The following is a 56,593-nucleotide window of genomic DNA, read 5'->3' as shown; positions in this document are numbered from 1 at the left end:
CATGAGACGTCCTTCGACGTTGACCGCGACGCGCTGAAACGAGCGCTGGGCAGCGATCGCGTGCGTCTGCTGGGTCTGTGCCGGCTGGAAGGAATACATGTTAGTATGTCTGGCTCTGAGCTGATGCTGAACCAGATAGATAACATTAGGCAGTTAACAGATGGTTGTCCCGGCGCCCGGACTTATCGTCCGGGTTGGGCGGCTTTCTGCCCGACCAGTCGGCGAAAAAAGGTGATCGGCATTGCTGTCGAAACATTGCTGTCGGCGCTGATGGTTGGTCGCGTCCCGTCCGGTTTGACAAAGCCCCAGCTTTCAAAAGCCAGGCCCCGTACCGGCACGGCGGTGAAAGGGAGCGGGGTTTCATGCGGCACGAGCGCCCCGAGCGCACGATCGCTTCGATATCCCTGTGAACGGATAGGCATCAGAAGCAGGTCATGGGCGTAATCTTGCCCGTCATGCGACAATCTGATGTCGAGCAAAGCGGGGCGTTCGTAGAACAGGACATGTTTGAGGATTGTCGTCGGCTCATCGTCTTGCGCACCGAGCCACATGAACGTGTAGTCGAGGCCACGCAGTTCTCGATCGAAAAGTTCGCAGATGCGTGTCCCGGCAAGCGCGAAAGTCGGCCTGTCGGAGACGGTCGAATTGACGATGAACAGATGTGGCAGAAAACGGCGCAAAGCCGACGGATCGATCTGGGAACGCAAGGGGGCCGGCCGGCTGCCTCTTAAGCCGTTCCAGTAGTTAAAGATTTCTTGTGTTGCCGTATGTAGCATGCGTCAGTCCTGTTCGATTATGATCCAGAATGCCCCTCGGAACCGTGTGGATAGGCTTTACCCAGCGAAAATCGTGCCAGTTGGCATGGGTGGTGTAACGGCGAACCCATGCGGCGTGTCGCATGCCCGTATGCGCGGCTTTTCAAGCCCCGAACGCTGCTGTATTCCTGATTCACTGCTGATGACGGAAGGATTGGCCATGGACGATAGGCCCGACATGGCCCCCGAAGAGGATGCATTCGCGCAGAATGGTAGGCGTGAGAGGCAGCCTGTCTTCAATATGCCGGGCATTCTTCTCGCCAGCATGGTTCTGCTGGCCACGCTTTATATCGTCCAGGAATATCTGCTGAGCGCAGACGCGCAGGCCGAGTTTATCGTCACGCTGGCGTTTACCCCTATCCGCTACATCTTTCCGTTGTCGGAGCAGGGATATGAATGGCTCTGGACGCCGGTCACCTATTCGCTTCTTCACGGTAGTGTGGAGCATATTGCCTTCAATGCATTATGGCTCGCGGCGTTCGGCACGCCTGTCGTTCGGCGCATAGGTGCCGTTCGTTACGTGATCTTCTGGGTTTTATCCGCAGCCGCAGCTGCTTTCTTTCATGCCGGCCTTCACTGGGGTGAGGAAACCCTGTTGATCGGTGCGTCCGGTGTGGTCTCGGCGCTGATGGGGGCCTCCTGCCGTTTCGCCTTTCCCGATGGCGGCGGCTACGATCGCACCCATGGGCATCTTTATCCTCGCCAATCTATCCTCGGTGCGTTTTCGAATCGCACGGTGGTTATTTTCACGGCCATGTGGTTCTTGGGAAATATTCTCGTAGCCGTCGGTCTGCCGCTGATTGGCAGCAATGCGGGTGATATCGCCTGGGACGCCCATATAGGCGGTTTTCTTTTCGGCTTTCTGCTGTTCTCGCTTTTTGATCCAATTCGCTACCGTGAGCTGTAACTGCCACGGCTTGAACTCGCCTCGGGGCCGATCTACAATTCCAGATGTATGGAGAAAGTGCCGGAAGTCTCGGAGGAGGAGATGTTCGGCACGGTGATTGGCCATGTGGATTGGTAAGGAGAAGGCATGTCGACTACCGTGAAGATGATGCTTGATGCCAAAGGGCGCGCAGTTCAGACGGTCGAACCAGACCGGAAGCTGCTGGAGGTTGCGTCGGTTCTGAACGAAAAGAAGATCGGTGCCGTCGTGGTGGCCGGTCTGGAGGGACGTATCGCCGGTATCTTCACAGAACGTGATCTGGTCAGGACGATTGCGACCCACGGTGTTGCCGCGCTCGAAAAGCCGGTTCAGACAATGATGACAACAGGCGTGACGCGCTGTCGTGAAGAGCAGACGGTGGAAGAGGTCATGGAAATGATGACTGCCGGCCGCTTCCGTCACGTACCGGTCGAAACCGATGGAAAGCTTGCCGGAATTATCTCCATCGGCGACGTGGTGAAGGCGCGCATGCGCGAAGTCGAGCTCGAGGCCGAGCAGATGAAGGCCTATATCGCCAGCTGAGGCGCGGCTTTGTTCATTGAAAACTGCTTCGCCCGTTTCTAGCGGGCGAAGACCTCCTGCATGCGCTTCAAGGCGCCGATCTGCGCCATGGTTTCTTCATAACCGCGCTCGATCGCTTCACCCGCGCGGTGGAATTCCGACAGGCCGATATCATTCAGGCGCGGATGAAGTGCTAGATCCGGCGGGTCTCCGGCCAGGCGGGCGCGCGAAATGCGTTCCTGGATTATGTTGAAAGCCTGTACCATCGTGCCGGTGACGCCGACCTTCGCCTCGTCGGATCGTTCGCGGATCACTTCGTCGAAGGTCTGGACGCTCGCGTTGTGCTTGACCACGGCCGAGCGGCCGAAGACGTCGTAGTTCAGGTTCACGGCGACGACGAGCGGCTGCTCATAGGCCCGGCAGACGGAGGTCGGCACCGGATTGACCAATGCGCCATCGACCAGTGTCCGATTGTTGCATTTGACCGGTTCGAAGATGCCGGGAAGCGCATAGGATGCGCGCAGGCCGGTGATCAGCGAGCCGCTGGAGATCCAGATCTCGTGTCCGGTCAGAAGTTCGGTCGCAACCGCCACAAATGGGCGATCGAGATCTTCGATTGCCAAGCCTTCGAGATGTTCCTGCATTCGCTTTGTGAGCCGCATGCCACCGAACAACCCGCCGCCGCCGATGGTAAGATCGAGAAGCGCTGCGATGCGGCGCATGGTGAGCGAACGGGCGAATGCTTCCAGTTCGTCGAGCTTGCCGGAGAGATAACAGCCGCCGACCAGTGCGCCGATCGAGGTGCCGGCGATCATGCCGACCTCGATGCCTGCTTCGTCCAGCGCCCGCAGGACGCCGATATGCGCCCAGCCGCGGGCTGCACCGCCGCCAAGCGCAAGCGAAAGTTTTGCTTTACGGGGAGGGGCAATCACAACCGGGGGCGAAGGGTTTTCGACGCCAGCCGTAACAGTGTCCTGCGACGCGGCCTGACGGTCCGAACGGTTCCAAGTCCAGTTCAGCATTGATCCATACCCTCCTGAGCCGATCACTGCGTAATCGCTAATTAACGCATCGGATGGTTTCGAAAGCGTTTACTCTGGCGGCAGCTGGATCAGAACGGGACGGGTTACCTATTCGGTCGGCTTGCTGGAATACACGGCTTCAGGATCAAAATGACGCGCATCGTCCCTGATTTCAAGGATGGTACGGTCGTCATCTTTTGTTACCGCCCGATAGAAACAAGAGCGGCGACCGGTGTGGCAGGTCGCGTCATGGCCTGCAACGGAGACTTTCAGCCAGATTGCATCCTGATCACAATCGGTACGGATCTCGTGGACGGTCTGCAGGTTTCCGGAGGTTTCGCCCTTCTTCCAAAGCGATTTGCGCGAGCGGCTGAAATAATGGGCGATGCCGGTATCAACCGTCAGCTTCAATGCCTCGGCATTCATGTGTGCGACCATCAGAAGTTCGCCGTCGCGCGCATCGGTGACGACGGCGGTGATCAAGCCGTTATCGTCGAAACGCGGCGTGAAGAGGCCCGCCCCCTCAAGCTCGGCCTTGTCGGCGGAGGGGGCAGGGAATTCTGAAATGTTCATGGCAGATACCTGTGCGGATCACCGGTTGCGGGCAAGCGTGAAGAAACGTGCCTGCTCGGTCGGATTGGTCTTGAACTCGCCGGTGAACGTGGTGGTCAGCGTACGTGAGCCCTGCTTCTGCACTCCGCGCATTTCCATGCACATGTGCTCGGCTTCGATGAGCACGGCAACGCCGCGCGGCTTCAGGGTGTCCTGGATCGCATTGGCGATCTGCGCCGTCATGTTTTCCTGGGTCTGCAGCCGGCGACCGAAAATTTCGATCACGCGAGCGATCTTCGACAGGCCGAGGACCGGGCCGTTCGGCAGATAGGCGACCGTCGCCATGCCCTTGATAGGCAGCATGTGGTGTTCGCAATGGGAAAAGAAGGGAATGTCGCGCACCAGAACGATATCGTCGAAGCCCGACATTTCCTCGAATGTGCGGCCGAGCACTTCCTGGTAGGACTGCTCGTAGCCGGCAAACAGTTCGCGATAGGCTTTTGCAACGCGCGTCGGCGTGTCCAGCAGGCCTTCGCGGGCGGGATCGTCACCTGCCCAGCGCAACAGCGTGCGGACTGCCTCTTCGGCTTCCTGCTGGGTTGGACGAATCGGCTGCTGTGCCTTGTCCTTCACCTGTTCCTGGCCGCCGGCCGGAAAATTCTTCACAATCGCATCCATCTATTGTCTCCCGATGCGGTTCAAGGCCGCATCCGACATACATTCGGGTGTGTCATCATCAGCATTCCGACGGCTCGCCTACGCGAGTTTGCGCCGTTCAAGCCGGTCTCAAAGCCCGTATCTGATCGCTGGCGGGGCTTTTGACAAGGTATTCTCTTCCGCTGACGCGCAAAATTGGCAAAATCCTGTTTTATTGATCATCGCTTCGAGGCATCACATATAGTCAGATACAGGCCCATTCCCAAGAGCCTTTACGTGACGATCCGTTCACCGGATCACCACAGCGAACTGAGACGAAACGGACGCATCGCATGGACGACATCTACAATCAGAAGATCCTCGAGTTCGCCGGAAATATCACGCGCGCCGGTGTGATTGCTGACGCTGATGCGACATCCGAGAAGCATTCCAAGCTCTGTGGCTCGAAAGTGCGGGTCCATCTCAAGCTCGATGGCGGTGTGGTGACGGATTTTTCCCACGAGGTGCGGGCCTGCGCGCTCGGGCAGGCTTCTTCGGCAATCATGGCGCTGCATGTTGTCGGCGCGACAGCCGGTGAATTGCGTCAGGCGCGCCTCGACATGCTGGCGATGCTGAAGGATGGAGGCGAGGGGCCTTCCGGCCGTTTCGAGGATATGCGGTATCTGAAGCCGGTGAAAGACTACAAGGCCCGCCACGCTTCGACCATGCTGACTTTCGATGCTGTCGTGGATGCAATCGATCAGATCGAGGCGAGGCAGGCGGACAGGCTGGAGGCTTGAGGTTGGTTGCCGTGGCCGCCCCCCTCTGGCCTGCCGGCCATCTCCCCCACAAGGGGGGAGATCGACTCGCTGCAGGCGTCTTGCCAAACAAAGCGCTCCTACTCGCAGTCAAGCAAGGTTTGCGGAAGGTCGAGCGCACGCGCCCAGCTGATCTCCCCACCTGTGGGGGAGATGGCCGGCAGGCCAGAGGGGGGCATACGCGCGCAAACGAAGGACGCAAGGCAAACGCCTCCGGCGACGACGCCTGATGTGCAACTCCCCCGACTGCAACCACGAAAAGCCCGCACCACGCTTCTCTCGCAACTGGCAAGGCCCGTTCCGCAAGACGCCCGGGCGGCTGTTCGGAATGGGTTTCATCCGTCTCTACCAGCTGACGCTCTCCGGCTTCATCGGCAATTCCTGCCGGCATATCCCGACCTGTTCCGAATACGGCTACGAAGCCTTCGCCAGACATGGTTTCTGGTCCGGTTTCTGGTTGACGCTGTTTCGCGTCGCGCGTTGCGGGCCAGGCGGCACGAGCGGGCTCGATCCGGTGCCGGAAGCGCTTGAAGCCGGTTATCGGCAATGGATGCCGTGGCGGCTTTGGCGCTGGGGCCGAAAGGCCTCGTAATCTTTACTCCGCCGCGATTTTTGACTATCACGCACGCGTTCGATGCCGCTTCGGCCAAAGCCGCCGCGGTCCTTTTTTGACCACCCGCATTCGTTGGCGGGACTGGACAGGAGAATTCAGATGTCCGTTTCCCTTACATTTCCCGATGGCTCCGTTCGCGCGTTCGACGCGGGCACGACCGGTTTTGCCGTTGCCGAATCCATTTCCAAGTCGCTGGCCAAGAAGGCCGTCGCAATCGCGCTCGATGGCGAGTTGCGCGATCTCTCCGATCCCGTCACCGATGGCAAGATCGAGATCGTCACGCGCACCGATCCGCGCGCGCTGGAACTCATCCGCCACGATGCCGCTCACGTCATGGCCGAGGCCGTGCAGGACCTGTGGCCTGGCACCCAGGTGACGATCGGCCCGGTTATCGAGAACGGTTTCTACTACGACTTCAAGCGCGTCCACCCGGACAGCCGCGAAGACTGGCCCTTCACGCCCGAAGATCTGCCGAAGATCGAAAAGAAGATGAAGGAGATCATTCAGAAGAATGCCGCCTTCACCAAGGAGATCTGGTCGCGCGAAAAGGCGAAGGACGTGTTTGCCGACAAGGGCGAGGCCTACAAGGTCGAGCTGGTCGACATGATCCCGGAAGGCCAGGAGCTGAAGATCTACAATCAGGGCGGCTGGTTCGACCTCTGCCGTGGTCCGCACATGGCCTCGACTGGCCAGATCGGCACTGCCTTCAAGCTGATGAAGGTTGCCGGCGCATACTGGCGCGGCGATTCCACCAAGCCCATGCTGACGCGCATCTACGGTACGGCCTGGGCGACCCAGGAAGAACTGGACCAGTATCTCCACGTTCTCGCCGAAGCCGAAAAGCGCGATCACCGCAAGCTCGGCCGCGAAATGGATCTCTTCCATTTCCAGGAAGAAGGTCCGGGCGTGGTGTTCTGGCACGGCAAGGGCTGGCGCATGTTCCAGACGCTGACGGCCTATATGCGCCGCCGTCTGGCCGGCACCTATGAAGAGGTCAATGCACCGCAGGTGCTTGACGCCTCGCTTTGGGAAACCTCGGGTCACTGGGGCTGGTACCAGGAAAACATGTTCGCGGTAAAATCCGCCTACGCCTTCACTCACCCGAAGGACGAGGAGGCGGATAACCGCGTCTTCGCGCTGAAGCCGATGAACTGCCCGGGTCACGTGCAGATCTTCAAGCATGGTCTGAAGTCTTACCGCGAACTGCCGATCCGTCTTGCGGAATTCGGTCTCGTGCATCGCTACGAAGCTTCGGGCGCGCTTCACGGCCTGATGCGCGTGCGCGGCTTCACGCAGGACGATGCGCACGTCTTCTGCACCGACGAACAGCTGGCGGCGGAATGCCTGCGCATCAACGCGCTGATCCTGTCGGTCTATGAAGATTTCGGCTTCGAGGAAGTCGTCGTCAAACTGTCCATGCGTCCTGAAAAGCGCGTCGGCACCGACGCTCTGTGGGATCGCGCCGAAAGCGTGATGACGGATGTGTTGAAGACGATCGAGGAACAGTCGGGCGGCCGCATCAAAACCGGCATCCTGCCGGGCGAGGGCGCGTTCTACGGTCCGAAGTTCGAATATACGCTGAAGGACGCGATTGGCCGTGAATGGCAGTGCGGCACGACGCAGGTCGACTTCAACCTGCCGGAACGTTTCGGCGCCTTCTATATCGACCAGAACTCGGAAAAGACGCAGCCGGTGATGATCCACCGCGCCATCTGCGGCTCGATGGAACGTTTCCTCGGCATCCTGATCGAAAACTTCGCGGGCCATATGCCGCTGTGGTTCGCGCCGACGCAGGTCGTCGTTGCAACCATCACGTCTGATGCCGACGACTACGGTCGCGAGGTTGCGGAAGCGCTGCGCGAGGCCGGCCTGCAGGTCGAAACCGACTTCCGCAACGAAAAGATCAACTACAAGGTCCGAGAGCATTCAGTTGCCAAGGTTCCGGTGATCATCGTCTGCGGCCGTCAGGAAGCAGAGCAGCGTTCGGTCAACATCCGTCGCCTCGGCTCGCAAGCGCAGACGGCCATGTCGCTCGACGAGGCACTTGCCTCGCTGGTCGATGAAGCTACGCCGCCGGACGTCAAGCGCCGCAAGGCTGCCAAGGTCAAGGCTGCCTGATCTTTGAAACATCGACAGCGCCCGTCATGCACGGGCGCTGTCAGAATATTGTCATCGGACTGAAATATTATAAGCTCGTGATGAATGGGCGGAGCTTCCGCGGAGACAGAATGCGCTTCAAGGAACTCTCTTACGCCAACGAGCGCGATCCGCGCCTCAAGCGTTGGTTTATCCGCTCCATCGAGGGACTATCCGGCCGCGACCGTTATGCCCGCCTCTATGACATCTGGCGCAAGGACATCGTCGGCAAGACCGATCGCGTGTTCGGCAAGATGCTCGATCTCATCGATGTCGAACTCGACGTGCAGGGGGAGTGGCTGCCTGTTGTCGAGCACGGGCGTCCGCTCGTCATCGTCGCCAACCATCCGTTCGGCATCGGCGACGGAATTGCTGTTCTGGCCATGGCCGAACAGCTTGGCCGACCGTTCCGTGTCCTGATCAATGACGAACTGCTGAAGGTGCCGGAAATGGCGCCCTATTCGCTGCCTGTCTCCTTCGAGGAAACGAAGGAAGCGCTGGCGATCAACATGCAGACCCGCCACGAAGCGCTGAAGCTTCTGAAGGAAGGCGTGACGATCATCATCTTTCCAGCCGGCGGCGTCGCCACCGCGAAGAAGGGTTTCGGCATGGCGCAGGATCTTCCCTGGAAGATTTTTGCGGCAAAGCTGGTGCAGACCGCCAAGGCCAATGTCGTGCCGATCTATTTCGAAGGCCAGAACGGCCCGCTCTTCCACATTGCGAGCAAGCTGTCGCTGACGCTCAGGCTGTCATTGCTGATCCGCGAGTTCAAGCGGCTTTCCGGCAGCTCGATCCGGGCGCGTGTCGGGGCGATGATGACCTGGGAAGAACTTTCCAGCATCAAGGAACGCAAGGACCTGCTGACGGTGCTCCATGACGCGGTGTTTTCGATGCGTCCGGTCAAGCGCTCGCGTCTGGCTAGGTTTCAGGAGAAAAGGCAGGCTGCGCAAGAAGCGATTCGCAAGGAAGCGGCCTGATTTCTCAATCCAGGTCCGTCTGGATCCATCTGGGCGAATGATGAATGTCGATCGTCTGCAGGCGTCCGGGGCCGAGATTTTCGAACCTGTGCGGAATGCCCGCCGGGCCGAGAACTGCTTCTCCCGCGCCAGCCTCGATCACGTCGTCACCGACAAAGAACCTCGCTCTCCCGGCGATGACGATGAAGGTTTCGTCATAGGGGTGGACATGCAGCTTCGGCCCCTGTCCGGGCGTATCATTGCCATAGGCGAGAACGGTAACCGGACCGTTGATCACTTCGCCGTGCAACGAACCGCGCCACGCGCCCTCTGCCTTGGGATCGAAAACCATGCCTTTGGCGGGCGGTCTGCCATCGGGCATGACGGTGTCAGGATCGAAGTCTCTGCGGATCATCACGTCTCTCCCTGGCGTCAGACTAGGTGCATGAACTAGGTGTCGTCAAACGTGACAAGCGCGTCAGTAGAAATGTACCTTCTTAAGGTCGACTTCGTATGGATCCATTATGAACGGGCTCCCGTCCTCTTTGTAGATTTCGAGTTCGGATATTCTACCATTCGTCACATGCAGTGCCAGTCTGACTAATCTTGCCATGCGAATGGGGCTCCAACCATCTGAAGTGCCATCATCATAGAAGCCTTCAACGGGTATGAAGTCGTTTGCGCGCGGCGACGGGGCATCATTGTCCTTCACGTCAGCCAGAGGCCCGTCAGTGCTAAGCTTCAGGCTTCCTTTCTGGTCGATGGACATCACTTGCAGCGACGCCATCTGCTGGAGAATTTCTGCCTTTCCTTGAAAATCGCCCCGCAGCAGATGCATCAAAAGTGCGCGTTCGTTCGGTTTTGTTGCTCTCCAGCCGTCAGGTTGATCGAACATGTCGCCGTCTCCTACATCACGGAGGTTTTAAGCCACTGGGAAAAACTAGGCTCCAGAGAGAGTCTTCAAGAATAAAATCGATCAGCGGCGATGCATTGCGCTGTAGTGTAAATGTTCAAGATTGGACCGGTCAGAGGGAGGCGACGATCAGTCGCCTAAACTCAATCCTGCGGTTCGACCGCTGCCGTTTCGCCGCTGTTGCGCGGATTGCGCATCAGGACCTCGACATCCGTGTTGCGGCCGGCCTTGACGCTGAACTCGCGCTGATAGGTCTTGTCCTTGTTGCGGGCGACGGCCAGATAATCGCCTTCCGACAAGACCATGGTTGAAAACGCGCTGACGCTTTCGTTGACGACGTCACCGGCGGCGGTCAGCACAGACCATGCGGTATCGGCAATAGCCTCGCCACCGGGCTGGGAAACCAGTTTGAGGGTTATCTGGGCAGCCTTGTGCTGCAGCACCGCCTGGGTGAGCTTGCCTGCCTCGACCTGAATATCGGCGCGCACGACCGCGTTGATGTCGCCATATTCGGAGACGACATGGTAGGTCCCGGCATTCAACCGAACGATGGTATTCGGTTTGACATCAGACATGACCAGAGCGCGGTCGCCGTTTTCGCGAACCTCGGAAGAATAGATGGAAAAGCTGAGCTGGCCTGGGGGGATGCGCTGGTCGGTTCCTGCAACGGCATTCAGCACAAAGCCGCCTGCATCCAGCACGAGCGTTTGTTCGGCGACATTGCCCTCCGCCGGAACCGTCAGCTTTTTGGTGATACCGGCGCGCCCGAAGGCGCAGTTGACGAAGTAATCGCCGGGCGCCAGCTGAAAATCGGCGGAGCCGCCATTCGAGCTTGCCACCAGCGGCAGCTTGCCGTCTTCGCCGGCAATCGGGCTGAACACCCGCCAGGCGAGACCATCCTTCATCACGTCGCCGTTACTGGTCAGTTTGGCGTTGAAGCGCACATCCTTGGCAACGGCGCTTTGAGGCAGGATGGATGATGGGGAAAACGCGTTCAGCTTCGGCATCTTGGCTGAGCTGTCGAGCTGCTTGAAGCTCTTGAATGCGTCACCTTCCTGCGCTTGAACGCCTGTCACGAGGAGAAGCAGCAATGCTTCTGCAAGGAAGATATGGCGAACAATGGAGATGCCTGACATTCGATGACCGGTTGACTCTTGTTTTCTGACTGGCCACTTGAAGACCATGGGAAAGGCAAATTCAAGGCCTCATTCTACCACATCCCACCAAATGGACTACCGCACCTCGGGCACACCCCACCAAATGGAAGTTTCGGACATGACCAATGACGTAAAGCTGATCGACTATCTGCGTGAACGCCACTCGACACCGGTTGCGCAGATCAAGGGGCCGGCTCCGGATGCGGCGGAACTGGATGAGATTCTCACGTCAGCCGTGCGCGTGCCTGACCATGGAAAGATCGCTCCCTGGCGGATTGTCGTCTATCGCGGCGATGTCTGCGTCTCGCTCGGCGAAACTTTCCTTGAAATCGCTTGCGCGCAGAACGGCGAGATGACCGATGCGGCGAAGGAAGCCGAGCGGGTGCGCTTCACCCGCGCGCCGCTGGTCGTCGGCGTGATCAGCACGGCGGCGCCGCATGCGAAGATCCCCGAATGGGAGCAGGTCCTGTCTGCCGGTGCCGTGTGCCTCAACATGTTGATGGCTTGCGAGGCACGCGGTTATGTCGCCAACTGGCGCACCGAATGGGTTGCTTATGATGCAAAAGCCCTGACCGCGCTTGGCGTGAAGGAAGGCGAAAAGGTTGCCGGTTTCATCCATGTCGGTTCCAGCGATTTCCCGATGCCGGATCGTCCGCGGCCGCAGCTTGCAGATGTCGTCACCTACGCCTGAGGCGAGACCAACATGTTTTACCGTACGGACACGAATGATCACGGCATGGCGCACGATCCCTTCAAGGCGATCGTGGCGCCGCGACCGATCGGCTGGATCGGCACCAAGGGCAGGGACGGGTCGTTCAACCTCTCGCCCTACTCCTTCTTCAACATCGTCTCCGATGCACCGAAACTGGTGATGTTCTCGTCATCGGGGCGCAAGCACAGCCTCAAGAATGCGGAGGAGACCGGCGTGTTTACCGCGAGCCTGGCGAGCCGGCATCTTGCGGATCACGTCAACGCATCCTCGGCACCCGTCGATTACGGTGTCGACGAGTTCGAGCTGGCGGGGCTTACTGCGGCGATGGGGCAGGTTGTCGATGCGCCTTATGTGGCCGAGGCCTACACGGTGCTGGAATGCCGGCTGACCGAGATCATCCAGCCGAAGGGGCTCAACGGCGAGACTTCGCAATCCTTCATGGTCTTCGGTCAGGTCGTCGGCATCCATATCAGCGAGGAAATCATTCGCGACGGGCGAATCGCCATGGATCTCGCCCGGCCGATCGCGCGCATGGGATATATGGATTATGCGGATGGCGGTACGGATGTGTTCCAGATCGCCCGACCGACCCGATAACTGCCTGATAAGGCTTGCCTGGATGTCGAGGTTAATAAACGTGGTGAACCAATATTAACCTTTTCAAACTAGCGTTCGGCAAGTCGGGCCGTTGAAGCCGCGGCAAGATTTCCGAGGCGCATTGTGATCGTACAGGCATTTCTACGTTGGGCTGAAACGGCGAGGACCGGCGATCGGGCAAGGGCTGCAAGCGCGCTTGCCGATGCGTTCATCAAGTCGTCGCTAGGCCCGGACGAGCATCGCGCCGCGATAATGGCAATGACCTATCTTCTGGACGATCCTTCGCCGAAAGTGCGTCTGGCGCTGGCCGAGGCTCTCGCTTCTTCGGACGCAGCACCCCGCGCGATCATCATGTCGCTTGCCGAAGACCAGCCGGAGATTGCCTGCACGGTGATTGCCTGCTCTCCCGTCCTAAGCGACGCCGATCTCGTCGAACTGGCCGGACGTGGCGATTCGTTCACGCGGTCTCTGGTCGCAACACGGCCTGGGCTCGGCTGCAGTGCTGCTGCCGCGGTTGCCGAGGTGGGTGACGGCGCCGAGATCGTCCTCCTTTTGGAAAACGATACCGCCTCTGTCAGTCGCATTACCCTGCGCCGCATGGCGCAGCGCTTCGGTCATCTGGCCGATGTGCGGCATCTGCTGCTCGAGCGCGGCAACCTTCCTGCCGATGTGCGACACATGCTGGTCGCCCATGTGGCGGCCGCGCTTGCCGGTTCGGACCTGGTCACCAGAACGATCGGTGCCAAGCGCATCGACGTCATGACACGCGAAGCCGGTGACGAGGCGATCGTCGCGATTGCCGGATCGATCTTGCAGGATGAAATCCCCTTGCTGGTCGAGCATCTGAAGACGAGCGGGCGGCTCACCCCGGCACTTCTCATTCACGCACTTTGCAGCGGCAAGGTGGATTTCTTTGCATCGGCCATCGTCTCGCTCGTTCATCTGGAAGAGCGCCGCGTCCGTGCGATCCTCGCGACCGGCAGGGTTCATGCGGTGCGAGCCTTGTTCGAAGCGGCTGGGATAGGGCGTGATATCGTCACCGTCTTTGTCGAGGCGGTATTCTTGTGGCGTCGCGCAGCCGCTGGCGGAGGTCTTGATACCTGTTATCTCGCGCTGCTCGAGCGGTTCGAGGGCTTACGTGGAGATGGTGGTGCGGTCGGACAATTGCTGGATATGGTAGACCTGCTCCAACGCGGCGAGCTGCGTCGCAGCGCACGCTCTTACGCTGCAGATGTTTCACTCGTCGCGTGATCGACTGTAAGGTCGCAGATTATGGCGTCAGTGATCGAACTTGCGTGCGACCCAGGAATAGCCGCCTTCCACAAGACGCACCGGCTTCGTCATCAGCGTTTTGACGCCTTCTGTTGTCGGTAGTACGGTCTTCACACGCTGTATGGCCCGTCCGGCCAGTGTTTCCGCTTCTTCCGGCGTTACTTCGGCGACTTCGACCTTCTGCGCATTTGTGTCCACCGACGTGTCAGACGTGTTCGTCTCGGCCGGTTGTGTTTCCTGTGAGGCAGAAGGGCGCGTTACCGGGATAGGCCCGACATTTGGTATGCCGGCGATTTCCGGGTCCTGGCAAACGGCGATCAGGACCGGATAGGGCTGGTTCGCATAGGTCGGAAGGTGATCTTCCGAGACGGAATCGCACATCGCCACAGACGGCCAGCGTTCCTGGGCTGTCGCTATGTACTTGCAGTCTGTCCCGCTGTCGTTACAGCCGAGAATGGTCATGACAACAAGGGCAGCGTTCATTCATATCTCCAACACGTTCAACCGAGCTTTATGATGAAGATCATGGCCCGATGAAGGCTGGGCTGTCCGATATTGGCTTAAGGGCCGGAAACCTTGCGTACCGGCGGCAAGTCTTCCTCTGAAAGCACGACCTCGGGATCAGAGGGCTGTTCCGCCTCTATTACATCGGCGATCTTGACCTCGCGAATCCACTCCCGCCAGATCGATACGACGAGGGCCATGAGAACCGGTCCGATGAACAGGCCGAGAAAACCCATCGTCTTGACGCCGCCGACAAGGCCGAAAAATGTCGGCAGGAAGGGCAGTTTGATCGGGCCTCCGACAAGGCGGGGGCGCAATGTCTTGTCGACGATGAAAAGTTCGACACTACCCCATATGAACAGGCCGGCGCCTGCAACATAGGAGCCATTGGCGACGAGATAAGCCGATACCAGCGTGAAGGAGAGCGGGGCGCCACCCGGAATGAGAGCCATGATGCCGGTAAGCACGCCGAATGTGACGGGTGAGGGAACGCCGGCGATCCAGTAGGCGATGCCGAGCACGATGCCTTCACCGATGGCGATCAGCGTCATGCCGGTGACGGTGGAGCTTATCGTGGCAGGTACGACGCGAGAGATCCGTTCCCAGCGTGTCGGAAAAATCCGCTCGCCCAGAAGGTCGATCTGGCCGCTGAACGAAGCGCCGTCGCGATAAACGAAAAACAGCGCGATCAGCATGAACAGCAATGTCAGCATGATGTGGAAGGCACTGTTTCCGGCCACAAGCACGCCATGATAGATTGCGCCGATATTGGCGCCGCTGATTAGCTGCGCAAGTTCCCCTACAGCACCAGGCGCGCCGATATGGCGGGTCCACTGAGTGCCGAGCCATTCTCCGGCAAAAGGCAGACCGATAATCCAGGCTGGTGGAGGCGCGCCGTTGCGGTTGACCTCGACGGCCCAGCGGAACCAATCAGCGATTTCCCCGGCGGCATAGGATGCGCCGATGCTGATCGGGATGACGATGAAGAGAACGATGAAGATAATCGCCAGCGTTGCGCCGATTGTGGTGTTGCCACCGACATGGGTCAGCAGGCGCCGGTAGAGTGGCCAGCTGGCAAAGCCGATCACCAAGGCAGCAAGTACTGGAACCATGAAGCCGTGAAAGAAATAAATGGCGGCGGCAGCTACAATGATCAACAGCCAGCGCGCAGCCGAAATCGGTGAGATCAGGGCAACCCTGTTGGGGCTAACGGGGCCAAGCCAACGCGGCTCGGCGCTGCCTTTTCGATTGCTGCTGCGGTTCACCATCAATTCCTGTCTAAATCTGGCTCCTATATGGCCAGAGAAGGTCGTGAAAACAAGCTTCGCACCGATTCATTAAAACGCTACTTCCTTACTTGCGGTAACGCTTAGATGCGATAGAAATATGAAATTGCCTATTGGCGATACCGCTCCATTTAACACGGGTATGTTTTAAACAGCTTGCGGGTCTTTGATGGGCGCGCCGGAAAACAGGAGCCATGTGTGCCATTGGCAGGACGGGAGCTTCAAGGGAAAATTGATGCGTCAGACTGAAGCGGTCAACCTCACCAATTGCGACCGTGAACCAATTCATATCCCCGGCTCCATTCAGCCGCATGGTTGCCTGATGGTCTGTGACGGCGTCGGTTCCGTCATCCTGCAGCATTCCGCGAATCTGGCAGAGATGTTGGGACTCACATCTTCCGTGATCGGCGAAAGGCTAGAAACCGTCTTGGGGGGCGATGTTGCCCATACGCTGCGCAACGCGCTGGCGACATCCGATGATCCTGCCCGGCCCGCCCTGCGGCATGCTTTGCGCCTTGCTTCGGGTCCTGTCATGGATATTGCGCTTCACCGCAATGGCGAAAAAGTGATCCTCGAATTCGAGCCGGCATCCAACGATACCGACCAGCCACTCGAAGTTGCCCGCATGCTGATCAGCCGGATCCGCAACGTCTCCAGCCTCGACCGGCTGGTGCAGAGCGCTACAAGGCTGATGTATGCGATGCTCGGTTATGATCGGGTCATGGTCTACCGTTTCGAGCAGGATGGCTCCGGGAAGGTCATCAGCGAATACAAGAGACGCGATCTGGAGAGTTTTCGCGGCCAGTATTTTCCGGCCGGCGATATCCCGGTCCAGGCGCGGGCGCTCTATATCAAGAACACGATCAGGGTGATCTGTGACGCCAATTATCAGCGTGTGCCGATCGTGCCTGAACTGGATGAGGACAACCAGCCTCTCGATCTGTCCTTCGCGCATTTGCGCAGCGTTTCGCCGATTCATTGCGAATATCTGCGCAACATGGGCGTCGGCGCTTCGATGTCAATCTCGATCGTCGTCGATGGCGAACTCTGGGGGCTGATCGCATGCCATCACTATTCGCCGAAAATCCTGTCCATGCCGCAGCGGGTGGCAGCGGAAACGTTCGGCGAGTTCTTCTCGCTGCATCTTTCTGCGCTCAAGCAGAAGGAGCTGCACGAGACCGCAAGCGTTGCACGTCGGTCGCTCGACCGGTTCCTGCAGGAAGCTTCGCATCATCGCGACATCAGCCTGCTGCTGCGAGGGTCGCTGGAGGCTTTCTCGACCATGCTGCCTTGCGACGGGGTCGGCCTGTGGCTGGATGGCGTCTGGTCAAGCCAGGGGAACACACCGCCACTCGAGATGATCGGAGAATTGGCGGACGAGATCGGCGGGCTGACTGGCGGCAAGGTCTGGTCGACCTTTCAGCTTTCGCAAGCCATTCCACAATCCGGCATTTCACCGGACGATGCCTGTGGCGTGCTCGCCATACCGCTTTCGCAGCGACCGAAGGACTATCTCTTCTTCTTCCGCAAGGAAGTGGTGCAGACGTTGGACTGGGCGGGCAATCCTGACAAGTCCTATATGACCGGCCCGATGGGAGATCGGCTGACACCGCGCAAGAGCTTCGCCATCTGGAAGGAAACCGTCAGGTTACAGGCACAGCCCTGGACCGACAGCGACCGGGAGATTGGCGAAGCTATTCGCGCGGTTCTCGTCGAGATCGTGTTGCATCACAACGAAATGCTGGCCGAGGAGCGCGGCAAGGCGGACGTGCGCCAGCGGATGCTCAACGAGGAGCTCAATCACCGGGTCAAGAACATCCTGTCGATCATCAAGGCTCTGGTGGGGCATCCGGTGGAAAGCGGCCGCAGCTTGACCGATTATGTCGGTTCGCTGAAGGGGCGCATCCAGGCGCTGGCTTTCGCGCATGACCAGGTGGTGCGCGGCGGCGACGGCGGTTCGTTGCTGGATCTCCTGGAGGCGGAACTGCGCCCCTATATGGAGGGCACCCGGTCCGTGGCGCTGGAGGGACCGCGCGTCTGGCTGGACAGCCGGGCCTTTTCGGTCATGGCTCTGGTCCTGCATGAAATGTCGACCAATGCCGCCAAATACGGATCGCTTTCGGTGCCGGGCGGCAGGCTCGATGTTCGGTGGAAGAGGCTCGAAACGGGTGCTTGTGAGATGAGCTGGATCGAAAGCGGCGGACCTGCGGTAAAGCCACCAAGCCGAAGCGGCTTCGGCAGCGTCCTCATCGGCCGCAGCATCCCTTACGAACTCGATGGCGAGGCGGAGGTCAACTATCCCGAGGCCGGCATCGAGGCACGCTTCGTTGTGCCGTCGAAGCATCTGCATGGTGACGATGACGTAACGACCGTTCGCATCGGCGATGTGGAGGCAGCTGAAACGGAAAGGCTCGAGACGCCTCATCTGGCGGAGAAGGAATTCCTGCTGGTCGAGGACCAGATGTTGATTGCGGCTGATGTCGAATCCATGCTGGCCGAGCACGGGATCAACAAGGTGACGACGGCGCCATCCGTATCGGAAGCGCTGCGCAGGTTGAGAGGCTTTACTCCCGACGTTGCGATCCTCGACGTCAATCTCGGATCGGGCACATCGCTTCCGATCGCCGAGGAACTGGTGCGGCGAGGGGTGCCCTTCGTGTTCGCCACCGGATATAGCGACCGTTCGATCATTCCGGCCAACCTGACCGCACCGATCGTTCGCAAGCCGTATGAGGCGGAGGCCTTGATCTCCGCCGTCACCAAGCTGCTTGAGACGCGTTAGAGCCTTTCCTGGTTAAATTGAAACGTTCTGTTGGCTCAAACGGAGTCGGATGGTCGGTCCGGCAGGCGCGCGTCGTAGCCAAAGCATACGGCCAAGCCGGCCGGACGATCAGACGGCCCGTTTCAGCCAACCCGAAGGGCCGGGCATCTTTCCGCCAGGATCAAAGGCGATCGGCTCGGACGTACCTTGGGGTATGCCCTTCGCCAATCGCCTTTGCCCTGACGAAAACCTGCTCCGGCAGAACGCCTCAATTTAACCAGGAAAGGCTCTAAAGCGTCATCACAGCCAAAGGCGCAGGACGGGCGAAATCATCCTGTGCGGCAATCATGTTGAGTTCGCGCCTTCCGGCGGCAAGCGTCTTTTCGAACAGCGCGAAAATGCTGGAGGCTGTTTTCGACAGCGCCTGATCGAGCGGTGCGCCGGACAGGATGTGGCCGAGGAAAAGCGCCGAGGTGCAGTCACCCGCACCGTTGGGTGCCGGGTCGAATTGCAGGCGCGGCGTGGTGACGAGGAATTGTTTGCCCGATTTCGACGAAGCCAGCATCTGGATTTCGTCGTCGCGCGTGCCGTCATGGATGAGCGAGGTGAGGAGCACCGTTTCAGGCCCCATCTCGTGGATCATCAGGCAGGCCTTGCGCGCATCTTCGAGTGTCAGGATCTGGCGGCCAGCGAGATATTCCAGTTCAAACTGGTTCGGGGTGATGATCGAGGCACGGGCGAGCGCCTTCTGGCGAAAATAGTCGGGAATGCCGGGGCGGACGAAAAAGCCGCGGCCGACATCGCCCATGACGGGATCACAGAGCCAGCGCGTTCCTTCAGGCAGTCGGTCGAGAACCGAGAGGATGATTTCGCCGATCGCCGGGTCACCGAGATAACCGGTCAGAAGCGCATCCATCTTCTCAAGTGCGCCAAGGCTTTCCAGCCCGTCGAGAATGCTCTCGATATGGTCGGCGGAAAACACTTCACCGGTCCATTTCAGGTAGCCGGTATGGTTGGAGAACTGCACCGTGTTGATGACGGTGACTTCATGGCCGAGGCGCTGCAGGGGAAGCGTGGCAGCGCGATTTCCCACGTAACCATAGGCGACATGGGACTGGATGGAGAGGATCTGCTTCATGGCGGGGTGCTTTGTTCAGGTGATCGAAAAACGATCTTTCCGGTGAAGCATGCCGCGCCCCGTCACGCAATCCTATCTTGCTGCCCAGCTGTCAGATATCGAGATTTTCGGCAAATGCGGCGCGTTCCTGGATGAAGCGGAAGCGTGCATCGGCCTTGGTGCCCATCAGGTTGTCGACCGCCTCGCGGGTGCCTTCGAAATCCACCTCGTCGATATCGACCCGCAGCAGCGTGCGCTTGGCCGGATCCATGGTGGTTTCCTTCAGTTGCGCGGCCATCATTTCGCCCAGACCTTTGAAGCGCCCGATCTCGACCTTCTTGCCCTTGAAGACCGTCTCCATCAGCTCGGCGCGGTGGGCGTCGTCGCGGGCATAGACCGTCTTGCCGCCCTGGCGGATGACGTAGAGCGGCGGCACCGCCAGATAGAGATGGTTGCCGCGGATCAGCTCGGGCATTTCCTGATAGAAGAAGGTGATCAGCAGTGAGGCGATGTGAGCGCCATCGACGTCGGCATCGGTCATGATGATGACGCGCTCGTAGCGAAGATCTTCCTCACGGTATTTCGACCGCGTGCCGCAGCCGAGCGCCTGAATGAGATCGGCAATCTGCTGGTTGGCGGAGAGCTTTTCGCGGCTTGCCGAACCGACGTTGAGGATTTTGCCGCGCAACGGAAGAATGGCCTGATTGGTTCGGTTGCGGCCCTGCTTTGCAGAGCCACCAGCCGAGTCGCCCTCGACAATGAACAGTTCGGCACCCTCGGCCGTATTCTGCGAGCAGTCGGCAAGCTTGCCGGGCAGGCGCAACTTGCGCACCGCCGTCTTGCGGTTGACTTCTTTTTCCTTGCGGCGGCGAAGGCGCTCTTCGGCGCGTTCGATCACCCAGTCGAGCAGCTTTGCCGCTTCGTTGGGATTGCCGGCGAGATAATGGTCGAACGGATCGCGCAGCACGTTTTCGACAAGCCGCTGAGCCTCGACGGTGGCGAGCTTGTCCTTGGTCTGGCCGACGAATTCAGGCTCGCGGATGAAGACCGAGAGCATGCCGACGGCCGAGATCATCACGTCGTCGGTGGTGATCTCCTTGGCGCGCTTGTTCTGTGTCAGTTCGGCGTAGTTCTTCAGGCCCTTGGTCAACGCGATGCGCAGACCCGCCTCGTGCGTGCCGCCTTCCTGGGTCGGAATGGTGTTGCAGTAGGAATGCAGCTGCGGATCGCCGCCGTACCAGGTAATCGCCCATTCCATAGCGCCATGACCGCCGGTCTTTTCCGTGCGGCCGGAAAAAATCTCGCGGGTAACGGTGAAATCCTTGCCGAGCGTTGCGGCCAGATAATCCTTCAGGCCACCCGGGAAGTGGAAGACGGCCTTGTCCGGGATCTCGCCGCCTTCCGGCACGACGCCCGGATCGCAGCTCCAGCGGATCTCGACACCACCGAAAAGATAGGCCTTGGAACGGGCCATACGGAAAATGCGGCCGGCTTCAAACTTGGCGCGCTCGCCAAAAATCTGTGGGTCGGGATGGAAACGCACGCGGGTGCCGCGGCGGTTATGCACGTCGCCGAGTTCCTGCAGGCCACCCTGCGGCACGCCGCGGGAAAATGTCTGGCGATAGAGCTTGCGATTGCGGGCGACCTCTACTTCGAGCACATCAGACAGCGCGTTGACGACGGAGACGCCGACGCCGTGAAGGCCGCCGGAAGTTTCATAGGCATCGCCGTCGAATTTGCCGCCGGCATGCAGCTTGGTCATGATGACTTCGAGCGTCGACTTACCGGGAACCTGCGGATGGTTCTCTACCGGAATGCCGCGGCCGTTGTCGGAAACGGTCAGGAAACCTTCGGCATCGAGATGGACTTCGATGAAATTGGCGTGACCGGCCACCGCTTCGTCCATCGAGTTGTCGATGACTTCCGCGAAGAGGTGGTGCAGCGCCTTTTCGTCGGTGCCGCCGATATACATGCCCGGACGCATGCGCACCGGTTCGAGACCTTCGAGAACACGGATCGACGAGGCGCCGTAGTCTTCGCCGCCGCTCTTGAGCGGGGCTGGGCGTGGCGTGGACGGTTCGGCGGCAATGGCGGGTGCCGGCGCAGCCGCGACCGGTTTTGCGGTCGCCGGCTGGGTCGTCACCGGTTGGGCATTCGTCGAGGGATCACCGAAAAGATCGTTGTTATTGTCGTCCATCTGGTCTTTCACTGCTGCCTGCCGAGGTGCCGAGGAGGAAGCCATACCCGTCTCATATTGTTTCGAATCACTTGCGATTCTGCCAGAAAGCCGGCTTTTTCGCGATGCCGCGCGCGCGACCTTTGCTGCCAGCAATGCTAGCTAGACCCTGCCATGGCAAGCTTTCAAGACCGAAGGACCTCAATGAAACCCCGCATGTCCACAGTTCATTTCATTTTCGCCACGCTTCTTGCGATCTTGATATCATCGACCGGTGACGTCGTTATGGCGCAGGAAGGGCCGATCCCGCCTTTCAAGGATAACCTGTTTTCCAGCCACAAGGTGCTGAAGAGCGACGATGGCGGCGCTTACGAGGTGATGGACTATAACGAGCTTCGCGACATCAACGAACGCGACCAGGAGGCCGAGCGCCGGGTGCGCGGCGCCTATGTCGATCTCTCCGTTCGCAGCCAACAGGAAAACGAGACGCTGACGCTTGGCGGTCGCAATGTGGACGTGACGCGGGTCGGACCGTCTTCCGGCGAACGCTTTGCCGTGATCTTTATCCATGGGCGTGGCGGAGATCGCCGTTTAGGCGTCAACGACTACTCGTTCGGGGGCAATTTCAACCGGCTGAAGAACCTTAGCGCCCGCAATGGCGGCACCTATTATTCGGTCAGCGTGAAATCCTTCGATGACAAGGGGGCTGCCGATGTCGGCGCATTGACGCGCTACGCTTTCGAACAATCGGGAGGGCGTCCGGTCATTCTCGCCTGCGCCTCGATGGGCGGGATCATCTGCCAGAACATCGTGCGAGACAGGGATACCGTCCGTTATCTCGGCGGCATGGTTCTGCTCGGCGGCCCGCCGGATGCGGGGCTAGCAGGAACGCCTTACGCAAAGCTCAAGCTGCCGATCTATTTCGGCCATGGCAGCGCCGACAGCGTCTACAAGGCGGAAGACCAGGAAAAGATTTTTCGCGGATTACGCGCATCAAACTATCCCGCGCGATTCAGTCTTTTTCAGACCGGAGGGCATGGAACACCGATCCGGATGGTCGACTGGCGCAAGGTGCTCAATTTCGTGCTGACTGCTCGAAATTAGGTGCGACGCCCAGTTAAATCGATCTGTAGCGGCGCTCAACCGATTGAATTTCATCAAGGGCTTCCCGCTTTTGTCACTTCGCGCGACTGGAAGGCGGCGGCTTTTGAAGCAAGCGCTTGAATCACGGTCATTTTTCAGCGTACGAAAGATGCCGGATTGTCCGGATGACCGGATTTTGAACACGATGACTGCGATCTCGTTTCGAGGTTTGCCGATAAATTGAGGAGGAAACTGCCCGATGACCCCAGACGTTCGCCCGCTTGTGGCCGGAAACTGGAAGATGAACGGCACACGTGATGCGCTCGGTGAAATCAAGGCGATGGCGGAGGGCGTAGTCGGCCCATTGGCTGATCGTGTCGACGCATTGATCTGCCCGCCCGCGACGCTTCTTTATGTCGCAACGGCGCTGTGCACCGACAGCCCGCTGATGATCGGCGCGCAGGATTGCCATCAGAAGGTTTCGGGCGCGCATACGGGCGATATTTCGGCCGAGATGATTGCCGACTGCTTCGGAACTCATGTCATTCTTGGCCATTCCGAGCGCCGCACGGATCACGCTGAAACGGACCATCTGGTTCGCGACAAGGCTGTGGCTGCCCATCAGGCCGATCTGACCGCGATCATCTGCATCGGCGAGACTGCCGGCGAACGCGACAGCTACCAGACGCTGGACGTGCTGAAGCGGCAGCTGGACGGCTCCATCCCGGATGGCGCCACGGCTGAAAATACCGTTATTGCCTATGAGCCTGTCTGGGCGATCGGATCAGGGCTGACCCCGACGAACGAGGACATTGCCGTTGCGCATGCCTTCATGCGGTCCGAACTCGCCAAGCGCTTCGGCGACGAAGGCGCGAAGATGCGGATCCTTTATGGTGGTTCGGTCAAACCGGGCAATGCCGAGGTGCTGATGGGCATTGCCAATGTCGACGGTGCATTGATCGGCGGGGCGAGCTTGAAAGCAGCCGACTTCCTCGCCATCTACTCCGTCTATGAAGGGCTGATCGCCGAAACCTTGTAATCAAGGCTTGGAAAGAGCGATAGGCTCATGTAAAGAGCCGCAAAACTCTTGATTGTTGCCCGCGTAGGGCAGGGACCCGATACATGCAGACCGTTTTGATCGTCATCCATCTCATGATCGTGCTTGCGCTTGTCGGCGTAGTGCTCATCCAGCGCTCGGAAGGCGGCGGACTTGGCATTGGCGGCGGCTCCGGCTTCATGTCGGCACGCGGCACGGCCAATGCGCTGACCCGCACGACGGCGATCCTGGCGGCGCTGTTCTTCGTCACTTCGCTGGCGCTCGGCATTCTTGCCCGTTACGACTCGAAGCCGACCGATATCCTGAACCGTATCCCGCAAAGCCAGCAGGGCACGGGCAACGGCATTCTCGACCAGCTCGGCCCGGCACCGGCTGCACCGCCAGCACAGGCTCCCGCAGGAAACGGCGTTCCGTCCGAAACCGGCGCTGCCGCTCCGGCCGCGGGTCAGGCACCTGCTGCCGCTCCGGCTGCGCCCGCTGCGCCGTCGAACAGCGTACCGACCGGCCAGTAAGGCCCCGGTTGAGACTTCAAGCTCCGGCAGGCCAAAAGCCTGCCGGTTTTATTTTGTGAAGATTCCACAGCCGTTTTAGCGATTGGCAAAATTTCTGCTGGCGGAATCGTGTGTGAAAAGGTAACCGGTGACTCCCATGGCGCGATATGTATTCATCACTGGCGGCGTGGTCTCTTCCCTTGGGAAGGGTATTGCGGCCGCGGCCCTCGGAGCATTGCTCCAAGCGAGGGGTTACCGGGTTCGGCTGAAGAAGCTCGATCCTTATCTCAACGTTGATCCGGGCACGATGAGCCCGACCCAGCACGGCGAGGTCTTTGTGACCGACGACGGCGCTGAGACGGATCTTGATCTCGGTCACTACGAGCGCTTTACAGGGCGTTCGGCGACCAAGACCGACAACATCACCACCGGCCGGATCTACAAGAACATCATCGACAAGGAACGCCGCGGCGATTACCTCGGTGCAACCGTTCAGGTCATTCCCCACGTGACGAACGAGATCAAGGATTTCGTCACCGAGGGCAATGACGACTATGATTTCGTTCTGTGCGAAGTCGGCGGTACGGTCGGCGATATCGAGGCGATGCCGTTCATGGAAGCCATCCGCCAGGTCAACAACGACCTGCCGCGCGGCACCGTGATTTATGTTCACCTGACGCTGATGCCGTATATTTCCGCGGCTGGCGAGTTGAAGACCAAGCCGACGCAGCATTCGGTCAAGGAACTGCAGGCGCTCGGTATCCATCCCGACATCCTGCTCGTTCGTGCCGACCGGGAAATCCCGGAAGCTGAACGCCGCAAGCTTTCGCTGTTCTGCAACGTGCGCGAAAGCGCCGTCATCCAGGCGCTCGACGTTGCCAATATCTATGACGTTCCGATCGCCTATCACAAGGAAGGCCTCGACAACGAGGTTCTGGCCGCATTCGGCATCGAGCCGGCTCCGAAGCCGCGCCTTGACCCTTGGGAAGACGTCTGCAGCCGCATCAGGACGCCGGAAGGCGAAGTCACGATCGCGATCGTCGGCAAGTATACGGGTCTGAAGGATGCCTATAAGTCGCTGATCGAGGCGCTGCACCACGGCGGTATCGCCAACCACGTCAAGGTCAAGCTCGAGTGGATCGAGTCGGAAGTCTTCGAAAAGGAAGACCCGACGCCTTACCTCGAAAAGGTCCACGGCATTCTGGTTCCCGGCGGTTTCGGCGAGCGCGGTTCGGAAGGCAAGATCCTTGCCGCCCAGTTCGCCCGCGAACGCAAGGTGCCGTATTTCGGGATCTGCTTCGGCATGCAGATGGCGGTGGTGGAAGCCGCCCGTCATCTGGCCGGCATCGAAAAGGCCTCGTCCACCGAATTCGGCTCGACCTCGGAACCGGTCGTTGGTCTTATGACCGAATGGGTCAAGGGCAATGCGCTTGAGAAGCGCGCGGCAGCCGGCGACCTTGGCGGCACGATGCGTCTCGGCGCCTATAATGCGGCGCTGAAGAAGGACACGAAGATTGCCGAGATCTATGGTTCGACCGAGATTTCGGAACGTCACCGTCACCGTTACGAAGTCAATGTCGACTATAAGGACCGCCTCGAAAGCTGCGGCCTGGTGTTCTCCGGCATGTCGCCGGACGGCGTTCTGCCGGAAACGGTCGAATATCCGGATCACCCGTGGTTCATCGGCGTCCAGTACCACCCGGAACTGAAGAGCCGCCCGCTCGATCCGCATCCGCTGTTTGCAAGCTTCATCGAAGCGGCGCTGGAACAGAGCCGCCTCGTATAAGAAAAGAAAGACCCGGCTTCGGCCGGGTCTTTTGTTATGGGGTTTTGGCGTTGGCGTCGCTGACGGTCTTCAGCAAGGTCAGCATTGCGGTGTTCAAGGGCGTCGCAAGGCCGTGACGCAGGCCTGCGGCAACGACCGCACCATTCAGCGCCTCGATTTCCAGCGGACGTCCTGCGAGGCAGTCGAAATACATGGAGGTGCCTGCTTCCGGCGGATAGGCCAGAAACGTCTCAAGGATCATTTCTGCTTCATTGCCTGCAAGTTGCGCGCCCTCGGCGCGACCGACCGCCACTGCTTCGTCAAGAATGCCAAGAGATAGCTGCTGGATATCCTCGCGCTGGAAGACGCCAAGCCGCTGGCGGGTAAGCGCCGTGATCGGGTTGGCGATGACGTTGACCAGCAGTTTGCGCCATTGATAGGTGATGAATTCCGCACTGATCCCGACATCGATGGGTGTGCCTTCAAAAAGCGCCGCAAAGGCTTCCGCTTGCGCTCCTGCAGGGACAAGCAGATCGTGACCGCGGATGTGGCGCAGGCGGACATGGTCGGGGGCGAAACGTTCGCCATTGTAATAGACGATTGCCGGAAGCACGGTCGCGCCCTTCGCATGCGGGGCTACGCGCTCCTCATGGGCAATGCCGTTCTGCAGGACGGCAACCGTCGTCTTCGGCGTGCAGAGGCGTTCCAGCCAAGAGGCGGCAGAGGCCACATCCTGTGCCTTGGTGCAAAGGATCACCCAGTCGACCGGTTCGGCGCGACTTGGCTCCGTCAGTGTCTTTAGCGGTATCCTTTTGCTCTCTTCGTGGTGATCGAAGGTAAGCGTGTCGATCCGCCTGCGGGCGCAGACCGTCACGTCATTGTCCGTTGACAAGCTGAGGCAGGCCGCGGCAACGCCGCCGATTCCGCCAAGTCCGACGACTGCGATCTTCCGTCCCGTCATTCTGATCTCTCCTCTTGCAGAAAAAGGAGATTAATCGCGGATGGAACCGGTTGAAACGTCAATCCTGCTGCAAGCGGTACTGCGTCAGCCTTTCAGGCCCTTGTAGGCTTCAAGCGCCCGGTCACGAGCCATGCCGTGATTAACGATCGGTTTCGGATAAGTCTTTCCGAGTTCCACGCCGGCGCCGGCCAAAACATGGTTCGGCGCTTCGAAGGGCTTGTGAATGTATTTCTTCGGCAGGTCTTTCAGTTCAGGCACGAAGTGGCGGACGTAATCGCCGTCGGGATCGAATTTCTCGCCCTGCAGGATCGGGTTGAAGATGCGGAAGAAGGGGGAGGCGTCCGCGCCCGAGCCGGCCACCCATTGCCAGTTGGCGGTGTTGCTGGCCGGATCGGCATCGAGCAGCGTATCGCGGAACCATTCCTCGCCGCGCCGCCAGTCGATCAGAAGGTCCTTGATCAGGAAGGATGCGGTGATCATGCGAACGCGGTTGTGCATGTAACCGGTCTGCCAGAGCTCGCGCATGCCGGCATCGACGATCGGATAACCGGTCTGTCCCTTGGTCCAGGCGCTGAAATCGGCCGCGTTGAACTCCCATTCGAAGGCATCGAACTTGTCGTCCCAGTTTTTTGTGCGCAGATCGGGAAACTCGACCAGTAGATTGTAGCAGAAATCGCGCCAGGCCAGTTCCTTGCGGTAATGGACCAGATCGTCGCGATGTTTGTCAGCCAGCCCGTTTGTGGCGTGCCAGATACGGGCAGGGGATATTTCGCCGAGCGCCAGATGCGGAGACAGTCTGGAGGTCGCGTCGATCGCCGGGAAATCGCGACCGCGTTTGTAATCATGCAGGTCGGCGTCGATCAGGTCTTCGAGCTTTTCCTGCGCACCGGCCTCGCCGGGCGTCCAGTGTCCGGAAAAACCTGCGGCCCAGTTCGGTTTGGTCGGCAAAAGGTTCCAGCTATCGAGCGCTTCGGAACGGGGATGGCTCTCGGGCGACGGGATGGAGTTGGGTGGGGCAATGGGGCCATGCGGCTCGTGAAGCTTCTGCATGGCGTTCCAGAACGGCGTGTAGACCTTGAAGGCGTTACCGGAACCGGTGCGGATCAATTTCGGATCATGCAGCAACTGGCCGTGAAAGGCGCGGATGGCGATGCCTGCATCCTTGAGCGCGATGGCAATCTCGCGGTCGACCGTGGTTCGCTCATAGGCGCGATTGACGTAGACCGTCTTTGCGCCGGTCTTGCGGGCAATATCGATGATGATGTCATCGGCCTTGCCCGTCGCAAACATCAGGTCGCTGCCCAGTGACTTCAGCTTGTCCTTGAGCGCTGCCAGGGAATGATGAAGCCACCATGCCTGTGCGGCCCCAAGCGGACCGATATCGGGCTGTACCGGTTCGCGGATATAGACGGGGATGACCGGGCCACCTGCATCGATCGCGGCATGGAGTGCGGCATTGTCGTCGAGACGCAGGTCGCGGCGGAACCAGAGGATGGCGGGTGCGGTGTCAGGCACGATCTACTCCGTTTGGGCAAATATGCCCAAGCCTACGGATTTCCTCGCCAACCGGATCAGTCGAAGGCACGGATAAGCAGGATGCGGCAGGGTTCGCCTGCTGCCAATTCCGGTGCATGCGGCGCACGGACGATGAGACCGTCGGCATGGGCAAAGATCTTCATCATCGACGAATCCTGCTTCGGATTGGCCTCGGCGACCAGATTGCCCAGTTCGTCACGGGTGATCTTTGCACGCAGATAATCCTGCCGCTGGTCATTGGGGCGAAGCGGCCTTGCAGTGATGCCATCGACTTCGCGTCTGCGCTCCGGCAGATGAGCAAGGCGGCGCAGCAGCGGTTCGAGAAACAGCATGCCCGTAACCATGCTGGCGACCGGGTTTCCGGGCAGGCCCAGAACATGCATGCCGTCGAGCGAGCCGACCATAAGCGGCTTGCCGGGGCGCATGGCGATCCGCCAGAAATCAAGCTCCATTCCGGAAGCCTTCAGTGTCGCCTGCACCAGATCGTGGTCGCCAACGGAAGCGCCGCCGAGGGTGACGAGGATATCGGCTCCGGCATCACGAGCGCGCTTGATCGCAGCGGAGATGGCGTCCTGCCGATCCGGCGCAATGCCGAGATCGAGAACCTCACCGCCATTGTCGCGCACGAGAGCGGCAATCCCGAACGTGTTGGAAGCGATGATCTGAGCGGGGCCGGGATTGCCGCCCGGCTCAATCAGTTCGTCACCCGTGGCGAGGATCGCCACTTTCGGCTTACGGAATACGGGAAGCGTCGGGTGGTTCATCGCGGCTGCGACGGTCAGATGCGAGAAATCGATAAGCGTGCCGGCCTTCAGCACCGTTTCGCCTTCGGCAAAATCCTGACCACGAGGACGGATGTGTCGCCCGCCGGTGACCTGAAATGTCGTGCGGATGCTGTCGTCACCGATCTTTTCGGCGTCCTCCTGGATGAGGATCGTATCGGCGCCTTCCGGCACCGGCGCGCCGGTGAATATGCGAACGGTTTCGCTGGGGCCGAGAGGGCCTTCAAAGGCACGCCCCGCGGCGGCAGTGCCGATGACTGTGAGTTCTGAACCGATCTGCGGCGCATCGACCGCTCTCAGCGCATAGCCATCCATGGCAGAGGAATTGAATGGGGGCTGGGTCAGCTTGGCCTTAATGTCAAAAGCAAGCACGCGAGCCGCTGTATCGGCCAGAGGGAGCGTCTCGATGCCGTCGACCGGGCGGGCGCTGGCAAGCAGACGGGCCTTGGCGTCTGGAACGGGCAAAAGCGCCATGGCGAAATCTCCTCGGGCTTTACGCTTTATAATGGCCGGACTTGCCGCCAGTCTTTTCGAGCAGCCTTATGCCACCGATTTCCATCGCCTTGTCGGCAGCTTTGGCCATGTCGTAGATGGTCAGGCAGGTGACGGAGACGGCGGTCAAGGCTTCCATTTCCACGCCGGTCCTGCCGGTGAGCTTTGCTGTCGCTGTGACGCGCAGGCCGGGCAGGCTGTCGTCTTCCGAGATCTCGACTGAAACCTTGGTCAGCATCAGCGGGTGGCAGAGTGGAATGAGGTCGGATGTCTTCTTGGCGGCCATGATGCCGGCAAGGCGGGCGGTGCCGATGACATCACCCTTTTTGGCATTGCCTTCACGGATCAGCGCCAGGGTCTCCGGCAACATGCGGACAAAACCTTCGGCGGTTGCCGAACGAGCGGTCTCGGCCTTGTCGCCGACATCGACCATATGGGCCTCGCCGGCCTGATCTATGTGGGTGAGCTTGTTCGGTTGATCGGCCATCACTCGGCCGCCAGCGTGCCTGCTTGCCCGGTCAGAAGCAGCCGCGTGGCCGCTGAGACATCGTCCTTGCGCATCAGGCTTTCGCCGACGAGGAAGGTGCTGATATCGACCTTTTGCAGGCGCAGGCAGTCCTCATGGGTGAAGATGCCGCTTTCGCCGACGAGCAGACGGTCCTCGCCGGTTACCATCGCCGACAGGCGTTCGCTGGTCGAAAGGCTGACCTCGAACGTTCTCAGGTTGCGATTGTTGATGCCGACCAGCGGCGAGGGGAGCTTCAGCGCCCGCTCCATCTCGGCTTCGTCATGCACCTCGATGAGGCTGTCCATGCCGAGTTCGGTTGCGGTCTCGTAAAGCGCCAGCGCCTCGTCGTCGGTGAGCGATGCCATGATGATCAGGATGCAGTCGGCACCCCAGGCGCGGGCCTCGTAGACTTGGTAGGGCTCGAACATGAAATCCTTGCGCAAGGCCGGCAGTGCACAGGCATTGCGGGCAGCAACGAGGAATTCCGGTGCGCCCTGGAAGCTCGGGGTATCGGTGAGAACCGAAAGGCAGGCAGCGCCGCCTGCCTCATAGGCTGCTGCCAGCGCCGGCGGATCGAAATCCGGGCGGATCAGGCCCTTGGACGGGCTTGCCTTCTTGATCTCGGCGATCAGGCCGAACTGGCCGGCCTGCTTCTTCGCCTGCAGCGCCTTCAATAAGCCGCGCGGGGCAGACTGGTCGGCAGCGCGGGCCTTGATCTCTGCAAGCGGCACCGCCGTCTTGGCCGCTTCGATCTCGACGCGCTTGTAGGCTTCGATCTTCTGCAGGATATCGGCCATGATCCTATTCCTTCTCGTTGGAGACCGCCACGAGCCGGTCCAGTGCTGCAGAGGCCTGACCGCTCTCAAGCGAGGCGGTGGCGAGCAGCATAGCATCCTTGAGTGTTTCTGCCTTGCCGGCCACGACCAGAGCGGCCGCTGTGTTGCAGAGCGAGATATCACGATAGGCATTTTTCGCGCCGCCGAGGACGGCACGAAGCGCCGCGGCATTGGCGATGCCGTCACCGCCCTTCAGGTCGGCGAGCGTTGCGGGTGCGACGCCGAAATCGGCCGGGCTCAGTTCGAATTTACGGATCTTGCCATCTTCCAGTGCCACAACCTGCGTTGTGCCTGTCGTGGTGATCTCGTCGAGACCCTGGCCGTGCACGACCCAGACAGTTTCGGATCCCATTTCCCGTAGGGTTTCGGCAATCGGCATCAGCCATTGCGGCGAATAGACACCGAGCAGCTGGCGTTTTGCACCGGCCGGATTGGAGAGCGGGCCAAGCAGGTTGAAGATCGTCCGCGTACCGAGTTCAACGCGGCTCGGGCCGACATGGCGCATGGCTGCATGATGCATGGAAGCGAACATGAAGCCGATGCCAGCCTCACGGATACAGCGTGCGATCTGGTTCGGGCCGATCTCCAGGTTGACGCCGAGCGCCGAGAGCGCATCGGCCGTGCCGGATTTCGAGCTGAGCGCACGGTTGCCATGCTTGGCGACCGAGAGGCCTGCGCCTGCGGCGATGATCGAGGCGAGCGTGGAGATGTTGTAGGTTCCGGCGCCGTCGCCGCCGGTGCCGACGATATCGACGGCATCCGCCGGAGCCTCGACCCGCAGCATTTTGGCACGCATGGTCGAGACGGCGCCGGTCATTTCCGCAACCGTTTCGCCCCGCACCCGGAGTGCCATCAGGAAGCCACCGATCTGCGAGGGTGTCGCTTCGCCGGACATGAGAATTCCGAAGGCGTCATGCGCCTCTTCGCGGGTCAACGATTCGCCGGTGGCGACCTTGGCGAGGAATGGCTTCAAGTCAGGCATTTTCGGCATTTGCCTCAATTATTGAACGGTGGATGCGGACTGATCGAGGACAGTCTGGTTGATCGAGACGCCATAGCGATCCTTCAGGCTGTTGACCATCTGATCAAGCATGTCGTCGCCTGCTGATTCCGCGAGGCGCTGAAGCTGCGGGTCATTGGCCAGTTCATCAGACGGAGCCTGCTCGACAGCGGTGACCTTCATCAGCATGCGGCTTTCGCGATCTGCTGCAAGGGCGGTGCCTGTCGTGTCGACGGGACCGGAGAAGGCGGTCGTGATCGCTTCCGCGCCGAAGATCGCATCCTCGGCGTTGCGGCGCAGGCCGGTCTTCGTTTCGACGGCGATGCCGAGGTCCGCGGCAATCGCGGCCAGAGTTTCGCCCTTGTCGAGACGAGCCTTCAGCTCGGTTGCCTTGGCGGTGAGGGCTTCGCGCTGCTGCTCGGCGGTCCAGTCAACCACGACCTTTTCACGTACTTCATCAAGCGAACGCTCGCGTTCCGGCGTTACGTTGCGAACTTCGAACCAGATGTAACCGACATTGCCGAGGCTGACCGGGATCGTGTCCTGGCCAGGTTCTGTGCGGAACACTTCGGCGATCAGGTTGCTGGCAGCCGGAAGATTTGCGATCGGCTGTTCCTTTTCGTCCTGGCCGGAGGCATCGGCCGTCACGGTGACGAGCTTGAGGTTTAGTTCCTTGGCAGCGTCATCGAGTGTCGCGCCACCGCCGCGCAGATCCTCGAAACGGTCATGGGCGCTGGCGATTTCACGCGAGGCGGCTGCAACCGCCATCTGCTGACGCAGTTCTTCCTTCACTTCGTCGAAGCCGCGCGTGCTTTCCGGGCGGATGTTGGAGACGCGCAGGATGACCGAGCCGAACGTGCCCTTGATGACAGGGGTGGTGCCACCATTGGCCGAAACCTTGAATGCCGGTTCGGCCCAGGCAGGGTCCGGGATGCTCTGCTTGGTAAAGTCACCGAGATGGACGTCGGTCGGGGTCTTGCCCTGATCCTTGATGATCTGGTCGAACGTGGTGGTGCCGTCGCGCAGCTGCGTTGCTGCTGCATCCGCCATTTCCTTGTTCGGGAAGGTCAGCTGTTCGATCGTGCGGGTTTCGGGTGTTTTGTAGCCGTCCTTGCGCTTGTCGTATTCGGCGCGCAGCTCGTCATCGGTAATGGAGGAGGCGTCGGCGATGTCACTCGGCTCGAGTTTAACATAGGCGAAGTTGCGGTATTCCGGTGCGCGGTACTTGGCCTTGTTGGCGTCGAACCACGTGGTCAGAACGTCATCCGCCGGTGCCTTGACCGGATCGATATTGGCGTTCGACAGAAGCAGATAATCGACTGTGCGCGCCTCGTCGCGATACTGTTTCAGTGCGTCGAGCATGACCTGCGGCGGCTTGAAGCCGTCTGAAACGGCTTCCACGACCTGGCTGCGGACAGCGACCTTGCTGCGTTCGGCAATATAGTCGTTTTCGCGCAGGCCGGCATTGCGCAGGCGCGAGGAGAACAGGTCACGGTCGAACTGGCCGTTGGTACCCTTGAAGGCCGGGTCTTCGGCAATCAGGTTTGCCAGACGCTCTTCGGAAAGACCGAGATTCATGTCATCGGAAAGCTGGTCGAGGGCTGCTCCTGCCGAAAGCTGGGTCAGAACCTCACGGTCTATGCCGAAGGAGCGGGCCTGCTGGGCCGTCAGCTGTGTGCCGAACTGGCGGCTCAGATTGGCGATCTGACGCTGATAGGCAAGCCGGAACTGCTCGGTGGAGATTTCCTGGTCGCCGACCGTCATCGCGGTGTTCGCATTCGAGGCGATCAGCGACTGGCTGCCGCCCCAGATGGCGAAAGAGGCAACCAAGAGCAGAAGCAGAGACTTCGCGACCCAGGAGCGAGCGGCGTTTCTGAGAGAATCAAGCATCGATCAACATACCTAAAGACAGTCTGCCGCCCAGTTGTGGCGGATGAAGCACTGTCTCTAGAACAAACTTCGGCGGAATAGAAGGTACTGCCGATGAAAAGGCCGCGAGCGTCGGCACGGCCGCTACGTTCTCTTGTGAAATCCCGTGCAGCGAGAAGAACCACGCAAGGCAAAGCCGGCATGGTGGAAACGGGAATGGAGCAGGCAGTGGCATTTGGTGGGTTGGTAGATAATCGATCTGCCTGCCCCGGCCAAATCATCCGGGTTTTCGAGACGTGTCAGTTCCCGTTTGCCCCGATCTTTCGACCATCACCGGAAAACCGATCCGAAATCCGTTGAGGAGGCCGGTTCGCGTACCCGGTTTCCCATCCGATGACAGGCCGATTGTCGCGCATACGGCGGTTGCGGGGATGAAACGGCACTGCGACAAAATCTAAGTTGCCGCGACGCCAGCGGATTGTTTTCCAACGAGGCCGGCAACGTCCCCGTTATTTGGTGAAGATGAAGAAGGCGCCGAGCGCGATGAACCCGAAACCGATCGCCTGTTTCCAGTGGAACGATTCGCCCAGATAGAAGACCGAGAAGATGACGAAGACAGAGAGCGTGATGATCTCCTGGATCGTCTTCAACTGGGCGGCATTGAAATAACCGTAGCCGATGCGGTTTGCCGGGACCTGGGCGCAATATTCGAAAAAGGCGATCGCCCAGCTGGCGAGAATGACAAGATAGAGCGGCTTGTTTTCGAACTTCAGGTGACCGTACCAGGCAAATGTCATGAAGACGTTGGAGAGAATGAGCAGGCCGATGGTCAGGAAGGGTGTCAGGGCAGCATTCATTGGCGGGGGGTCCATGGGCGGGGCCAGAAGGGGAGGCCGGGAAAGAGAGGGATTCGCGTCAGGTTGCAAGAAGCAGAATTACATAGGCCAAAACGGTGAAAACAAGGCCGCGGAATGCATAGGCCACAAAGCGGTATTTCTGCCGGGCGATCAGCGACAGGACATCGGCATTGTCGAGATACTGGTTGAACAGATAGCTGACATCGCTGTGCTGGGCGGCCTGTTCGAAAATCGGCCGGTGCTGGGGCCAGGTTCCCCAGAAAAGCGAGGTGGATTTGTCGATGTGACGCGGCAATACGACCATGATGGCCGAGATGATTGACGATACGGACGTAATCGCAAGCGCGCCGGAGACGATGACGACCAGCCAGCTGCCCTCTGTGTAGCGGGCAAAGGTGAATACGCCGCGTCCTTCTGCCGACGAGATCAGAAAGGCAAGCATGAAGGTGAAGATATAGGCAGCCTTCTGATCGGAGATCTTGATCTGATCGTAAAAGACATCGTTCACCTTGCGGATATGATTGATGTATTCTTCCGTGACGACGCCTGTCGCCATCGGCATTTCCAGCATTTCTGTCGGTGCGCTGTCGAAATCGCTCATTACTCTTGAGATCCCTCGTTCAAGTGTCTCCGTGTTAATACACCTTACTCTTAAAGCAAGGTGACATCGGCTCGAAAACTTGACAGTTTATATGTTTGTGTCCACAGGTTGTGGCATGCGCGGGGTGCTCAATCGATTTTTATTTGCGGTTTCTTTGACGCTGCTTGGTGCCGGGGGTGGTCTTCCCGCGCGCAGTGAGCCCGTGCCGCGTGATGGCTCAGTTGCCGGCGCGGTGATTGCACGCAAGACGGGCGAGGAAGTCCGTTTTATCGACGTTTCGAACTGGCAATTCGTGGATTTGAGGCAGGATCTCGTCGGCGGAGATGTGCTGCGGACGAATGCGACCGGGCAGCTTGCCATCCTGTTTTCCGACCGGACGCAGATCCGTATGGGCCGCAATGCGACGCTGGTAGTGAAGCAGGTTACGTCAGGTTCGGGTGCCGATACGGTGCTGGAACTGCAGGCCGGAACGATCTGGGCGCGTGCGGAGCGTGGCGGGCCGGGCGTCGAGGTGCAGACACCGGCAGCGGCCGCCGCCATTCGAGGTACCGACTGGACGATGACGGTCGAGGGCTCACGGACCTCGCTCAGTGTGCTCGAAGGCGAGGTCCGGCTCAGCAATCCGCAGGGCAGCGTCGATGTGCGTGAGGGCGAAGGTGCCGTCGCCTCGATCGGCCAGGCGCCGCAGAAGGTGGTGATCGTCGATAGCGATGATCGCGAGCAGATGCTGTTCTACCTGCCGGCACGGGAGGCTTTCAGGCGGATGCCTGCATCGAACCAACCGGTGGCGCAGATGCGCAGGCAGGCCGACCGGATCGTCGCCAAGCCGGCTGGTGAGCGCACGACGGAGGAATGGGTGACGCTGGCCGAAACCGAGCTGACGCTCGAAGGACGCCCCGCCGCGCAACGGACGCTTAGTACTCTCAAAGGGCGCTCACTGACGGCGAACCAGAAGGCTCGGATCTCGCTGATCGAGGCGATCATGCTGGCCGAAGACAAACATTATGCCGAGGCGGCAAAGCTGTTCGACAAGGCCCAGCGCGGGCTCGATGCGAGGCGACGGGGTGTGGCGCTTTATGGCGGTTATTACGCCCGCAGTCTTGCCGATCCGACCCGGGTGGAAAAGATGCCGCGGAGCGTCCAAGGGCCGGATGCGGCGTTCCTGCGGGCCTATGCGGTCGGCTTCCTGCAGGATCTGCGCGCGGCAATGGGCGTATTGAAGGATGCCGAGCGGCAATATCCTGACGATCCGCAACTTCCGGCCTACCGGGCGATGCTGGCGCTTCTTCTCAACGATCGTCCGGAATATCAGCAGGCGGTCGATCGCTCACTGTCGCTCGATCCGAGCGAGCCGACGGCGCTTGAGGCGCGGGCGCTCTACAGGGCGGGTTTCCAGGGCGACAATAGCGGCGCCATGGAGGATCTGGAGGCTGCAGCCCGGGTGACACCCGGCAGCAGCTCGACCTGGAACGTGATCGGCAATGTGCAATCCTCCCGCGACGCCAACCGCGAAGCCGAGGCGGCATTCCTGAAGGCGATCGAACTCGATCCGCAGGATCCCATCCCGCATGCCAATCTTGCGATCTTCTATCTCGATACGGGCCGAATCGAAAAGGCCAAGGCGGAGATCGACAAGGCGATGGCCGTCGACCCGGCCTTCGATCTCGCGCTCGTTGCCCGCGGGCGCTATTATCTGCAGACGGGCGAGGTGGACAAGGCGGTCGAGGACCTGCTGGCCGGCACGGTCGCCAATCCCGCCTATTCTCAAGGGCAGCTGATGCTGGCTGCCGCGCATTACGAAAAGGGCGATCGGCTCGCGGCAAATCAGGCGCTCGACAATGCCGACCGGCTGGATGACAACGATCCCGTTATCGCGGCAGTCAGGACCGCGATGGCGATCGACGATTACGATTCTATCGGGGCGATCCGGCATGCGCAGGAATATCTGCGACGGTCGAAGGCGCGGGGTGGCGAGTTCACCTCCGTCGGCGCCAATCACGAGGCGGGGTCTACACTCAACGATGCGTTTCGTTTGCAGGGGCTGGATGCCTGGGGCGAATATTATGGCGATGCGGCCTTCGACCCGTTCCAGGCGACGGCCTATGTTGACCAGAGTTTGCGCGGCAGCAGCGATCCTTTCGTCGACAATTATTTCTATGGCGACAATGTCATTACCAACGAAGGCAACAGCCAGGCGTTTTCCTCTCTGTTGCAGGGCCTGTTGCTTGATCCGCATATCATCTCGGGCCGTTCGCGCGAGGCGAACCTGTTGAAGCAGCCTTTCTTCGAGGTCGAACTCGGAGGCGGCTTCACCACGGCAGGGGGCGAGACGGGATATACGGCGGAAGGCGAGGTACAGGCCTATCGAAACCTGCCGTTCCCGGTCAGCCTCTATGCGAACCTGCAATGGCAGAAAGTGCCGGATGCGCGCGATATCGGCGCGCTCTCGGATATCGAGACCGAAAACAAGCTGGTCGGGGGCAATGCCTATCTGACGGCAAGTCCGACTGCTTACGACCGGCTGGTATTCTACGCGAACCATTCGAAGAGCGAGATTTCACGCGATCTGAGCGTGGCTGTTCCCGATCTGTCTTTGCTTTTCGGAGAGCTGCCGGGCACGTTTCCGGGTGGGACGTTGACGACCGAGCAGGATGTTTCTGCACGCTCAACGACAGCTGGCTTGGGGTGGAGCCATACTATTGGCTATAAAAACGTTGTGAACGCCGCCTTGCTCTATAGCGGCCTCAACAGCCGGGACACTCAATATCTTGAGGCAGGTCTTTTCGGCATTCCCGTCCCGCTTGGCCGGACCCGCGAAGAGTTCGATCAGAAAACCTACATCGCTGCAATCAACCACATGGTTGGCATCGACAATTTGACCTGGCGTTACGGGATAGAAGGTGGGCGAATAAACTTGCGGCAGACTGAGGCGTTTACCGATCTGCGACCGTTTCCGTTCAATGACGTAGACACGTTTGACCGAGCCGAAGATAAAAGCAACGTCGGTCGTATCTATATCGATCTTCTGCATGAAATCAGCGACAGTCTGAAGGCGGAATATGCCCTGTTCGGCAGCTATATCGACGGCGATACGTCGGATGTGGCGCGCATCGAGCCGCGGATCGGGCTTGCATGGTCACCGACGGACGGTCAGTGGCTTCGGGCAGGGTTCATGCGAAGCAGCATCGACCTCACGACACCGACCTTGTCGCCGATCGGTATCGTCGGCATCCAGCCGAATGCGATCTCGGTCGGGACGGAAGGGTATGTCGATACCTATGCCCTGCGCTGGGATGCCGAATGGACGCCTGATTTCTTCACGGCGCTGCAATACCAACACCAGGAGATGGATCATCCACGCATTCCGATCCCCTTGGTCTCGACACCGTTTACCACGAGTGAAGGGCGGCTCGACCGGGCGAGCCTGACGGCCAATGCGGTGCTCGGGGCGGGTTTCGGCCTGTCCTCGACCGCCGCCTATACGGATTCCGAGGATCAGGGTTCGGGCACGCCGACATCGGGCGGCCCCTTGCCCTTCGTGCCGGAATGGGCGGGGCAGGTGGCGCTGACCTGGGTCAACGAGACGCATATCAAGACGACGCTTGCCGCCAATTACATCGGCGACCGTGTCAACGAGGCCGGCGTGTCGCTCGATGACTACTGGACGCTCGATGCCAATCTTGTCTGGGAGCCGTTCGACAAGCGCTTCGAGTTTGAACTGGCTGCCTACAACCTGCTGGACGAGGATATCGAGTTGAACAACGACATACCCGGCTGGGGGCGTTCGTTCAAAGGCACGTTCAGGGTCCGGTTCTGATGCAATTCGGCTCACGATGGCGATTTGCGCGCCGATTGATGGCTTCGCGCTCCGTGCAAGTGCTGCTTCTGTCGGTATTCGTCTTCGGCGCGGTGGCTTTGCTTTCTCGCCTGCCGGGCTGGGCGCTGATGGACTATCGGGCTTTCGATTATCTGTCGACGATCCGCGGACCGGGTGTGCCTTCGGACGATATCGTGATCGTCGCGATCGATGAACCGTCGCTTGCCGAAATCAACATGCAATGGCCGTGGCCGCGAAGTCTTCATGCCCGGCTTGTCACGCAACTTCGAGATGCGGGCGCAAAGGTTATCGGGCTGGACATCATCTTTTCCGAACCTTCGTCATCCGTGAATGATCAGGCGCTGGCCGATGCCATGGGACCCGACGTGGTTCTGGCGGCCGACGAGACGATCGTTACCGCGGAGCAGGCCGACCAATATATCCGGGTGATGCCGCTCGAGATTTTTACATCAAGGGGAGCCGCTGCCGGAATAGCCTCGATATCGCTCGATCGCGACGGTGCATTTCGACGTGTACCGGCGATTGTCGACGGGTTTGCGGCCACCATTGCCGTTGCGGGCGGGAATGCTGTCGAGGTCCCGGACGAGGGGAGGCTGGTGCAGGTCTTCGGGGGAGCGAGAACATACAGGACGGTTTCCTATTACCAGGCGCTCGATCCCGCCAATTTTCTGCCGCCAGGTTTTTTCAAGGGCAGGACGGTTATTGTCGGCCTGAGCCTGCAGAATGCGCCTTCCATCGCCAGCGGCGGGGCCGATGCCTTTGCCACCTCGCATACGGTTCATGACGGACGCCTGACAGCCGGTGCCGAAATACAGGCGACGATCCTCGACAATCTTCGTTTCGGCCGGTCCGTTACCGAATTACGCGGAGCGCTGACGCAGGCGACAGTCCTGCTGTCGGCGCTTTGTGCCTATCTGCTTGTGCGCCGGCGTACCGGGTGGAAGACCATAATCGGCGTAGCTGCCGCGGTTCTGCTTCTTGCCGGCGGAAGTTATCTTGCGCTTCACTGGGCAGGGCTGTTCGTGTCGCCGCTTGCGCCATCCTTCGCCTTTGCCGGCGTCGCCGCGGCCCAGGCGACACTCGATTATGCACAGGAGCGCAAGAGCCGCCGACAGATCACGCGGGCATTTTCCCAATATCTGGCGCCGGCGCTGGTGGCGCAACTGGCCAAGGATCCGAGCAAGCTGAAACTCGGTGGCGAGAAACGGTTCCTGTCTATCCTGTTCTGCGATGTGCGCGGGTTCACAACCATATCGGAGCAGTTGAAGGACGACCCGGAACAGCTGACTGCGTTGATCAACCGGCTTCTGACGCCGCTTTCGCAGATCGTGTTGTCCTATGGCGGGACGATCGACAAATATATCGGCGATTGCCTGATGGCGTTCTGGAATGCGCCGCTCGACGACCCGGATCATGCGGTCCATGCCGTGTCTGCGGCGCTCGACATGCTCGCCTCGATGCAGACGCTGAATGACGAGTTGCAGCATGAGGCGGAAGCCAACGGTCGACGGTTCTTTCCGTTGAGGATCGGCATCGGCGTCAACACCGGCGAATGCGTCGTCGGCAATATGGGGTCGGAACAGCGCTTCGATTATTCGGCGCTCGGCGATGCGGTCAACCTGGCGGCCAGGCTGGAATCGGCATCGAAAGCCTATGGTGTTTCACTGCTGATCGGCGAAAAGGTGGCGGATGAAATCGGCGGGATTTTTGGCGTCTTTGAACTCGACAGGATTGCCGTCAAGGGCAAACAGGAGGAAACGCGCGTCTTTGCAGCCACCCGCAACCGGAACCCTTCATTGACCAAGCGGCACAAAGACGTTCTGTCACTTCATTACGAGGGCAGGATGCCGCCGGTCGATCTTATAGGGACGCTTGTGCAGGAGGTTCCCGAACTGGCGGTGTATTACCAGCGGATGATGCCCGAAGATGATCAGCCGCCGGTATCCGACTAGAGCCTGAAGCAATTGCGGACGCAGAACCGCATCCTGCTTTGCCGGAACTGCTTTTAATGCAGGGTTTCCATGATGGGCTTTTCGTCATCCATGATGCTGAGCGCCTGGAACAATGCCTCTACGAGAATGTCGGTCAGGCCGTCCATATCGTTCTCCTGCAGGAAGAGCGCGATAGACTGGTCCGAAGGCTGGTTCACGTGATCAAGTTCCTTAGACATTCATGTCCCTTTCATCTGTCCTCATGACGTGTGTGGGGACATCTTTCAGTGCTTCGCCTTGCGCCGGGCTGGTTATCAATCGCCTGAGCGCCCCTCGAAGCAGGGCGTTAAGCCTAACTTGATCCTAACATATTGTCCGAAAATGGGACGGCAAGGCCTTGAATCGGAACCAAAAGGTTTTTGACCGGTTCACTTTTTGTGAAGGTCTGGCGGCGAAAGTGCCTTCATGTACGGGCGATTCGGCCCATCGAGTATGGAGATGGCATGACACTGCTGCAGTTCCCCGCCGACCGGCGGACCGCCGACGTAAGGCGATGCGCCGACGCTCTTCAGCGTCTTCACGGCGAAGAGGCAAACCGTTTCTGGCGCACCGAAATGGCACAGTTCGCCAAGGGGTTCCGGGCTCAGGGTGTCGAGGAAGAAGAAATCCGTCATCAGGCCGCAATCTTCATGCACGCCGTGCAGATGGAATTGCAGATGGCGTTTGCGGAAGAAGAGCGCGACGTATCCGCCTATTGACGAATTGCCGGTTCCCACCGGCAATTTATGGCCTTATTCGTGGCGAAGTGCGTCGATCGGGTTGAGCTGCGCTGCCCGTCTTGCCGGGAAATAACCGAAGATCATGCCGATCGCTGCTGAAAACAGGAATGCGAGCAGAATGATCGTGGGGCTGGCGACAAACGGAACTTCCAGAAAGCTGACGACCCCATAGGCGAGAGCAAGTCCGGTGACGATGCCGGTCACGCCGCCGAAGATCGACAGCATCACGGCCTCGACCAGAAACTGCGTAAGCACCTGGTTTTCCAGTGCGCCGATAGCAAGCCGGATGCCGATTTCGCGGGTGCGCTCGGTAACCGAGACCAGCATGATATTCATGATGCCGATGCCGCCGACAAGCAGGCTGACGGCGGCGACCGCGCCGAGAAGGCCGGTCAGAAGCATCGTCGTGCCGGTCATGGCGGCGGCGATCTGCGACATGTCGTTGACGGAGAAATCGTCGTCGCGACCGATTGCGATGCGACGGCGCTCTCTCAGCAGGCTTTCGACATCTGCCTGAACCTTTGCCGTCGAAACGCCATCCTGCGCGGAAAGGACGATGCTCGATATTGTTGTCGTGCCGCCGATCCGGCGCTGATGCAGTTTCAACGGCATGATCACCGTGTCGTCCTGATCATCGCCCATGCCCGACTGGCCCTTGACGGCAAGAACGCCGACGACCGGGCAGGCGACGTTGCTGACACGGATGCTCTGGCCGACTGGATCTGCTGCCCCGAACAGTTCCCGGCGTGTCGTCTCGCCTATGATGCAGGCGGCCTGGCTGCCACGATCTTCGGTGGCTGAGAAATCCCGGCCGAGCGCCAGTTCCCAATCCTGCGCGACCAGATAATCGGCGGTCGTGCCGATGACGCTGGTGGAGCGGTTGGCGCCGCCGGCAATCACGGTCGCCGTGCCGCGGTTGACGGGTGCCACGGCGCGCAGGCCGCTCACCTGATCACGGATTGCCGTGATGTCGCCGTCGGTGAAGCGCTTGGCCTCTGTGCTTGCCCGGCCCGGTCCCCATTGGCCGGGGCGGACGAAAAGCGTGTTGGTACCAAGCCTCGAGAGTTCGTCGCGCACCTTGGCGGTCGTGCCGTTGCCGATGGTGACCATGGCGATGACCGCGGCAACGCCGATGACGACGCCGAGCACAGTGAGGAAGGAGCGCAGCATGTTGCGGCTGATGGCGCGCCAGGCAAGTTTTGCCGTCTCAAACCACATGGGCGGCCTCCATTGCCTGGATTTCATCGCTGACGAGATGGCCGTCGACGAAACGCAGGAGGCGTCTCGCATAGGCGGCGATATCCTCTTCATGGGTGACCATGATGACAGTGATGCCGTTTTCGCGGTTGAGCCGTGTGATGAGATCCATGATCTCTGCGCTCGTCTTGGTGTCGAGATTGCCGGTCGGTTCGTCGGCCAGGAGCACGGCCGGGTCGGTGACGATGGCTCTGGCGATCGCGACGCGCTGCTGCTGGCCGCCGGAAAGCTCCTGGGTCGTGTGGCCCTCGCGTCCGCGAAGGCCGACCTGTTCCAGTGCTGCCATCGCCCGGCGCCTTCGCTCCGCATGGTCCATGCCGCGATAGACCAGCGGCAGTTCGACATTTTCTACGGCCGAGGTGCGGGCGAGAAGATTGAAACCCTGGAAGACGAAACCAAGCATGTGCCGGCGTAGCAAAGTCAGTTGCGCGCGGCTGAAGCCGCTCGTCGGGATGCCCTGGAAGATGTATTCGCCAGAAGACGGCAGATCGAGGCCGCCGATGATGTTCATCGCCGTCGACTTGCCGGAGCCGGACGGGCCCATGATCGAGACGAATTCACCCTGTGCAATGGTCAGGTCTATGTTGTCGAGCGCGCGGATGGTCGCTTCGCCTCGGCCATAGACCTTCGAGACCTGCCTGAATGCGATGAGGGGTGCAGTCATCGTCGATCTCCCGTCAGCGGCCACGCGCCGTTGCTTCGGTGATCAACAGGTCGCCGTCCTTCAGGTCCGGTGATTTGACGACGGTGAACTGGCCATCGGTTGCGCCCATTTCGACGGAGACGCGCTCAGGTGAGCCGTTGCGCAGAACCCAGACGGAACGGCTTGCGGCAGAGGCATCGTTGCGGGCGCCGCGATTGCCGCGTGGGCGGGGCGGGGAGAACAGGCGCGACAGAAAGCTGCCGCGCGGCTGCATGGTCGACGGCGGCGAATAGCGCAAAGCCGCATTGGGCACGAGCAACGCGCCGGTCACCGATTGCACGGTGATATCCGAAGTTGCCGTCATGCCGGGGCGCAGGAGCAGGTCCTCGTTATCGACCGTCAGGATCGCCTTGTAGGTCACGACATTGTTGACGGTTTCGGAGGCGAAGCGGACGGATTCGATCTTTGCCGGGAAATGCCGGTTGGGGTAGGCATCGACCGAAAAACGCGCTTCCTGCCCTTCGCGGACCTGGCCGACATCGGCCTCGTCGACGGCGACCTGCAGCTCCATGTGTTTCAGGTCGCCCGCTATGGTAAAGAGCACCGGTGCATTGAGCGAAGAGGCAACGGTCGCGCCCGGATCGACGTCGCGGGTGAGAACGACGCCGTCGATCGGCGAGACGATCTTGAGCTTGGAGAGATTGATTTCGGCCAAGCGCAGGCTGGCTTCCGCGGAAAGGACGGCTGCCTCGTTGATATCCGTCGATGCGACCGCGGAATCATAGGCATATTTGGCGGCGTCGAGATCCTGCTGGCTGGAGATTCGGTTGCTGACCAGCGAGGTCAGCCGATCGAAGCTGATCTTTGCGGAGGCGGCCTCGGCCTTGGCCTTCAGAACGTTGGCCCTTGCGGAGGCAAGCTGGGCTCTCGCGCTCTGGACATCGGCTTCCTGCCTGTTGGTATCGAGTTCCAGCAGCACCTCGCCCGCCTTGACGGGGCTGTTATAGCTGACATTGACCTTGCGCACCGTGCCAGACAGTTCGCTCGATATGTCGACCTGGTCGGTCGGCTGGATCGAGCCTGTGGCGGTGACGATCACCTGCAGGTCACCGGTCTTTGCAGCTTGCGTCGTGTAGTCGAACTGCTGGCCGTCGCCGGAGCCGTAAAGATAGAAACCGAGGCCACCGCCTATCAGCAGAAGACAGAGCACAAGCAGCCACTTGCCACGCCCGCGTTTTTGTTTCTGGCCAGAGGTTGCGAGGATCGCGGCGAGATCCAGAGCGTCCGGCTTGCCGGAGGTGAGGGGATCGGTAGGGGCGTTCACTCGTGGGCCTCGTTTTTCATCGGTCTGTCTGTTTCATCTGCGACGGGCGAGCCGTGTGACCTACCTGCGGGCGCAGAATCTTACGCGCTCCATGCCATGAAACACGCTTCGGGAGAAATTAAATAACCGTAAGTTGTCGGTTGGTGTCGCTCAAATGACCTGGATCAGGCTGGTCCAGAATCACTATGGCCGGGCTCTTGCGGAGCGCCGGCCATAGTCTTTCTTTGTGCATGTCTATTGCCTGCTGCTCGCTACGCCAAAACGTTCGGGCAGGAATGCCGTCTGCGTCTGTTCTCCGCTCAGCCGGTCGGTTTTTACCGGATTTCCGGGCCGGGGCGGTATCAACGCAGAGAAGATCGCCAGGCTGCCGGCAACAAGGGTCGCCAGGACGATCAACTCGGTGCTGCGTCTCATCTGGATTTCTCCTTGGTCAAAAGGAAAACGAGGCATCGAAATATAGCTCCCTCACGACAAAGCAGATTGGCGGCTGCGTCCGGGATCGGGAGGAAAGAGATGCCTTGCGGATGATTACGTGCTGTCGGTCCTGTTCCTGGCGGCTTTCGATCTGCCTGCTAGCTGCTTGCCGACATTTCGGCCGGCGTTGCCATGATCTGCTGCTCGCCGATCGAGCGATCCATATACTTGAAACCGAGGATGCTCAGAACAGAGGCAATAAGAACGACGAAAATAATCCGCATGGAAGTCTCCTTCGGCGGCAATAACACCACAACGAAAGACTTGTTCCGTCGAGTAAGGCCGGAAGGCGGCATATCGTATTGAAGAATTGTATCGCGAACGGTGGGAATGTTACCAAAGACAGGGCAATGGAAGTCTTTCGAGTGGTGAGAGCACAGGGATTCGAACCCTGGACCTACTGATTAAAAGTCAGTTGCTCTACCGGCTGAGCTATGCTCTCTCACCATTGCGCCTCAGCGCCTTTCGAAAGTGCGCGATACATATGCAGGTCACATCTTGCGGTCAACCCGCAAAACGTTCAAAAAAATCGCTGTTCGACGCTTTTTCCATCGATTTCTGTCGATGCATAAAAGGTGATTGGCATTAAGCGGCAATCGGCGGTAGCGCCTCTGCCACCTCTGATAAGCGGAGCAATCCAGTGTCCATTGCCGAAATATCCATCTTTACCGCGCTTCTGGCCGGGACACTGTCATTCCTTTCGCCCTGCGTCCTGCCGCTGGTTCCGCCCTATCTCTGTTACATGGCCGGCATTTCTGTCGATCAGTTCCGCGACCAGGATTCTCAGGCCGCATCGCCGGCACGCAAGGCGGTGCTCACGTCAGCTTTCTTTTTCACGCTCGGTTTTGCCACCGTTTTCGTCATGCTCGGGGCCGGTGCGTCCACGGTCGGCGTGCTTTTGCGCCAGCATCTGGACCTTTTGTCGAAGATCGGCGGGCTGATCATCATCATCATGGGGCTGAATTTTCTCGGTGTGCTGCGGATAGGTTTTCTGTCGCGTGAGGCGCGGTTCCAGGCATCAGGTCAGCCTGCGACGCTTTCGGGCGCCTATCTGATGGGGCTCGCGTTCGCCTTCGGCTGGACGCCCTGTATCGGTCCGGTTCTCGGCGCCATCCTCGGCGTGGCGGCATCGCGCGATACGGTTGGTGAGGGCGCGGCGCTGCTCGGCATCTATTCGCTCGGGCTTGCCGTACCGTTCTGGATCGCGGCGGCCTTTTCAGGCGTTTTCATGCGTTTTATGACCCGTTTTCGTCGCCATCTCGGATTGGTCGAGAAAGCGATGGGCGTGTTCCTGATCGTCACTGGCCTTGCCTTCATCTTCGGCTTCGTCAGCTCGGCGGCGATCTGGTTCCAGGAAACGTTTCCAATCCTGATGCAGATCGGCTGATCGATCTGCTGAAATAGCGGATCAATCATGGTCGATGTCGTAGCGCTGCTTCTGCCCTTCTTCGGCCTGATCCTGATCGGCTATGTGGCGGCGAGAGTAACGGGACAGCCACTCGAAGCGCTCGGCTGGCTCAATACATTCATCATCTATGCGGCGCTGCCGGCGCTTTTCTTCAAGCTCGTGTCGCGCACGCCGATCGAGGAACTCACGCGCATCGACTTTATCCTGGGGGAGATCGCGGCCGTCTACCTCGTTTTTACAGTCGCCTTTGTGGTCGGGTATGTGGTTCGCCGCAATTCGTTCGAGGACTGCACGATCCAGGGGTTTACTGCCGCCTATGGCAATATCGGTTATATGGGGCCGGGGCTGGCGCTGCTTGCCTTCGGGGACAAAGCCGCGGTGCCGGTGGCGCTGATCGTCTGCCTGGAAAACGCTGCCCATTTCATCATGGCGCCGGCCATGATGGCGTTGGCCGGAGACGACAAGCGGCAGCTACACCTGATCGTCGGCTCGATCGCAAAGAAGGTCGCGCTGCATCCGTTCATCCTGTCCACGGCGCTCGGCTTTGCTGCGGCAGCTTCCGGCCATCAATTGCCCGAACCGGCCTTGAAACTCGTCGATTACCTGGCGCAGGCCGCTGCTCCCTGCGCGCTGTTTGCCATGGGCGTGACGCTGGCCTTGCGGCCGGTAAAACGCGTTCCGGCCGAGCTCGGTTATCTCGCAGTATTGAAGCTCGTGTTTCTGCCGCTCAGCGTCTATGTGGTGCTGTCGCTGGTCGGTGACTTCGATCCGGTGTGGATGCATGCGGCAATGCTGCTGGCGGCACTTCCAACAGCTGCCAATGTCTTCGTCATCAGCCAGCAATATGGCGTGTGGCAGGAGAGAGCTTCTGCAAGCATCCTGCTCATCACCGTCGGATCGATCGTGACGCTGCCGATATGGCTATATATCATCTCCAGCGGGATTTTACCGCCGGATCTGTTTCCCTAATTCGCGAACGAAATTCTTTAGGCTGCGTCCCGGCTCTACACCTTCCTGCATCAGTGCGTTGCGCAGGGGAGAGACGGCGTTGAGCACGTGCATGCCGGCTGCCCGCACCATCTGGACCGGTATCAGATCGGTCAGCAGTGAGCGGTTGAGAAGGTCGACGCTGACAGTGCGGCTCATCACGTCCGGGCGCCGGCGTCGATGGTAGCGGTCCCCGGCATCGGCCGGGATCGGCTGGTCGTGCTGGGCGGACAACAGATCCGCCAGCGTCATGCTATCGCGCAGCGACAGGTTCAGCCCTTGTGCGCCGATGGGCGGAAAGGCGTGAGCGGCTTCACCGATCAACGCGACGCGCCCGGCGCCAAAACGCTCGGCCATCATGCTCGACAGCGGCCAGGCCTGTGCCTTGCCTTCGACGGTCACCTTTCCGAGGATCGACTGCATGCGCGCTTCGACGATCGTCGACAGCTCTTCCGTCGGCAGGTTCGTCAAATGGGCGGCTTCTTCCGGCCGAACGACCCAGACGAGGCTGGAGCGCGAGCCGGGCAGCGGAACCTGAGTGAACGGCCCGCTTTCGGTGTGAAATTCGGTCGATACATAGCCATGCGGCAGGGTGTGGGCGAAATTCAGCACCACGGCGGACTGCCGGTAAGACCATTTGCGCACATCAATGCCCGCCGCTTCGCGGGTGATCGACTTGCGGCCGTCGGCGCCGATGACAAAGTCGGCCTCGATGACCTCGCCGCCATCGATCGCGATCGTCACCTTGTCAGCCGTTATAGCGACAGTCTCGACATTCGTTTCTATGCGGGTCAGGTTCGGTTCTGCAGCCAGGGCGCCGTCGAGAACCTCGGCCAGCGCCTTGTTGGGGATATTGTAGCCGAAGGCATGAAGACCGATATCGCTGGCGCGGAATTGCGCCGGCGGCGCGCGCAGCAGGCGGTTGGTGCCGTCGAGGATCTGCATCACGGAGAGTGCGGCCGCGGCGGTCGCGATTTTCTCCCATACGCCGAGACGCTCAAGATAGCGCACGGACTGGTCCATCAACGCAGTCGTGCGTCCATCGTCGTGTTTCGGCGCTGCGGCGACGAGGCAGACTTTTCGACCCGCGCGCCCGAGCGCTAGAGCTGCCACCTGGCCTGCCAGGCCGCCACCGACGATCGCGATCTCGTAATGCTGCATTGTCCGCTTCCAATTCTCTGTCGCGCTCTATGTAGAGCTTCTGGAGGCTTCAATCCATGGGGTATCGACGATTGCTCTCTCATCGGCGCTAAGTGGTGTAAAACCCATGATAAAGGCGGCTGGCGGTTGCAATGCGCCTGAATTGGCAGCATACCCGAAGATAAAGCTAGAGACGGGAAGTAAGAAAACGGGGCGCGCGTGTTCAGACGAATCTTCAATTATCGTGCAGTGCCCTATGCGGAAATTCGCGCCTTCTGCGTCCATATCTTTACCGCTTCCGGTTCCTTTCTCGCCTTTCTCGGTGTTGTTGCTGCGGCTGAGCACCGTTTCATCGACATGTTCTGGTGGCTCGGTCTGGCGTTGCTTGTCGATGGCGTCGACGGACCGATTGCCCGCAAACTGAACGTCAAGGAAGTGCTGCCGAACTGGTCCGGCGACATGCTGGACAATGTGATCGACTACGTGACCTATGTTCTCCTGCCGGCCTTTGCGCTCTACCAGAGCGGCATGATCGGCGAACCGTGGTCCTTCGTGGCGGCAGGCATGATCGTGGTTTCGAGCGCGATCTATTATGCCGATATGGGTATGAAGACGGATGAGTATTTCTTCTCCGGCTTCCCGGTCGTCTGGAACATGGTGGTATTCACGCTCTTCGTCATCGATGCGGGTGCGACGACCGCAATGATCGTGGTGACGGTTTCGGTCGTACTGACTTTCCTGCCGATCAACTTTCTGCATCCGGTGCGCGTCAAGCGCTTGCGCTCGCTCAATCTGACTGTGGGGGCCATCTGGTGCGCGCTTGGAGGCTATTCGCTGCTCCTACATTTCCAGTCGCCGGACTGGGTTGTCTGGGGTGTGGTGATCAGCGGCATTTACCTCTATTGCATCGGTGGAATATTGCAGCTTTTTCCGAACCTTGGAAAATAGGCCAAGGTGACCGGCGAGCCGTTCTTTCATGTTGTGGAAGTCTGCAAAACCGGTATCAATATCAGGCGGCTGCCTTCTGACTGCGGAAGGTGGCCACTTCATTTTTAAAGACGTAAACGATGCAGCGGTTCAACGGACGGCTCTGCATGATAAAAGGGGGTTCCGTGACTTCTTCCGAGGGCGTTGAGGCAGGCCCGCTTCTGTCTGTCCGGGGGCTGACAAAGCTCTTCGGCAGTTTCGCAGCGTGCGATGCCATCGATCTCGATATCGGCCATGGGGAAATCCATGCGCTGCTGGGCGAAAACGGCGCTGGTAAATCGACGCTGGTGAAGATGCTCTTCGGCGTGTTGCAGCCGAGTTCCGGGACCGTTTCACTGGAAGGAAAGCCGGTGGTGATTCCATCACCCGGCGAGGCGCGCCGTCTCGGCATAGGCATGGTTTTCCAGCATTTCTCTCTGTTCGAAGCGTTGACGGTGGCGGAGAACATCGCACTGTCGCTCGACCCGAGGACGCCTTTGGCGAAGATCGCGGAAGAGACCGCAACCATCTCCAAGGCTTATGGCCTGCCGCTCGATCCGTCAGCCCATGTCGCCGATCTTTCCGTCGGTGAACGCCAGCGCATCGAGATCGTCCGGGCGCTGTTGCAGAACCCCAAGTTGATCATTCTCGACGAGCCGACATCGGTTCTGACGCCGCAGGAGGCCGAGCGGCTGTTCGAGACGCTGATGCGGCTGAAGGCCGAAGGCCGTTCGGTTCTTTATATCAGTCACCGGCTGGAAGAGGTGCAGCGCATCTGTGATCGCGCCACCGTTCTGCGCCACGGCAAGGTTACCGGTGCTTGCGACCCCAAGCATGAAACGCCTGCCTCGCTTGCACGGATGATGGTCGGGACCGAAGTGGCTGAGGTGAAACGCGATAGCGCCAACACGCTTGGCGATATTCTGCTGCAGGTGAACAAGGTTTCGGTCGCCTCGCGTACGCCGTTTGCGGTTGCGCTCAAGGATATCTCGCTGAAGGTTCGGGCGGGCGAGGTGCTTGCCATTGCCGGCATCGCCGGCAATGGCCAGTCGGAACTGTTTGATGCCATTTCCGGCGAATATCCGATTGCTGACAATGATGGCATTGTCCTGCGCGGAAAACCTGTTGGTCGTCTTAGGATCAACGGGCGCCGTCTGCTCGGAGCGGGGTTCGTGCCGGAAGAGCGGCATGGCCACGCAGCGGTCTCGGCGCTTTCGCTTTCCGACAATCTGCTTCTGGCGCGAAGCCGGTCCGATAAAAAGGCATTTCTGGCCGGCGGACCTCTCGCCATCGTCAAGCGGGATGCGATCCTGTCTGCCGCACGGCGCATCTGTTCGATGATGGATGTGCGCAAGAGTGGCGAAGACCCTGCGGCCGGCTCGCTTTCGGGTGGAAACCTGCAGAAATTCATCGTTGGCCGTGAACTTGATCGCCAGCCTTCCGTGCTGGTCGTCAACCAGCCGACCTGGGGTGTCGATGCGGGCGCTGCGAGCCGCATTCGTCAGGCGCTAGTCGATCTGGCAAAAGCGGGATCCGCCGTCATCGTCATCAGCCAGGATCTCGACGAGATTTTCGAGATTGCCACAACAATTGCCGTGATTTCGGATGGCAGGCTTTCAGAACCCTATCCTGCGGGAGAGCTTACACTTGAACAGATCGGCCTGCTGATGGGCGGTATTCATGACAGTCATTCCGGGGAAAAGTCTTCTGGAGAAGACCGGGCCGGAATGGAGGCTGCGCATGCGCATTGAACTTCAGAAACGCGCCAACACATCCGTGCTGTTTTCGATCCTGTCGCCGCTTCTGGCGCTGGCGCTGACGCTGATTGCCGGCGCAATCATGTTCGGTCTTCTGGGCAAAAGCCCGCTCAATTCGCTCTACATCTATTTTGTCGAGCCGCTGCTCGACGTCTGGTCGCTACATGAACTGGCGATCAAGGCGGCACCGCTGATTTTGATCGCGGTCGGTCTGTCGGTCTGCTTCCGGTCGAACAACTGGAATATCGGCGCGGAAGGGCAGTTCACCATCGGTGCGATCACCGGTTCGATCCTGCCGGTGCTGAACCCCGAATGGCATTCGCCGCTGATCCTGCCGCTGATGTTGATCATGGGAATGATCGGCGGGGCGCTTTACGCGGGTATTCCGGCGCTTCTGAAGACCCGGTTTAATACCAACGAGATCCTGACCAGTCTTATGCTGGTCTATATTGCGCAACTGTTTCTAGACTGGCTGGTGCGTGGTCCGTGGCGCGATCCGCAGGGTTATAATTTCCCTCAGACCAAAAGCTTCCAGCCGGAAGCGGTTCTGCCGGAAATCCTCGATTCGGGTCGCGCGCATCTCGGCATCGTCTTCGCGCTGATCGCTGCCGTGGCGCTGTGGTTCATGATGCGCTTCATGCTGAAAGGCTTTCAGGTCTCGGTGCTCGGGCAGTCGGAGCGGGCAGGGCGGTTCGCCGGTTTTTCGGCGCGCCGGATGGTGTGGTTCTCGATGCTGCTTTCCGGCGCACTCGCCGGGCTTGCCGGGATTTCGGAAGTCTCCGGTTCGATCGGCCATGTGCAGCCGGTGATTTCGCCGGGCTACGGCTTTACCGCGATCATCGTCGCGTTTCTCGGAAGGCTCAATCCGCTCGGTATCATCGCCTCGGGTTTCGTGCTGGCGCTCACCTATCTCGGTGGGGAGGCGGCGCAGCTTTCTCTCGGCATTTCCGACAAGGTCAGCCGTGTTTTCCAGGGGCTCATCCTGTTCTTCGTACTGTCCTGCGATACGCTGATCCATTATCGGATCCGTCTGATCGTCAATCCATCCGCCGCTCAGGAAGGAAAAAGCTGATGTTCGAAGCTATCCTTCTGACCGTCATCACCGCATCGACACCGCTGGTCATTGCCGCTCTCGGCGAACTGGTGACCGAGCGATCGGGCGTGCTCAATCTCGGCGTCGAAGGCATGATGATCATGGGTGCGGTTGCCGCGTTTGCCACGGCGCAGCTGACCGGTTCCGCCTATCTGGGTATTCTCGGCGGCATCATCGGCGGCGGCATTTTCTCGCTGCTCTTCGGTTTCCTGACGCTGACGCTCGTTGCCAATCAGGTGGCGACCGGTCTGGCGCTGACAATCCTCGGCCTCGGTCTGTCGGGACAGCTTGGTGAAGCCTTTGTCGGTATGCCGGGCGTTCGACTGCAGCCAATCGTCATTCCGCTCCTGTCCGATATCCCGTTCTTCGGGCGCGTGCTGTTTTCCCAGGACCTGATCTTCTACATGTCGGTGGCTTTGGTCTTCGGTATCAGCTGGTTCCTGTTCAAGAGCCGCGCAGGCCTGAAGATGCGGGCGATCGGCGACAGTCACGGGTCGGCGCACGCGCTCGGGATCAACGTGGTTCGCACACGTTATCTCGCCGTCCTGTTCGGCGGGGCCTGTGCCGGTCTTGCAGGCGCACAGCTTTCGCTCGTCTACACGCCGCAATGGGTGGAGAACATGACGGCCGGCCGTGGCTGGATCGCGCTGGCGCTCGTCGTCTTCGCATCCTGGCGGCCGCTCAGGGTTCTCGCCGGCGGTTATCTCTTCGGTGCCGTCGGCATCGGACAATTGCATGCGCAGTTGCTGGCGCAAAGTGGCGGGATAGCCATTCCGTCGCAGCTTCTATCCGCATTGCCTTATGTCGCAACTATTGTCGTGCTGATCATCATTTCGCATAATCGCCGCACGACGCTCATCAATACGCCGGCATCCCTCGGAAAACCATTTGTCCCCGATCGGTGACCACGTTAACGTTCATGTCATACTCCATCAGAGGTTGGAAAATGAAAAAACTCATCATTGCGCTGGCTGCTACTGCTGCCGTGCTCGGCGGTTTTGCCGGTAGCGCGTCGGCTCAGGAAAAGAAGAAGATCTGCTTCATCTATGTCGGTTCCAAGACCGACGGTGGCTGGACCCAGGCGCACGACATCGGTCGCCAGGCGCTGCAGAAGGCTCTCGACGACAAGATCGAGACGCCGTTCCTGGAAAGCGTGCCGGAAGGCCCGGATGCCGAGCGCGCCATCGAGCGCATGGCTCGCTCTGGCTGCGCCCTGATCTACACGACCTCGTTTGGCTTCATGGACGCAACGGTCAAGGTTGCCGCGAAATTCCCGAACGTGAAGTTCGAGCACGCAACCGGTTTTAAGTCCGCCGAAAACCTCGCGACCTACAATTCGCGCTTCTACGAAGGCCGCTACATCCAGGGCCAGATCGCCGCCAAGATGTCGAAGAAGGGCGTCGCCGGCTACATCGCATCCTTCCCGATTCCTGAAGTCGTCATGGGCATCAACGCCTTCGAACTCGGCGCGAAGTCTGTCAATCCGAACTTCAAGCTGAAGGTTGTCTGGGCCAATACCTGGTTCGACCCGGGCAAGGAAGCCGATGCCGCCAAGGCGCTGATCGACCAGGGCGTTGATATCCTCACCCAGCATACCGACACCACGGCTCCGATGCAGGTTGCTGCCGAGCGCGGCATTCTCGCCTTCGGTCAAGCCTCCGATATGATCGCGGCCGGCCCGAAGACGCAGCTGACGGCAATCGTCGACACCTGGGGCGCTTATTACATCAAGCGCACCAAGGCGGTTCTCGACGGCTCGTGGAAGTCTGAACAGATCTGGGACGGCCTGAAGGACGGCATCCTGACCATGGCGCCCTACACCAACATGCCGGACGACGTGAAGGCGATGGCGGAAGAGACCGAAGCCAAGATCAAGTCGGGCGAGTTGCATCCGTTCACCGGCCCGATCAACAAGCAGGACGGTTCGGAATGGCTGAAGGCCGGCGAAAAGGCCGAAGACGGCGTTCTGCTCGGCATGAACTTCTACATCGAAGGCGTGGACGACAAGCTGCCGAAGTGACCTTTTCCGCGTTACAGATCGAAAGGGCGTCTTCGGGCGCCCTTTCTTTTTATGTCGTTGAGACACAAGCCGTTTATCGCCCTGCAAGATTGTTGCTGCTAGATAGCGAGCAAATGCCGAAGGAGATTCCCTAAATGAGCCGTTCCTGCCTTGCCGTCATTCTCGCTGCGGGCGACAGCACGCGGATGAAGTCGTCGATGTCGAAAGTGCTGCATCCGGTCGCAAACCGCCCGATGATCGCGCATGTTATGGCGGCGGTGGCTTCTGCGGGAATGACCGACGCTGCGCTGGTCGTCGGCCGTGATGCCGAAAAGGTCGCCAAGGCCGGATCGCTCGAGGGGATTTCGGTGAAGAGCTTTCTGCAGACTGAACGGCTCGGGACCGGGCATGCAGTGCTTGCCGCGCGTGAGGCGATTGCCGAAGGTTTTGACGATGTGCTGGTGGCCTATGGCGATGTGCCGCTGATCACCGCCGCTCCCTTTGCTGCCGCGCGTGAAAAACTGGCCGAGGGCGCCGATGTCGTCGTCATCGGTTTCCACACCGACAAGCCTTTCGGCTACGGCCGGTTGCTGGTCGAGAACGGCGAACTCGTCGCCATCCGCGAAGAAAAGGATGCTACCGACGAAGAGCGCAAGGTCACATGGTGCAATAGCGGGCTGATGGCGATCAATGGGAAGAAGGCGCTCGCGCTGCTCGACAAGATCGGTAACAGCAATGCCAAGGGCGAATATTACCTCACCGACCTCGTCGAGATCGCCCGCGCCGAAGGCGGCAAAGTGGTCGCGGTCGATGCGCCGGAAACGGAACTGACCGGCTGCAACAACCGCGCCGAACTCGCAGTCATCGAAAAGCTCTGGCAGGAGCGTCGCCGTCATGAGCTGATGGTTTCGGGCGTTTCGATGATTGCGCCGGAAACCGTGTTCCTCTCGTTTGATACCGAGATCGGCCAGGATGCGCTGATCGAGCCGAATGTCGTTTTCGGCCCCGGCGTGACGATCGATGGCGGCGCGGTCATCCATGCCTTCTCGCATATCGAGGGCGCCCATGTGAGCGCCGGCGCAACCGTCGGCCCATTTGCGCGGCTTCGTCCGGGCGCTGACCTGGCCGAAGGTTCCAAGGTTGGCAATTTCTGCGAGGTAAAAAACGGCAAGATCGGCGAGGGCGCGAAGGTCAACCATCTGACCTATATCGGTGATGCAGTGGTCGGTGCGCATGCCAATATCGGCGCGGGCACGATCACCTGCAATTATGACGGCGTGAACAAGCACCAGACGGTAATCGGCGCAAACAGTTTTGTCGGTTCCAATTCGTCGCTTGTGGCACCGGTTTCGATTGGCGACGGCGCCTATGTCGCGTCGGGCAGTGTCATCACGGAAAATGTGCCGGCCGATGCTTTGGCATTGGGGCGAGCTAGGCAAGAAGTGAAGCCTGAGCGGGCAAAGCTGATTCGTGAACGGGCGCTGGCGATAAAGGCTGCCAGGAAGCCTGCAAAATAGAGATTGCGGCGCGTTACGCGCCGATACCGAAAGTGACGAATGCGGCGATTGCGCAAGTGCAGCAATCGTCTAGGACTTGCGTCCAGCTGATTTATCGAAAGGTTTTTTGCATGTGCGGAATTGTTGGGATCGTTGGTCGAGAGCCGGTGGCT

54 protein-coding genes and 1 tRNA gene (2 of these 55 cut by a window edge) are annotated in these 56,593 nt (G+C 59.8%); 26 read left to right on the top strand and 29 right to left on the bottom strand.

All coding sequences use genetic code 11. The annotated features are described in order from the left end of the window. Both ACI3K0_RS00770 and ACI3K0_RS00765 read right to left on the bottom strand, forming a co-directional pair. On the bottom strand, positions 1-99 hold the beginning of the coding sequence (locus ACI3K0_RS00770; protein WP_183821586.1) for a PilZ domain-containing protein. The gene continues 513 nt to the left of window position 1, outside the view; 99 of the gene's 612 nt are visible here — the first part of the coding sequence; its start codon is at positions 97-99; its stop codon lies beyond the left edge, outside the window. A gap of 83 nt (positions 100-182) precedes the next feature. Beyond that, entirely contained in the window at positions 183-776 is a 594-nt protein-coding gene (locus ACI3K0_RS00765; protein ID WP_183821587.1) for a PAS domain-containing protein, read from the bottom strand. Positions 777-993: 217 nt separating this feature from the next. Here ACI3K0_RS00765 and ACI3K0_RS00760 point away from each other — a divergent pair, with 217 nt between their 5' ends. Both ACI3K0_RS00760 and ACI3K0_RS00755 read left to right on the top strand, forming a co-directional pair. Then, positions 994-1,722, top strand: a complete 729-nt coding sequence (locus tag ACI3K0_RS00760) for a rhomboid family intramembrane serine protease (protein ID WP_246435837.1) — start codon at positions 994-996, stop codon at positions 1,720-1,722. Between the two features lie 126 nt (positions 1,723-1,848). Then, positions 1,849-2,283 (top strand): CBS domain-containing protein, encoded by a 435-nt coding sequence (locus ACI3K0_RS00755; RefSeq protein ID WP_148144821.1) that lies wholly within the window; start codon positions 1,849-1,851, stop codon positions 2,281-2,283. Between the two features lie 38 nt (positions 2,284-2,321). Here ACI3K0_RS00755 and ACI3K0_RS00750 read toward each other — a convergent pair whose 3' ends face one another. From ACI3K0_RS00750 to folE, 3 genes are all read right to left on the bottom strand, one after another. Next, positions 2,322-3,284: a patatin-like phospholipase family protein gene (locus tag ACI3K0_RS00750; RefSeq protein ID WP_148144820.1), complete on the bottom strand. Its 963-nt coding sequence runs from the start codon at positions 3,282-3,284 to the stop codon at positions 2,322-2,324. A 108-nt stretch (positions 3,285-3,392) separates the two neighbouring features. After that, entirely contained in the window at positions 3,393-3,857 is a 465-nt protein-coding gene (gene hisI / locus ACI3K0_RS00745; RefSeq protein ID WP_404944795.1) for a phosphoribosyl-AMP cyclohydrolase, read from the bottom strand. A gap of 18 nt (positions 3,858-3,875) precedes the next feature. Beyond that, a complete protein-coding gene (folE, locus tag ACI3K0_RS00740; RefSeq protein WP_183821589.1) occupies positions 3,876-4,514 on the bottom strand; it encodes a GTP cyclohydrolase I FolE in 639 nt (212 codons plus the stop codon). 311 nt (positions 4,515-4,825) lie between these two features. Here folE and ACI3K0_RS00735 point away from each other — a divergent pair, with 311 nt between their 5' ends. The 4 genes from ACI3K0_RS00735 to ACI3K0_RS00720 all read left to right on the top strand — a co-directional run bounded on the left by ACI3K0_RS00735 (position 4,826) and on the right by ACI3K0_RS00720 (position 9,016). After that, positions 4,826-5,272: an iron-sulfur cluster assembly scaffold protein gene (locus ACI3K0_RS00735; protein ID WP_148144817.1), complete on the top strand. Its 447-nt coding sequence runs from the start codon at positions 4,826-4,828 to the stop codon at positions 5,270-5,272. A gap of 247 nt (positions 5,273-5,519) precedes the next feature. After that, entirely contained in the window at positions 5,520-5,882 is a 363-nt protein-coding gene (yidD, locus tag ACI3K0_RS00730; RefSeq protein ID WP_183821590.1) for a membrane protein insertion efficiency factor YidD, read from the top strand. Positions 5,883-6,002: 120 nt separating this feature from the next. Further along, positions 6,003-8,021, top strand: coding sequence for a threonine--tRNA ligase (thrS, locus tag ACI3K0_RS00725; protein ID WP_210303573.1), 2,019 nt, complete (start codon positions 6,003-6,005; stop codon positions 8,019-8,021). Between the two features lie 110 nt (positions 8,022-8,131). Beyond that, positions 8,132-9,016, top strand: a complete 885-nt coding sequence (locus ACI3K0_RS00720; RefSeq protein WP_183821591.1) for a 1-acyl-sn-glycerol-3-phosphate acyltransferase — start codon at positions 8,132-8,134, stop codon at positions 9,014-9,016. Positions 9,017-9,020: 4 nt separating this feature from the next. Here the strand turns inward: ACI3K0_RS00720 and ACI3K0_RS00715 are convergent, their stop codons facing one another. From ACI3K0_RS00715 to ACI3K0_RS00705, 3 genes are all read right to left on the bottom strand, one after another. Then, a complete protein-coding gene (locus tag ACI3K0_RS00715; RefSeq protein ID WP_183821592.1) occupies positions 9,021-9,410 on the bottom strand; it encodes a cupin domain-containing protein in 390 nt (129 codons plus the stop codon). Between the two features lie 63 nt (positions 9,411-9,473). Further along, positions 9,474-9,890 (bottom strand): hypothetical protein, encoded by a 417-nt coding sequence (locus ACI3K0_RS00710; protein ID WP_183821593.1) that lies wholly within the window; start codon positions 9,888-9,890, stop codon positions 9,474-9,476. Positions 9,891-10,051: 161 nt separating this feature from the next. Then, on the bottom strand, positions 10,052-11,044 hold the full coding sequence (locus ACI3K0_RS00705) for a hypothetical protein (RefSeq protein ID WP_183821594.1): 993 nt from the start codon (positions 11,042-11,044) through the stop codon (positions 10,052-10,054). Between the two features lie 139 nt (positions 11,045-11,183). Between ACI3K0_RS00705 and ACI3K0_RS00700 the strand changes: the two genes are divergently transcribed. From ACI3K0_RS00700 to ACI3K0_RS00690, 3 genes are all read left to right on the top strand, one after another. Then, entirely contained in the window at positions 11,184-11,756 is a 573-nt protein-coding gene (locus ACI3K0_RS00700; RefSeq protein WP_183821595.1) for a nitroreductase, read from the top strand. A 12-nt stretch (positions 11,757-11,768) separates the two neighbouring features. Then, a complete protein-coding gene (locus ACI3K0_RS00695) occupies positions 11,769-12,374 on the top strand; it encodes a flavin reductase family protein (RefSeq protein ID WP_183821596.1) in 606 nt (201 codons plus the stop codon). 123 nt (positions 12,375-12,497) lie between these two features. Continuing rightward, entirely contained in the window at positions 12,498-13,625 is a 1,128-nt protein-coding gene (locus ACI3K0_RS00690) for a DUF2336 domain-containing protein (RefSeq protein WP_183821597.1), read from the top strand. A gap of 27 nt (positions 13,626-13,652) precedes the next feature. Here the strand turns inward: ACI3K0_RS00690 and ACI3K0_RS00685 are convergent, their stop codons facing one another. Together ACI3K0_RS00685 and ACI3K0_RS00680 are read right to left on the bottom strand one after the other, a co-directional pair. Continuing rightward, complete coding sequence (locus tag ACI3K0_RS00685) at positions 13,653-14,129, bottom strand: hypothetical protein (RefSeq protein WP_148144808.1); 477 nt, start codon at positions 14,127-14,129, stop codon at positions 13,653-13,655. Positions 14,130-14,206: 77 nt separating this feature from the next. After that, entirely contained in the window at positions 14,207-15,418 is a 1,212-nt protein-coding gene (locus ACI3K0_RS00680; protein ID WP_210297922.1) for an AI-2E family transporter, read from the bottom strand. A gap of 253 nt (positions 15,419-15,671) precedes the next feature. Here ACI3K0_RS00680 and ACI3K0_RS00675 point away from each other — a divergent pair, with 253 nt between their 5' ends. After that, on the top strand, positions 15,672-18,218 hold the full coding sequence (locus ACI3K0_RS00675; RefSeq protein ID WP_404944794.1) for an HWE histidine kinase domain-containing protein: 2,547 nt from the start codon (positions 15,672-15,674) through the stop codon (positions 18,216-18,218). 268 nt (positions 18,219-18,486) lie between these two features. On the opposite strand, the gene pdxY is transcribed toward ACI3K0_RS00675, so the two are convergent. Both pdxY and parE read right to left on the bottom strand, forming a co-directional pair. After that, positions 18,487-19,335, bottom strand: a complete 849-nt coding sequence (gene pdxY, locus ACI3K0_RS00670) for a pyridoxal kinase PdxY (RefSeq protein WP_148144805.1) — start codon at positions 19,333-19,335, stop codon at positions 18,487-18,489. A gap of 91 nt (positions 19,336-19,426) precedes the next feature. Next, positions 19,427-21,511: a DNA topoisomerase IV subunit B gene (gene parE, locus ACI3K0_RS00665; RefSeq protein WP_183822412.1), complete on the bottom strand. Its 2,085-nt coding sequence runs from the start codon at positions 21,509-21,511 to the stop codon at positions 19,427-19,429. A gap of 195 nt (positions 21,512-21,706) precedes the next feature. Between parE and ACI3K0_RS00660 the strand changes: the two genes are divergently transcribed. The 4 genes from ACI3K0_RS00660 (at position 21,707) to ACI3K0_RS00645 (ending at position 25,907) form a co-directional block, all read left to right on the top strand. After that, positions 21,707-22,594 (top strand): S9 family peptidase, encoded by an 888-nt coding sequence (locus ACI3K0_RS00660; protein ID WP_183821599.1) that lies wholly within the window; start codon positions 21,707-21,709, stop codon positions 22,592-22,594. A gap of 238 nt (positions 22,595-22,832) precedes the next feature. Then, a complete protein-coding gene (gene tpiA / locus ACI3K0_RS00655; RefSeq protein ID WP_148144803.1) occupies positions 22,833-23,612 on the top strand; it encodes a triose-phosphate isomerase in 780 nt (259 codons plus the stop codon). 83 nt (positions 23,613-23,695) lie between these two features. Further along, a complete protein-coding gene (secG, locus tag ACI3K0_RS00650; RefSeq protein WP_148144802.1) occupies positions 23,696-24,142 on the top strand; it encodes a preprotein translocase subunit SecG in 447 nt (148 codons plus the stop codon). Positions 24,143-24,278: 136 nt separating this feature from the next. Next, complete coding sequence (locus ACI3K0_RS00645) at positions 24,279-25,907, top strand: CTP synthase (RefSeq protein WP_183821601.1); 1,629 nt, start codon at positions 24,279-24,281, stop codon at positions 25,905-25,907. Positions 25,908-25,941: 34 nt separating this feature from the next. Here ACI3K0_RS00645 and ACI3K0_RS00640 read toward each other — a convergent pair whose 3' ends face one another. The 9 genes from ACI3K0_RS00640 to ACI3K0_RS00600 form a co-directional block, all read right to left on the bottom strand. After that, the gene (locus tag ACI3K0_RS00640) at positions 25,942-26,847 is read right to left on the bottom strand and encodes a 2-dehydropantoate 2-reductase (RefSeq protein WP_404944793.1); all 906 of its coding nucleotides are present in this window, start codon (positions 26,845-26,847) and stop codon (positions 25,942-25,944) included. A gap of 84 nt (positions 26,848-26,931) precedes the next feature. Beyond that, the gene (locus ACI3K0_RS00635) at positions 26,932-28,365 is read right to left on the bottom strand and encodes a deoxyribodipyrimidine photo-lyase (RefSeq protein WP_183822414.1); all 1,434 of its coding nucleotides are present in this window, start codon (positions 28,363-28,365) and stop codon (positions 26,932-26,934) included. Between the two features lie 53 nt (positions 28,366-28,418). Continuing rightward, a complete protein-coding gene (gene glp, locus ACI3K0_RS00630) occupies positions 28,419-29,639 on the bottom strand; it encodes a gephyrin-like molybdotransferase Glp (protein ID WP_404944792.1) in 1,221 nt (406 codons plus the stop codon). Positions 29,640-29,658: 19 nt separating this feature from the next. Continuing rightward, positions 29,659-30,144, bottom strand: a complete 486-nt coding sequence (gene moaC / locus ACI3K0_RS00625; protein ID WP_183821604.1) for a cyclic pyranopterin monophosphate synthase MoaC — start codon at positions 30,142-30,144, stop codon at positions 29,659-29,661. Next, the gene (gene trpC / locus ACI3K0_RS00620; protein ID WP_183821605.1) at positions 30,144-30,962 is read right to left on the bottom strand and encodes an indole-3-glycerol phosphate synthase TrpC; all 819 of its coding nucleotides are present in this window, start codon (positions 30,960-30,962) and stop codon (positions 30,144-30,146) included. The genes moaC and trpC overlap by 1 nt, the downstream gene beginning before the upstream one ends. Positions 30,963-30,966: 4 nt before the next feature. Continuing rightward, positions 30,967-31,983, bottom strand: coding sequence for an anthranilate phosphoribosyltransferase (gene trpD, locus ACI3K0_RS00615; RefSeq protein WP_183821606.1), 1,017 nt, complete (start codon positions 31,981-31,983; stop codon positions 30,967-30,969). Between the two features lie 18 nt (positions 31,984-32,001). Beyond that, positions 32,002-33,891, bottom strand: coding sequence for a SurA N-terminal domain-containing protein (locus ACI3K0_RS00610; RefSeq protein WP_404944791.1), 1,890 nt, complete (start codon positions 33,889-33,891; stop codon positions 32,002-32,004). Between the two features lie 488 nt (positions 33,892-34,379). Continuing rightward, positions 34,380-34,727: a DMT family protein gene (locus ACI3K0_RS00605; protein ID WP_148144793.1), complete on the bottom strand. Its 348-nt coding sequence runs from the start codon at positions 34,725-34,727 to the stop codon at positions 34,380-34,382. 58 nt (positions 34,728-34,785) lie between these two features. Continuing rightward, complete coding sequence (locus ACI3K0_RS00600; protein ID WP_148144792.1) at positions 34,786-35,328, bottom strand: Pycsar system effector family protein; 543 nt, start codon at positions 35,326-35,328, stop codon at positions 34,786-34,788. Between the two features lie 115 nt (positions 35,329-35,443). Between ACI3K0_RS00600 and ACI3K0_RS00595 the strand changes: the two genes are divergently transcribed. Together ACI3K0_RS00595 and ACI3K0_RS00590 are read left to right on the top strand one after the other, a co-directional pair. Beyond that, positions 35,444-39,145, top strand: coding sequence for a FecR domain-containing protein (locus ACI3K0_RS00595; protein WP_404944790.1), 3,702 nt, complete (start codon positions 35,444-35,446; stop codon positions 39,143-39,145). Positions 39,146-39,183: 38 nt separating this feature from the next. After that, complete coding sequence (locus tag ACI3K0_RS00590) at positions 39,184-41,118, top strand: CHASE2 domain-containing protein (protein ID WP_404944789.1); 1,935 nt, start codon at positions 39,184-39,186, stop codon at positions 41,116-41,118. A gap of 53 nt (positions 41,119-41,171) precedes the next feature. Here ACI3K0_RS00590 and ACI3K0_RS00585 read toward each other — a convergent pair whose 3' ends face one another. Then, on the bottom strand, positions 41,172-41,336 hold the full coding sequence (locus ACI3K0_RS00585; RefSeq protein ID WP_206825738.1) for a hypothetical protein: 165 nt from the start codon (positions 41,334-41,336) through the stop codon (positions 41,172-41,174). A 264-nt stretch (positions 41,337-41,600) separates the two neighbouring features. Between ACI3K0_RS00585 and ACI3K0_RS00580 the strand changes: the two genes are divergently transcribed. Further along, a complete protein-coding gene (locus ACI3K0_RS00580; protein WP_206825736.1) occupies positions 41,601-41,855 on the top strand; it encodes a DUF6074 family protein in 255 nt (84 codons plus the stop codon). Between the two features lie 33 nt (positions 41,856-41,888). On the opposite strand, the gene ACI3K0_RS00575 is transcribed toward ACI3K0_RS00580, so the two are convergent. The 6 genes from ACI3K0_RS00575 to ACI3K0_RS00550 form a co-directional block, all read right to left on the bottom strand. Beyond that, complete coding sequence (locus ACI3K0_RS00575) at positions 41,889-43,094, bottom strand: ABC transporter permease (protein ID WP_404944788.1); 1,206 nt, start codon at positions 43,092-43,094, stop codon at positions 41,889-41,891. Beyond that, complete coding sequence (locus ACI3K0_RS00570; protein WP_404944787.1) at positions 43,084-43,797, bottom strand: ABC transporter ATP-binding protein; 714 nt, start codon at positions 43,795-43,797, stop codon at positions 43,084-43,086. The genes ACI3K0_RS00575 and ACI3K0_RS00570 overlap by 11 nt, the downstream gene beginning before the upstream one ends. A gap of 13 nt (positions 43,798-43,810) precedes the next feature. Next, positions 43,811-45,100 (bottom strand): efflux RND transporter periplasmic adaptor subunit, encoded by a 1,290-nt coding sequence (locus ACI3K0_RS00565; RefSeq protein ID WP_183821612.1) that lies wholly within the window; start codon positions 45,098-45,100, stop codon positions 43,811-43,813. 234 nt (positions 45,101-45,334) lie between these two features. Further along, positions 45,335-45,514, bottom strand: a complete 180-nt coding sequence (locus ACI3K0_RS00560; RefSeq protein ID WP_404944786.1) for a hypothetical protein — start codon at positions 45,512-45,514, stop codon at positions 45,335-45,337. Between the two features lie 158 nt (positions 45,515-45,672). Beyond that, positions 45,673-45,798 (bottom strand): hypothetical protein, encoded by a 126-nt coding sequence (locus ACI3K0_RS00555; RefSeq protein ID WP_280518256.1) that lies wholly within the window; start codon positions 45,796-45,798, stop codon positions 45,673-45,675. A gap of 142 nt (positions 45,799-45,940) precedes the next feature. Further along, positions 45,941-46,016 (bottom strand) — tRNA-Lys (locus ACI3K0_RS00550). Between the two features lie 198 nt (positions 46,017-46,214). Between ACI3K0_RS00550 and ACI3K0_RS00545 the strand changes: the two genes are divergently transcribed. Both ACI3K0_RS00545 and ACI3K0_RS00540 read left to right on the top strand, forming a co-directional pair. Then, the gene (locus ACI3K0_RS00545) at positions 46,215-46,961 is read left to right on the top strand and encodes a cytochrome c biogenesis CcdA family protein (RefSeq protein ID WP_148144785.1); all 747 of its coding nucleotides are present in this window, start codon (positions 46,215-46,217) and stop codon (positions 46,959-46,961) included. Positions 46,962-46,988: 27 nt separating this feature from the next. Next, entirely contained in the window at positions 46,989-47,951 is a 963-nt protein-coding gene (locus ACI3K0_RS00540) for an AEC family transporter (protein WP_183821614.1), read from the top strand. Here the strand turns inward: ACI3K0_RS00540 and ACI3K0_RS00535 are convergent. Next, a complete protein-coding gene (locus ACI3K0_RS00535; RefSeq protein ID WP_183821615.1) occupies positions 47,928-49,130 on the bottom strand; it encodes a UbiH/UbiF family hydroxylase in 1,203 nt (400 codons plus the stop codon). The two genes, ACI3K0_RS00540 and ACI3K0_RS00535, sit on opposite strands and share 24 nt — an antisense overlap. A gap of 198 nt (positions 49,131-49,328) precedes the next feature. Here ACI3K0_RS00535 and pcsA point away from each other — a divergent pair, with 198 nt between their 5' ends. The 7 genes from pcsA to glmS all read left to right on the top strand — a co-directional run. Continuing rightward, positions 49,329-50,057 (top strand): phosphatidylcholine synthase, encoded by a 729-nt coding sequence (gene pcsA, locus ACI3K0_RS00530; protein ID WP_404944785.1) that lies wholly within the window; start codon positions 49,329-49,331, stop codon positions 50,055-50,057. A 164-nt stretch (positions 50,058-50,221) separates the two neighbouring features. Then, the gene (locus ACI3K0_RS00525) at positions 50,222-51,826 is read left to right on the top strand and encodes an ABC transporter ATP-binding protein (protein ID WP_343062279.1); all 1,605 of its coding nucleotides are present in this window, start codon (positions 50,222-50,224) and stop codon (positions 51,824-51,826) included. Then, positions 51,816-52,904, top strand: a complete 1,089-nt coding sequence (locus ACI3K0_RS00520) for an ABC transporter permease (protein ID WP_183821618.1) — start codon at positions 51,816-51,818, stop codon at positions 52,902-52,904. Before ACI3K0_RS00525 ends, ACI3K0_RS00520 begins: the two co-directional genes overlap by 11 nt. Beyond that, entirely contained in the window at positions 52,904-53,830 is a 927-nt protein-coding gene (locus tag ACI3K0_RS00515) for an ABC transporter permease (protein ID WP_148144779.1), read from the top strand. The genes ACI3K0_RS00520 and ACI3K0_RS00515 overlap by 1 nt, the downstream gene beginning before the upstream one ends. Positions 53,831-53,871: 41 nt before the next feature. Next, positions 53,872-54,945 carry a BMP family ABC transporter substrate-binding protein gene (locus ACI3K0_RS00510; protein ID WP_183821619.1) on the top strand — a complete coding sequence of 358 codons (1,074 nt, stop codon included), beginning with the start codon at positions 53,872-53,874 and terminating at the stop codon, positions 54,943-54,945. A 134-nt stretch (positions 54,946-55,079) separates the two neighbouring features. After that, on the top strand, positions 55,080-56,441 hold the full coding sequence (gene glmU, locus ACI3K0_RS00505; protein WP_183821620.1) for a bifunctional UDP-N-acetylglucosamine diphosphorylase/glucosamine-1-phosphate N-acetyltransferase GlmU: 1,362 nt from the start codon (positions 55,080-55,082) through the stop codon (positions 56,439-56,441). A 110-nt stretch (positions 56,442-56,551) separates the two neighbouring features. Further along, positions 56,552-56,593, top strand: partial view of a glutamine--fructose-6-phosphate transaminase (isomerizing) gene (gene glmS / locus ACI3K0_RS00500; protein WP_183821621.1) — the beginning only. The gene runs 1,785 nt beyond the window's last position; the window shows 42 of its 1,827 coding nt (coding positions 1-42); its start codon is at positions 56,552-56,554; its stop codon lies off the right edge, out of view.

The organism is Rhizobium sp. ZW T2_16 (assembly GCF_044987325.1).
In the GTDB taxonomy this organism is placed as follows: domain Bacteria; phylum Pseudomonadota; class Alphaproteobacteria; order Rhizobiales; family Rhizobiaceae; genus Neorhizobium; species Neorhizobium cellulosilyticum.
The sequence above is the reverse complement of the archived record's forward strand: the minus strand, read 5'-3'. Positions and strand labels throughout refer to the sequence as shown.

Coding starts and splice junctions, on each gene's coding strand:
- ACI3K0_RS00765 (WP_183821587.1), bottom strand. CDS start 776: ATGCTACATACGGCAACACAAGAAATCTTTAACTACTGGAACGGCTTA.
- ACI3K0_RS00760 (WP_246435837.1), top strand. CDS start 994: ATGGCCCCCGAAGAGGATGCATTCGCGCAGAATGGTAGGCGTGAGAGG.
- ACI3K0_RS00755 (WP_148144821.1), top strand. CDS start 1,849: ATGTCGACTACCGTGAAGATGATGCTTGATGCCAAAGGGCGCGCAGTT.
- ACI3K0_RS00750 (WP_148144820.1), bottom strand. CDS start 3,284: ATGCTGAACTGGACTTGGAACCGTTCGGACCGTCAGGCCGCGTCGCAG.
- hisI (WP_404944795.1), bottom strand. CDS start 3,857: ATGAACATTTCAGAATTCCCTGCCCCCTCCGCCGACAAGGCCGAGCTT.
- folE (WP_183821589.1), bottom strand. CDS start 4,514: ATGGATGCGATTGTGAAGAATTTTCCGGCCGGCGGCCAGGAACAGGTG.
- ACI3K0_RS00735 (WP_148144817.1), top strand. CDS start 4,826: ATGGACGACATCTACAATCAGAAGATCCTCGAGTTCGCCGGAAATATC.
- yidD (WP_183821590.1), top strand. CDS start 5,520: ATGTGCAACTCCCCCGACTGCAACCACGAAAAGCCCGCACCACGCTTC.
- thrS (WP_210303573.1), top strand. CDS start 6,003: ATGTCCGTTTCCCTTACATTTCCCGATGGCTCCGTTCGCGCGTTCGAC.
- ACI3K0_RS00720 (WP_183821591.1), top strand. CDS start 8,132: ATGCGCTTCAAGGAACTCTCTTACGCCAACGAGCGCGATCCGCGCCTC.
- ACI3K0_RS00715 (WP_183821592.1), bottom strand. CDS start 9,410: ATGATCCGCAGAGACTTCGATCCTGACACCGTCATGCCCGATGGCAGA.
- ACI3K0_RS00710 (WP_183821593.1), bottom strand. CDS start 9,890: ATGTTCGATCAACCTGACGGCTGGAGAGCAACAAAACCGAACGAACGC.
- ACI3K0_RS00705 (WP_183821594.1), bottom strand. CDS start 11,044: ATGTCAGGCATCTCCATTGTTCGCCATATCTTCCTTGCAGAAGCATTG.
- ACI3K0_RS00700 (WP_183821595.1), top strand. CDS start 11,184: ATGACCAATGACGTAAAGCTGATCGACTATCTGCGTGAACGCCACTCG.
- ACI3K0_RS00695 (WP_183821596.1), top strand. CDS start 11,769: ATGTTTTACCGTACGGACACGAATGATCACGGCATGGCGCACGATCCC.
- ACI3K0_RS00685 (WP_148144808.1), bottom strand. CDS start 14,129: ATGAACGCTGCCCTTGTTGTCATGACCATTCTCGGCTGTAACGACAGC.
- ACI3K0_RS00680 (WP_210297922.1), bottom strand. CDS start 15,418: ATGGTGAACCGCAGCAGCAATCGAAAAGGCAGCGCCGAGCCGCGTTGG.
- ACI3K0_RS00675 (WP_404944794.1), top strand. CDS start 15,672: ATGCGTCAGACTGAAGCGGTCAACCTCACCAATTGCGACCGTGAACCA.
- pdxY (WP_148144805.1), bottom strand. CDS start 19,335: ATGAAGCAGATCCTCTCCATCCAGTCCCATGTCGCCTATGGTTACGTG.
- parE (WP_183822412.1), bottom strand. CDS start 21,511: ATGGACGACAATAACAACGATCTTTTCGGTGATCCCTCGACGAATGCC.
- ACI3K0_RS00660 (WP_183821599.1), top strand. CDS start 21,707: ATGTCCACAGTTCATTTCATTTTCGCCACGCTTCTTGCGATCTTGATA.
- tpiA (WP_148144803.1), top strand. CDS start 22,833: ATGACCCCAGACGTTCGCCCGCTTGTGGCCGGAAACTGGAAGATGAAC.
- secG (WP_148144802.1), top strand. CDS start 23,696: ATGCAGACCGTTTTGATCGTCATCCATCTCATGATCGTGCTTGCGCTT.
- ACI3K0_RS00645 (WP_183821601.1), top strand. CDS start 24,279: ATGGCGCGATATGTATTCATCACTGGCGGCGTGGTCTCTTCCCTTGGG.
- ACI3K0_RS00640 (WP_404944793.1), bottom strand. CDS start 26,847: ATGACGGGACGGAAGATCGCAGTCGTCGGACTTGGCGGAATCGGCGGC.
- glp (WP_404944792.1), bottom strand. CDS start 29,639: ATGGCGCTTTTGCCCGTTCCAGACGCCAAGGCCCGTCTGCTTGCCAGC.
- moaC (WP_183821604.1), bottom strand. CDS start 30,144: ATGGCCGATCAACCGAACAAGCTCACCCACATAGATCAGGCCGGCGAG.
- trpC (WP_183821605.1), bottom strand. CDS start 30,962: ATGGCCGATATCCTGCAGAAGATCGAAGCCTACAAGCGCGTCGAGATC.
- trpD (WP_183821606.1), bottom strand. CDS start 31,983: ATGCCTGACTTGAAGCCATTCCTCGCCAAGGTCGCCACCGGCGAATCG.
- ACI3K0_RS00610 (WP_404944791.1), bottom strand. CDS start 33,891: ATGCTTGATTCTCTCAGAAACGCCGCTCGCTCCTGGGTCGCGAAGTCT.
- ACI3K0_RS00605 (WP_148144793.1), bottom strand. CDS start 34,727: ATGAATGCTGCCCTGACACCCTTCCTGACCATCGGCCTGCTCATTCTC.
- ACI3K0_RS00600 (WP_148144792.1), bottom strand. CDS start 35,328: ATGAGCGATTTCGACAGCGCACCGACAGAAATGCTGGAAATGCCGATG.
- ACI3K0_RS00595 (WP_404944790.1), top strand. CDS start 35,444: ATGCGCGGGGTGCTCAATCGATTTTTATTTGCGGTTTCTTTGACGCTG.
- ACI3K0_RS00590 (WP_404944789.1), top strand. CDS start 39,184: ATGGCTTCGCGCTCCGTGCAAGTGCTGCTTCTGTCGGTATTCGTCTTC.
- ACI3K0_RS00585 (WP_206825738.1), bottom strand. CDS start 41,336: ATGTCTAAGGAACTTGATCACGTGAACCAGCCTTCGGACCAGTCTATC.
- ACI3K0_RS00580 (WP_206825736.1), top strand. CDS start 41,601: ATGACACTGCTGCAGTTCCCCGCCGACCGGCGGACCGCCGACGTAAGG.
- ACI3K0_RS00575 (WP_404944788.1), bottom strand. CDS start 43,094: ATGTGGTTTGAGACGGCAAAACTTGCCTGGCGCGCCATCAGCCGCAAC.
- ACI3K0_RS00570 (WP_404944787.1), bottom strand. CDS start 43,797: ATGACTGCACCCCTCATCGCATTCAGGCAGGTCTCGAAGGTCTATGGC.
- ACI3K0_RS00560 (WP_404944786.1), bottom strand. CDS start 45,514: ATGAGACGCAGCACCGAGTTGATCGTCCTGGCGACCCTTGTTGCCGGC.
- ACI3K0_RS00555 (WP_280518256.1), bottom strand. CDS start 45,798: ATGCGGATTATTTTCGTCGTTCTTATTGCCTCTGTTCTGAGCATCCTC.
- ACI3K0_RS00540 (WP_183821614.1), top strand. CDS start 46,989: ATGGTCGATGTCGTAGCGCTGCTTCTGCCCTTCTTCGGCCTGATCCTG.
- ACI3K0_RS00535 (WP_183821615.1), bottom strand. CDS start 49,130: ATGCAGCATTACGAGATCGCGATCGTCGGTGGCGGCCTGGCAGGCCAG.
- ACI3K0_RS00520 (WP_183821618.1), top strand. CDS start 51,816: ATGCGCATTGAACTTCAGAAACGCGCCAACACATCCGTGCTGTTTTCG.
- ACI3K0_RS00515 (WP_148144779.1), top strand. CDS start 52,904: ATGTTCGAAGCTATCCTTCTGACCGTCATCACCGCATCGACACCGCTG.
- ACI3K0_RS00510 (WP_183821619.1), top strand. CDS start 53,872: ATGAAAAAACTCATCATTGCGCTGGCTGCTACTGCTGCCGTGCTCGGC.
- glmU (WP_183821620.1), top strand. CDS start 55,080: ATGAGCCGTTCCTGCCTTGCCGTCATTCTCGCTGCGGGCGACAGCACG.